The organism is Cognatiyoonia sp. IB215182 (assembly GCF_033963905.1).
In the GTDB taxonomy this organism is placed as follows: Bacteria; Pseudomonadota; Alphaproteobacteria; order Rhodobacterales; family Rhodobacteraceae; genus Yoonia.
On the sequence record NZ_JAXBMB010000020.1, the window covers coordinates 1 to 54,381 of the forward strand.

General features: G+C 58.8%; 64 protein-coding genes and 1 pseudogene (1 of these 65 only partly in view). 38 read left to right on the forward strand and 27 right to left on the reverse strand.

Features of this window, described 5'->3' with window-relative positions; all coding sequences use genetic code 11:
• Window positions 1-54: 54 nt before the first annotated feature.
• From SLH47_RS23885 to rsxA, 8 genes are read right to left on the reverse strand one after another with little or no spacing between them, the layout of a single operon-like run.
• The gene (locus SLH47_RS23885) at window positions 55-1,023 is read right to left on the reverse strand and encodes an FAD-dependent oxidoreductase (RefSeq protein ID WP_320243348.1); all 969 of its coding nucleotides are present in this window, start codon (window positions 1,021-1,023) and stop codon (window positions 55-57) included.
• Window positions 1,020-1,277, reverse strand: coding sequence for an RnfH family protein (locus SLH47_RS23890; RefSeq protein ID WP_320243350.1), 258 nt, complete (start codon window positions 1,275-1,277; stop codon window positions 1,020-1,022). The genes SLH47_RS23885 and SLH47_RS23890 overlap by 4 nt, the downstream gene beginning before the upstream one ends.
• Window positions 1,274-2,005, reverse strand: coding sequence for an electron transport complex subunit E (locus SLH47_RS23895; protein WP_320243352.1), 732 nt, complete (start codon window positions 2,003-2,005; stop codon window positions 1,274-1,276). Before SLH47_RS23895 ends, SLH47_RS23890 begins: the two co-directional genes overlap by 4 nt.
• Window positions 2,002-2,637 carry an electron transport complex subunit RsxG gene (gene rsxG / locus SLH47_RS23900; RefSeq protein WP_320243354.1) on the reverse strand — a complete coding sequence of 212 codons (636 nt, stop codon included), beginning with the start codon at window positions 2,635-2,637 and terminating at the stop codon, window positions 2,002-2,004. The genes SLH47_RS23895 and rsxG overlap by 4 nt, the downstream gene beginning before the upstream one ends.
• Complete coding sequence (locus SLH47_RS23905; RefSeq protein ID WP_320243356.1) at window positions 2,637-3,704, reverse strand: RnfABCDGE type electron transport complex subunit D; 1,068 nt, start codon at window positions 3,702-3,704, stop codon at window positions 2,637-2,639. The genes rsxG and SLH47_RS23905 overlap by 1 nt, the downstream gene beginning before the upstream one ends.
• Window positions 3,701-5,233 carry an electron transport complex subunit RsxC gene (gene rsxC / locus SLH47_RS23910; RefSeq protein ID WP_320243357.1) on the reverse strand — a complete coding sequence of 511 codons (1,533 nt, stop codon included), beginning with the start codon at window positions 5,231-5,233 and terminating at the stop codon, window positions 3,701-3,703. The genes SLH47_RS23905 and rsxC overlap by 4 nt, the downstream gene beginning before the upstream one ends.
• Entirely contained in the window at window positions 5,230-5,799 is a 570-nt protein-coding gene (locus SLH47_RS23915) for an RnfABCDGE type electron transport complex subunit B (RefSeq protein ID WP_320243359.1), read from the reverse strand. The genes rsxC and SLH47_RS23915 overlap by 4 nt, the downstream gene beginning before the upstream one ends.
• A 20-nt stretch (window positions 5,800-5,819) precedes the next feature.
• Window positions 5,820-6,401, reverse strand: coding sequence for an electron transport complex subunit RsxA (gene rsxA, locus SLH47_RS23920; RefSeq protein WP_320243360.1), 582 nt, complete (start codon window positions 6,399-6,401; stop codon window positions 5,820-5,822).
• Window positions 6,402-6,702: 301 nt separating this feature from the next.
• Between rsxA and SLH47_RS23925 the strand changes: the two genes are divergently transcribed.
• The 38 genes and pseudogenes from SLH47_RS23925 (at window position 6,703) to SLH47_RS24110 (ending at window position 37,429) form a co-directional block, all read left to right on the forward strand.
• Window positions 6,703-7,947, forward strand: a complete 1,245-nt coding sequence (locus tag SLH47_RS23925; RefSeq protein ID WP_413785674.1) for an FprA family A-type flavoprotein — start codon at window positions 6,703-6,705, stop codon at window positions 7,945-7,947.
• An 11-nt stretch (window positions 7,948-7,958) separates the two neighbouring features.
• Window positions 7,959-8,246, forward strand: coding sequence for a 2Fe-2S iron-sulfur cluster-binding protein (locus SLH47_RS23930; protein ID WP_320243363.1), 288 nt, complete (start codon window positions 7,959-7,961; stop codon window positions 8,244-8,246).
• Between the two features lie 39 nt (window positions 8,247-8,285).
• Window positions 8,286-8,486 carry a 4Fe-4S binding protein gene (locus tag SLH47_RS23935; protein ID WP_320243365.1) on the forward strand — a complete coding sequence of 67 codons (201 nt, stop codon included), beginning with the start codon at window positions 8,286-8,288 and terminating at the stop codon, window positions 8,484-8,486.
• Window positions 8,486-8,956, forward strand: coding sequence for a SoxR reducing system RseC family protein (locus SLH47_RS23940; RefSeq protein WP_320243366.1), 471 nt, complete (start codon window positions 8,486-8,488; stop codon window positions 8,954-8,956). Before SLH47_RS23935 ends, SLH47_RS23940 begins: the two co-directional genes overlap by 1 nt.
• On the forward strand, window positions 8,956-10,065 hold the full coding sequence (locus tag SLH47_RS23945; protein WP_320243367.1) for an FAD:protein FMN transferase: 1,110 nt from the start codon (window positions 8,956-8,958) through the stop codon (window positions 10,063-10,065). The genes SLH47_RS23940 and SLH47_RS23945 overlap by 1 nt, the downstream gene beginning before the upstream one ends.
• Window positions 10,066-10,149: 84 nt before the next feature.
• On the forward strand, window positions 10,150-10,521 hold the full coding sequence (locus SLH47_RS23950; RefSeq protein ID WP_320243369.1) for a 2Fe-2S iron-sulfur cluster-binding protein: 372 nt from the start codon (window positions 10,150-10,152) through the stop codon (window positions 10,519-10,521).
• 27 nt (window positions 10,522-10,548) lie between these two features.
• Complete coding sequence (locus SLH47_RS23955; RefSeq protein WP_320243370.1) at window positions 10,549-11,091, forward strand: peroxiredoxin; 543 nt, start codon at window positions 10,549-10,551, stop codon at window positions 11,089-11,091.
• A 208-nt stretch (window positions 11,092-11,299) separates the two neighbouring features.
• The gene (locus SLH47_RS23960; RefSeq protein WP_320243371.1) at window positions 11,300-11,863 is read left to right on the forward strand and encodes a flavodoxin; all 564 of its coding nucleotides are present in this window, start codon (window positions 11,300-11,302) and stop codon (window positions 11,861-11,863) included.
• Window positions 11,864-12,387: 524 nt separating this feature from the next.
• Window positions 12,388-13,278 (forward strand): nitrogenase iron protein, encoded by an 891-nt coding sequence (gene nifH, locus SLH47_RS23965; RefSeq protein ID WP_320243372.1) that lies wholly within the window; start codon window positions 12,388-12,390, stop codon window positions 13,276-13,278.
• Window positions 13,279-13,346: 68 nt separating this feature from the next.
• Window positions 13,347-14,849, forward strand: a complete 1,503-nt coding sequence (nifD, locus tag SLH47_RS23970; RefSeq protein WP_320243373.1) for a nitrogenase molybdenum-iron protein alpha chain — start codon at window positions 13,347-13,349, stop codon at window positions 14,847-14,849.
• Between the two features lie 95 nt (window positions 14,850-14,944).
• Window positions 14,945-16,486, forward strand: coding sequence for a nitrogenase molybdenum-iron protein subunit beta (gene nifK, locus SLH47_RS23975; protein ID WP_320243374.1), 1,542 nt, complete (start codon window positions 14,945-14,947; stop codon window positions 16,484-16,486).
• A gap of 236 nt (window positions 16,487-16,722) precedes the next feature.
• Entirely contained in the window at window positions 16,723-18,291 is a 1,569-nt protein-coding gene (nifE, locus tag SLH47_RS23980; protein WP_320243375.1) for a nitrogenase iron-molybdenum cofactor biosynthesis protein NifE, read from the forward strand.
• A 1-nt stretch (window position 18,292) separates the two neighbouring features.
• Window positions 18,293-19,678, forward strand: coding sequence for a nitrogenase iron-molybdenum cofactor biosynthesis protein NifN (nifN, locus tag SLH47_RS23985; protein WP_320243376.1), 1,386 nt, complete (start codon window positions 18,293-18,295; stop codon window positions 19,676-19,678).
• Window positions 19,653-20,135, forward strand: coding sequence for a nitrogen fixation protein NifX (nifX, locus tag SLH47_RS23990; RefSeq protein WP_320243378.1), 483 nt, complete (start codon window positions 19,653-19,655; stop codon window positions 20,133-20,135). Before nifN ends, nifX begins: the two co-directional genes overlap by 26 nt.
• Entirely contained in the window at window positions 20,135-20,608 is a 474-nt protein-coding gene (locus SLH47_RS23995; protein WP_320243380.1) for a NifX-associated nitrogen fixation protein, read from the forward strand. The genes nifX and SLH47_RS23995 overlap by 1 nt, the downstream gene beginning before the upstream one ends.
• Window positions 20,609-20,630: 22 nt before the next feature.
• Window positions 20,631-20,840 carry a CCE_0567 family metalloprotein gene (locus SLH47_RS24000; protein ID WP_320243382.1) on the forward strand — a complete coding sequence of 70 codons (210 nt, stop codon included), beginning with the start codon at window positions 20,631-20,633 and terminating at the stop codon, window positions 20,838-20,840.
• 4 nt (window positions 20,841-20,844) lie between these two features.
• A complete protein-coding gene (fdxB, locus tag SLH47_RS24005) occupies window positions 20,845-21,150 on the forward strand; it encodes a ferredoxin III, nif-specific (RefSeq protein ID WP_320243384.1) in 306 nt (101 codons plus the stop codon).
• A gap of 79 nt (window positions 21,151-21,229) precedes the next feature.
• Entirely contained in the window at window positions 21,230-21,688 is a 459-nt protein-coding gene (locus tag SLH47_RS24010) for a nitrogen fixation protein NifQ (RefSeq protein WP_320243386.1), read from the forward strand.
• Entirely contained in the window at window positions 21,657-22,139 is a 483-nt protein-coding gene (locus SLH47_RS24015) for a hypothetical protein (RefSeq protein WP_320243388.1), read from the forward strand. The genes SLH47_RS24010 and SLH47_RS24015 overlap by 32 nt, the downstream gene beginning before the upstream one ends.
• A 155-nt stretch (window positions 22,140-22,294) precedes the next feature.
• On the forward strand, window positions 22,295-22,615 hold the full coding sequence (locus SLH47_RS24020; protein WP_320243390.1) for an iron-sulfur cluster assembly accessory protein: 321 nt from the start codon (window positions 22,295-22,297) through the stop codon (window positions 22,613-22,615).
• 14 nt (window positions 22,616-22,629) lie between these two features.
• Window positions 22,630-23,652 carry a Fe-S cluster assembly protein NifU gene (nifU, locus tag SLH47_RS24025; RefSeq protein WP_320243392.1) on the forward strand — a complete coding sequence of 341 codons (1,023 nt, stop codon included), beginning with the start codon at window positions 22,630-22,632 and terminating at the stop codon, window positions 23,650-23,652.
• Between the two features lie 12 nt (window positions 23,653-23,664).
• The gene (gene nifS, locus SLH47_RS24030) at window positions 23,665-24,870 is read left to right on the forward strand and encodes a cysteine desulfurase NifS (protein ID WP_320243394.1); all 1,206 of its coding nucleotides are present in this window, start codon (window positions 23,665-23,667) and stop codon (window positions 24,868-24,870) included.
• Window positions 24,871-24,879: 9 nt separating this feature from the next.
• Window positions 24,880-26,046, forward strand: a complete 1,167-nt coding sequence (gene nifV, locus SLH47_RS24035) for a homocitrate synthase (RefSeq protein ID WP_320243396.1) — start codon at window positions 24,880-24,882, stop codon at window positions 26,044-26,046.
• Between the two features lie 3 nt (window positions 26,047-26,049).
• Window positions 26,050-26,778: a serine O-acetyltransferase gene (gene cysE / locus SLH47_RS24040; RefSeq protein WP_320243398.1), complete on the forward strand. Its 729-nt coding sequence runs from the start codon at window positions 26,050-26,052 to the stop codon at window positions 26,776-26,778.
• A gap of 21 nt (window positions 26,779-26,799) precedes the next feature.
• Complete coding sequence (gene nifW, locus SLH47_RS24045) at window positions 26,800-27,147, forward strand: nitrogenase stabilizing/protective protein NifW (protein WP_320243400.1); 348 nt, start codon at window positions 26,800-26,802, stop codon at window positions 27,145-27,147.
• Window positions 27,144-27,875, forward strand: a complete 732-nt coding sequence (gene modA / locus SLH47_RS24050) for a molybdate ABC transporter substrate-binding protein (protein WP_320243401.1) — start codon at window positions 27,144-27,146, stop codon at window positions 27,873-27,875. Before nifW ends, modA begins: the two co-directional genes overlap by 4 nt.
• Window positions 27,875-28,573, forward strand: a complete 699-nt coding sequence (modB, locus tag SLH47_RS24055) for a molybdate ABC transporter permease subunit (protein WP_320243403.1) — start codon at window positions 27,875-27,877, stop codon at window positions 28,571-28,573. Before modA ends, modB begins: the two co-directional genes overlap by 1 nt.
• A complete protein-coding gene (locus SLH47_RS24060) occupies window positions 28,573-29,274 on the forward strand; it encodes an ATP-binding cassette domain-containing protein (RefSeq protein WP_320243405.1) in 702 nt (233 codons plus the stop codon). The genes modB and SLH47_RS24060 overlap by 1 nt, the downstream gene beginning before the upstream one ends.
• Window positions 29,275-29,318: 44 nt before the next feature.
• Complete coding sequence (locus tag SLH47_RS24065; RefSeq protein ID WP_320243407.1) at window positions 29,319-29,513, forward strand: hypothetical protein; 195 nt, start codon at window positions 29,319-29,321, stop codon at window positions 29,511-29,513.
• A gap of 3 nt (window positions 29,514-29,516) precedes the next feature.
• Window positions 29,517-30,005, forward strand: coding sequence for a bacterioferritin (gene bfr, locus SLH47_RS24070; protein WP_320243409.1), 489 nt, complete (start codon window positions 29,517-29,519; stop codon window positions 30,003-30,005).
• Window positions 30,006-30,097: 92 nt separating this feature from the next.
• Window positions 30,098-31,384: an RNA polymerase factor sigma-54 gene (rpoN, locus tag SLH47_RS24075; protein WP_320243461.1), complete on the forward strand. Its 1,287-nt coding sequence runs from the start codon at window positions 30,098-30,100 to the stop codon at window positions 31,382-31,384.
• Between the two features lie 275 nt (window positions 31,385-31,659).
• On the forward strand, window positions 31,660-33,420 hold the full coding sequence (gene nifA / locus SLH47_RS24080) for a nif-specific transcriptional activator NifA (protein ID WP_320243411.1): 1,761 nt from the start codon (window positions 31,660-31,662) through the stop codon (window positions 33,418-33,420).
• A gap of 163 nt (window positions 33,421-33,583) precedes the next feature.
• Window positions 33,584-35,062 (forward strand): nitrogenase cofactor biosynthesis protein NifB, encoded by a 1,479-nt coding sequence (nifB, locus tag SLH47_RS24085; protein WP_320243412.1) that lies wholly within the window; start codon window positions 33,584-33,586, stop codon window positions 35,060-35,062.
• A gap of 26 nt (window positions 35,063-35,088) precedes the next feature.
• A pseudogene (locus SLH47_RS24090) lies at window positions 35,089-35,280 on the forward strand (4Fe-4S binding protein); the annotation flags it as partial.
• 14 nt (window positions 35,281-35,294) lie between these two features.
• Window positions 35,295-36,038 (forward strand): 4Fe4S-binding leucine-rich repeat protein, encoded by a 744-nt coding sequence (locus SLH47_RS24095; RefSeq protein WP_320243415.1) that lies wholly within the window; start codon window positions 35,295-35,297, stop codon window positions 36,036-36,038.
• Window positions 36,039-36,041: 3 nt separating this feature from the next.
• Window positions 36,042-36,383: a nitrogen fixation protein NifZ gene (locus SLH47_RS24100; RefSeq protein ID WP_320243416.1), complete on the forward strand. Its 342-nt coding sequence runs from the start codon at window positions 36,042-36,044 to the stop codon at window positions 36,381-36,383.
• Complete coding sequence (gene nifT / locus SLH47_RS24105; protein WP_320243417.1) at window positions 36,380-36,598, forward strand: putative nitrogen fixation protein NifT; 219 nt, start codon at window positions 36,380-36,382, stop codon at window positions 36,596-36,598. Before SLH47_RS24100 ends, nifT begins: the two co-directional genes overlap by 4 nt.
• Window positions 36,599-36,601: 3 nt before the next feature.
• Complete coding sequence (locus tag SLH47_RS24110) at window positions 36,602-37,429, forward strand: SIR2 family protein (RefSeq protein ID WP_320243418.1); 828 nt, start codon at window positions 36,602-36,604, stop codon at window positions 37,427-37,429.
• Between the two features lie 399 nt (window positions 37,430-37,828).
• Here SLH47_RS24110 and hypE read toward each other — a convergent pair whose 3' ends face one another.
• The 19 genes from hypE to SLH47_RS24200 all read right to left on the reverse strand — a co-directional run.
• Window positions 37,829-38,872, reverse strand: a complete 1,044-nt coding sequence (gene hypE, locus SLH47_RS24115) for a hydrogenase expression/formation protein HypE (RefSeq protein ID WP_320243420.1) — start codon at window positions 38,870-38,872, stop codon at window positions 37,829-37,831.
• Window positions 38,869-40,017 carry a hydrogenase formation protein HypD gene (hypD, locus tag SLH47_RS24120; RefSeq protein WP_320243422.1) on the reverse strand — a complete coding sequence of 383 codons (1,149 nt, stop codon included), beginning with the start codon at window positions 40,015-40,017 and terminating at the stop codon, window positions 38,869-38,871. The genes hypE and hypD overlap by 4 nt, the downstream gene beginning before the upstream one ends.
• Complete coding sequence (gene hypC, locus SLH47_RS24125) at window positions 40,014-40,307, reverse strand: HypC/HybG/HupF family hydrogenase formation chaperone (protein ID WP_320243423.1); 294 nt, start codon at window positions 40,305-40,307, stop codon at window positions 40,014-40,016. The genes hypD and hypC overlap by 4 nt, the downstream gene beginning before the upstream one ends.
• 4 nt (window positions 40,308-40,311) lie before the next feature.
• A complete protein-coding gene (locus SLH47_RS24130) occupies window positions 40,312-41,787 on the reverse strand; it encodes a sigma-54 dependent transcriptional regulator (RefSeq protein ID WP_320243425.1) in 1,476 nt (491 codons plus the stop codon).
• Window positions 41,788-42,465, reverse strand: coding sequence for a hydrogenase nickel incorporation protein HypB (gene hypB, locus SLH47_RS24135; protein WP_413785675.1), 678 nt, complete (start codon window positions 42,463-42,465; stop codon window positions 41,788-41,790).
• A complete protein-coding gene (locus SLH47_RS26445; protein ID WP_413785676.1) occupies window positions 42,462-42,605 on the reverse strand; it encodes a hypothetical protein in 144 nt (47 codons plus the stop codon). The genes hypB and SLH47_RS26445 overlap by 4 nt, the downstream gene beginning before the upstream one ends.
• A 24-nt stretch (window positions 42,606-42,629) precedes the next feature.
• A complete protein-coding gene (gene hypA / locus SLH47_RS24140) occupies window positions 42,630-42,971 on the reverse strand; it encodes a hydrogenase maturation nickel metallochaperone HypA (RefSeq protein WP_320243429.1) in 342 nt (113 codons plus the stop codon).
• The gene (locus SLH47_RS24145; RefSeq protein ID WP_320243431.1) at window positions 42,964-43,848 is read right to left on the reverse strand and encodes a hydrogenase expression/formation protein HupK; all 885 of its coding nucleotides are present in this window, start codon (window positions 43,846-43,848) and stop codon (window positions 42,964-42,966) included. The genes hypA and SLH47_RS24145 overlap by 8 nt, the downstream gene beginning before the upstream one ends.
• Window positions 43,848-44,651, reverse strand: coding sequence for a [NiFe]-hydrogenase assembly chaperone HybE (hybE, locus tag SLH47_RS24150; RefSeq protein ID WP_320243433.1), 804 nt, complete (start codon window positions 44,649-44,651; stop codon window positions 43,848-43,850). The genes SLH47_RS24145 and hybE overlap by 1 nt, the downstream gene beginning before the upstream one ends.
• Window positions 44,648-45,475 (reverse strand): hydrogenase expression/formation protein, encoded by an 828-nt coding sequence (locus SLH47_RS24155; RefSeq protein WP_320243435.1) that lies wholly within the window; start codon window positions 45,473-45,475, stop codon window positions 44,648-44,650. Before SLH47_RS24155 ends, hybE begins: the two co-directional genes overlap by 4 nt.
• 13 nt (window positions 45,476-45,488) lie before the next feature.
• Window positions 45,489-45,872, reverse strand: coding sequence for a hydrogenase accessory protein (locus tag SLH47_RS24160; protein ID WP_320243437.1), 384 nt, complete (start codon window positions 45,870-45,872; stop codon window positions 45,489-45,491).
• A 15-nt stretch (window positions 45,873-45,887) separates the two neighbouring features.
• Window positions 45,888-46,208, reverse strand: a complete 321-nt coding sequence (locus tag SLH47_RS24165) for a HypC/HybG/HupF family hydrogenase formation chaperone (RefSeq protein WP_320243439.1) — start codon at window positions 46,206-46,208, stop codon at window positions 45,888-45,890.
• A 4-nt stretch (window positions 46,209-46,212) separates the two neighbouring features.
• Window positions 46,213-46,818 carry a HyaD/HybD family hydrogenase maturation endopeptidase gene (locus SLH47_RS24170; RefSeq protein WP_320243441.1) on the reverse strand — a complete coding sequence of 202 codons (606 nt, stop codon included), beginning with the start codon at window positions 46,816-46,818 and terminating at the stop codon, window positions 46,213-46,215.
• A 277-nt stretch (window positions 46,819-47,095) separates the two neighbouring features.
• Entirely contained in the window at window positions 47,096-47,839 is a 744-nt protein-coding gene (gene cybH / locus SLH47_RS24175; protein ID WP_320243442.1) for a Ni/Fe-hydrogenase, b-type cytochrome subunit, read from the reverse strand.
• Complete coding sequence (locus tag SLH47_RS24180; protein WP_320243444.1) at window positions 47,836-48,003, reverse strand: hypothetical protein; 168 nt, start codon at window positions 48,001-48,003, stop codon at window positions 47,836-47,838. The genes cybH and SLH47_RS24180 overlap by 4 nt, the downstream gene beginning before the upstream one ends.
• Before the next feature lie 16 nt (window positions 48,004-48,019).
• Window positions 48,020-49,813: a nickel-dependent hydrogenase large subunit gene (locus SLH47_RS24185; RefSeq protein WP_320243446.1), complete on the reverse strand. Its 1,794-nt coding sequence runs from the start codon at window positions 49,811-49,813 to the stop codon at window positions 48,020-48,022.
• Between the two features lie 3 nt (window positions 49,814-49,816).
• Window positions 49,817-50,914 carry a hydrogenase small subunit gene (locus SLH47_RS24190; protein ID WP_320243448.1) on the reverse strand — a complete coding sequence of 366 codons (1,098 nt, stop codon included), beginning with the start codon at window positions 50,912-50,914 and terminating at the stop codon, window positions 49,817-49,819.
• A 204-nt stretch (window positions 50,915-51,118) separates the two neighbouring features.
• Window positions 51,119-53,368 carry a carbamoyltransferase HypF gene (gene hypF / locus SLH47_RS24195; protein ID WP_320243450.1) on the reverse strand — a complete coding sequence of 750 codons (2,250 nt, stop codon included), beginning with the start codon at window positions 53,366-53,368 and terminating at the stop codon, window positions 51,119-51,121.
• Window positions 53,365-54,381, reverse strand: partial view of a nickel-dependent hydrogenase large subunit gene (locus SLH47_RS24200; protein ID WP_320243452.1) — the 3' portion only. Its footprint extends 408 nt past the window's final position; 1,017 of the gene's 1,425 nt are visible here — the last part of the coding sequence; its start codon lies off the right edge, out of view; its stop codon occupies window positions 53,365-53,367. Before SLH47_RS24200 ends, hypF begins: the two co-directional genes overlap by 4 nt.

Genomic DNA, 54,381 nt, shown 5'->3' on the forward strand with positions numbered 1-54,381 from the left:
CACACCTATCAACAGAAACAAACAGGAACGGATGCTACACCCGAACGGCACGGATCAGGGGGCCGTCATTTCCACATGACATGCATCGTGAATAGCGTCCTGCGCCACGCGACTGGTATCTCGTCGTCCATCTCCAAGAACCGTAACACCGGGTCGGCGCGTTGAGCGGCCCCTTGCGTCGACAGGACACCATCCCGTCTCGTCGACCAGCCCTGCAGAGCGCGCAATCCTTCCTGCGCCCTGTTGCGGCACGAAGTTAACCACACGAGCTGTCAGCAGACCGGCATCTGTTTCAATGCGCCCGGCCTCTGCATTGACCGACAAAACCTGTCCACCTTCACCCGCCATATACCAATCGATCTTATTCGTAGGTAGCAACGCATGAAACGCGTCGCGCAATTGGACGTGGCGCCCGCCATCGAGCACCGTGAGACGCTTGCAATTGCCAGCCAGCCAAACGGCGCGGTCATGCGCAACGGCGGGGTGGCTCAGGTCTTTTGGCAAGCGCAGCACAACATGGCCATCTTCCGGCAAACGTGCAATTTGCGTTTGCAGGCGATGCGCTTCGCGAGGGCTGCCCCATGCCGCTGGCCACATATGGCGTGCGCGCGCGTCCAGTCCGGCAATGTCTTCCGGCACGGCTTCCGCCCCCGGCGCAAGATACAGGCGGTCGAAGGCAAGAACCCGGCCCGAGAAAAGCTTGATTCCGCGTGCTGACCAATCAATACCAACGGCTTCGTCGAGGACAATTTCGACGCCCGCCTCTTGCAGCGTTCCGTAGGCGATCATGGTATTGACGCGTAAAAAGCGCGCTTGATGGTCCGGCACGGGATTGAAGCGCGTTGGATCCCTTTCCACAAGAACCACGGAAAGCCCCGGCTGTGCACGCGCCAGTGAGAGGGCCGCATGGGCTCCTGCGGGGCCCGCGCCCAATACAACGGCTTGGGCCTTTTGGCTTGGCAAGCTCAAAATTGCGGCGCCTGCAGCTGCACCAAGCAGAAAACGGCGACGTGACTGTGTCATTGGCGTTTCTCCAGAAATTCTGCGTCGGGGTGGATCGGGCGGTAGATCTCCACGCGGTCCCCTTCCTTCACAGGTTTGTCCAATTTGGCGACTGTGCCGAAGATGCCGACTTTGTTTGTGTCGGTGTCAATTTCGGGAAACTCATCGAGTAGGCCTGATGCCTCGATCACGTCGCGTACGGTGGACCCCTCCGCGACATCAAGGTTGCGCCAGATTTGCGCATTGGGGCGAGCATAGGCAATGCCGACATTCATGGGCGGTCTCCTGTGTCTGTATCTGGGGTCAGCACACCTGCGGCAATGAAGGCGCGCCTGCGGCTTTCTGGTTCCGCGCCGCCTTCCTGCCGGCTACGACTGATCGCGTCGATTTTGGCTTTCGCGGCGAGGAGGAACCCCAGAACGATGAAGCCGCCGGGCGGTAGGATCAGAAGCAGAAAACCCGGGTAGTCCGGAAACACAGTGACTTCGAGAAAGCCGAAGGCCGGGCCCAATACCACATCCGCATTGGCAAAAAGTGTTCCCGATCCAAAGATCTCGCGGATGGCGCCGAGCAGCACGAGCACGAAGGTAAAACCAATGCCCATCATCATTCCATCAAAGGCGGCCGCGACGGGGCCTTGCCGGGAAGCAAAGGCCTCTGCCCGGCCAAGGATAGCACAATTGGTGACAATCAATGGGATGAACAGGCCGAGCCCCTTGTGCAATTCATGCGCCCAAGCGTTGAGGCCAAGGTCAACCATGGTGACGATGGTGGCGATTATCAAAACAAAGGCGGGAATACGGATTTCGGGCGTAATGACCGGGCGTAACAATGAAACCGCCAAGCCGGAAACGACCATGACAGCCGTGGATGCAAACCCCATGCCTAGCCCGTTTGTCGCAGTGCCTGTCACGGCCAACAGGGGACAGAGGGCAAGAAACTGTCCAAAGACCACGTTATTGTCCCAGATCCCGTCCCGGGCGATTTTGCGAAAGTCGGTCATGGCCCTGTCTCCAATATCTCGGACCTGTGCCGCGCGAAAAGCTGCAAGCCGCGTTCGACCGTCTTGATCACGGTGCGCGGCGTAATCGTCGCTCCCGAAAACTGGTCAAAAGCACCGCCTTCCTTGCGCACGGTCCAGCCGTCCGGGTCAGGGTCGCCCAGCGAGCGGCCCTGGAAGCTGTCGATCCAGGGACTGATCCGATGCTCGATCTTATCGCCGAGGCCCGGCGTTTCACTGTGACTGAGCACGCGTGCGCCCAGAACGGTGCCGTCTGGTGCAATGCCGATCAACACGCGGATCGCCCCTGCGTAGCCAAAGCCCGCGAGTTCCAGTGCCGTCCCGGTGACCGCGCCATCGCGCGTGGCGAGGTAGAGCATAACCTCGCCCTCGGCCGCATCTGTCAGAGTTCGTGTGGTGCGCGACGGGTCATTGTCATGATCGTCAGCAGGCAGAACCTGTGCAAGCGAGGCCAAAAGGTCTTCGGCCTTGCGCTGTTCGATGGCCGCTTCCGTGAGAGAGTGGGTCAGCGACAGGATGACCGCCGCAGCCAGTGAAAACAGACCTAGAAGCACGCCATGCCCAAGCGGTGCATGAAAAATCCATCTGCCTTCTGATACTGCCTGCTCAGACATCAGCGCTCCTCCAGTGGCAAGGGAGTGCCTTTGCGGGTTCGGCCAAAAATACGCGGGCGCGTGTAAGTATCGATCAGCGGCACACAGGCGTTCATCAGCAGCACGGCAAAAGCCACACCCTCCGGAAAGGCACCCCAAGTGCGGATAACGAAGATGAGCGCACCGATACCAATCCCGTAGATGGCTTTGCCCAGTGCGGTCATCGGCGCAGTGACATAATCCGTCGCAATAAAGAAAGCGCAAAACACTGCCGACCCGGTTGCTAGATGGAAAGCCGGGTGCACGAATTGCTCGGGATCCACCAGATGTGCAGCGCCCGACAGCGCCGCAAGGCTGCCCAGGACCGTCAGCGGCAGGATCAGTCGAATGATCCGAAGCAGCACGAGTGCCAGTCCGCCAAGGAGAAGCAGAAACACACTTGTCTCTCCCAGGCTGCCCGGCACGGCACCGTAGAACTGCTTTTGCAGGCTTTCCCAATCGGGACCGATCTCAGACAAGGTGCGCCCCGCGCCAAGCTGGCTTTGTACCTCACTAAGTATCGTCGCCCCGCTGATCGCATCCGCTGGAATGTCCGAGCCAAAGGTAATCGTCAGGGCCTGCTCCAGATTCGGCCTCTCTCCCAGGGGCAGAGGGGCAACCCAGGTCGTCATATGCACTGGTAGCGCCACGAGAAGAACCGCGCGCGCGACCATCGCGGGGTTAAAGAGGTTCTGACCGAGACCGCCAAAGACGTGTTTTCCCAGCACAACGGCAATGGCTGCCCCGAGTGTGCCGATCCACCAAGGCGCCCAGGGGGGCAATGTCATCGCCACCAACCAACCGGTGAGCAGCGCCGATCCGTCCATTGAAAATCGTAAAACGGCCCGCCCCGAAAGAGCGAGGCAGACCAACTCACAAAGGATGGCCGACGCGACCGTGACAGCAAAAAGCAGAAGAGCGGGCCAGCCAAAATGAAAAATCCCGTGGGCTGTTGCCGGGAACAGACAGGTCATGACCGCAAGCATCGTACGCGAGACATTGAACATGGAATGCGTGTAAGGGGCCGCCATCGCGGTTTGCAGGGTCATTGCGCAGCCTCCTCGTTCGCGGCCTGCGCGGCCTTCGCCTCGGCTTCTTTGCGCTTTTTCTCGGCCATTTGTGCTTTGCGTTTGGCCATGGCCTCCCGCTTGGCCGCAGCGATCGCTTCCTCGCGCGCAGTGCGCGCTGCGGCAAGGCGCTTGGTTTCTTCGCGCTGATGGTCTTGGCTCTGCTTTTCAGCCAGCCGCCCCTTGGCGTAGCTGAAGCCCTGAACAAGCGGGATATTTGACGGGCAGGCATAGGTGCAGCAGCCGCAAGCAATGCAATCCATCAGCCCAACCTCGACCGCACCATCGAGATTTTCGGCCTGGATCCGCGTGTTCATTTCAAACGGGGTAAGACCTGCGGGACAGGCCTGCACGCAAGAGCCGCAGCGGATGCAGGGCATGGCGTCCGATTTGCGACGCTCGGCTTTGGTCAGGGCCAGAATACCGCTTGTGCTCTTGATTGCGGGGATGCGCAGCGACTGAACCGGAAAGCCCATCATCGGTCCGCCCATAACGAGTTGTGTCTGATCCCCGATCAGCCCGCCGCAATGATCGAGGATTTCTTTGATAGGTGTCCCGATCAGAACGCGCAAATTGCGCGGCTCCTTCACCCCACGCCCGGAGACTGTCACGACGCGGTGCAAAGACGGCTCACCATAGCGTACGGCCAGATGCATCGCGTAGGCCGTCGCGACGTTGTGGACCACCACACCCAATTCCGCGGACAGCGCGCGGGCGGGGGTTTCGCGCCCGGTGATGATCTTCACAAGGTGATTGCCGGACCCCATCGGGTATTGCGTCGGCAAGACCCGGATATCAATGTGGTATCCCAGCACATTCCGGTACCCAGACAGCGCCGCGATGGCCGCAGCCTTGTTCGCCTCGACCCCAAAGATGAGACGCTTGACGCCCAGGGCCTTCGCCATGATGGCGGCACCATCCACGATTTCTTCTGCATGTTCGCGCATCAGCCGATCATCGCATGTCAGGTAGGGCTCGCATTCGGCACCATTGATGATCAGCGTATCCAGATCGAATTTCTGGCCGAGATGGAGTTTCACGGCGGCTGGAAACCCTGCGCCGCCCATGCCGACGATACCGGCCTCGGCTGCGCGGGTTGCCAGCTCGGGTGCTGTGGCGTCTTCGGGGTGCATCCGTGCCAGACGCGGTCCCCAACTGTCTTGTCCGTCGGGGCGGATCGTCACCGTGGGTACCGGAAGACCCGACGGGTGAGGTGCCGTAAAGAACCCAACGGCGATAACCTGACCGGAGGTCGGTGCATGAACATTGGCAGATACCGTGCTGCGCGCGCTGGCGATGAGCTGCCCTTTCACCACCGCATCGCCTCTTTTGACCAGCGGCTCGGCTTGCGCTCCGATATGCTGGCGCAAGGGGAGCCGGATCAGGCTGGGTAGCGGCATGCTTTCGATGGGGGTCTCTGCGGTCAGGAATTTGCGTCCTTCCGGGTGGACGCCACCTTTGAGAGCAAAAAGCCCGTTGCGGTTCAGCAGATGTGCCAATGAAAGGCTCATGAGGCGTGCTCCAGCGCAGCGGTGGTTAGTCCCGGATCGGGCTTGTCCCAATACCAATTGGCCAGTGTCCGAGGTTTTCCGCGCAGGATAATCGCCTCTGTCGGGCAGACCTGCACACAGGCGTCGCAGCCGATGCAGGCATCCGTCACGACCGTGTGGATCTGCTTGGCCGCCCCAACAATCGCGTCCGTTGGGCAGCGTTTGAAGCATTTGGTGCAGCCGGTGCAGTGATCTTCAAAAATAAACGCCACTTGGGGCGCGGCCTCTTCAAAGTCCGATAGAGCCGTCTCCGCCGCACCGCCTGCGCCCGTCACCTCTGCCAGTTGCTGGACCAGATCGCGTCCCCCGGGCGGGCAAAGCGTCACCGGCGCGCTTGCTTCTGCAAGCGCCTCTGCGGCGGCCCGACATCCGGGAAAGCCGCATTGCCCACAATTCGTACCGGGCATCAGTTGTTCGATTTCGTCCACGATGGGTGGGGTTTCGACATGAAACTTGCGTGCCGCGATGCCCAGCATCGTCCCAAGCCCAACGCCAATGGCCGTCATCGAAAGCGCAGCTGTGATCATGGCCCTATCCTCTTTCGCGATCAGTTCGGCACAAGTCCAGCAAAGCCCATGAAGCCCATGGACATCAGTCCTGCAGCAATGAAGGCAATAGGCGCCCCAGCAAATGACGCTGGTACCGACAGTTGCGCCATTTGCTCTCGCAGCCCGGCAAAGATCACCAGAACCAGCGTGAATCCAAGCGCAGAGCCAAAGCCGTACAGCACGCTTTGAGCGAACCCATGACCTTCCTGGATGTTGAGCAGTGCCACCCCAAGCACCGCGCAATTGGTTGTGATCAATGGCAGGAAAATCCCCAATGCGCGATAGAGTTGCGGAGAGACTTTCCGCATCACCGTTTCGGTGAATTGTACAATCGCCGCGATGACCAGAATGAAACTCAGGATGCGGAGGAATTCGAGATCAAGTGGCACAAGGATCGCGTTTTCAACAGCCCATCCTGCCGCCGCAGCAAGCGTGAGTACAAAGGTCGTGGCGAAGCCCATGCCAATCGCGGCATCCACTTTGCGCGATACCCCCATGAATGGGCAAAGGCCAAGAAACTTCACAAGCACCACGTTGTTCACGAGGGCCGTGCTCAACATTATGGCAAAGAAGTCGTGCATAGGAGGCCTCTCTCGCGGTGTCCTGAGCTTGCAGGATTTACAGCAAGGTCCGTGCCAAGCGCCGGCGGGCTGGGTCAGCGCCGGTAAGGCAGTGTTTAAGTGTTCGGAAGCCGACAATTTGTCGGACAGCATAAGCAATGTCGTATGCCACGCGGTCAAACCCGGCCCGCAGCACGACTTGGCACGTTTGTTGCTGGTATCTTGGGTAACCGTGCCAACTTAGCAAGAAAGCTGTTCCGTGCCGCAAACCCAGACTCTACGGACCTGTCCCGCCACCGGGCCCGCAAGAAAAGGCGTGCAGGTGACAGATCGGATCACCTGGATCGGGGCCCTGGACCCGACGCTGAGAACCTTTGACGTGATTTTGAAAACCGCCAATGGGACGACTTACAATTCCTACATCGTGCGTGGCAGCGATGGCGTGGCAGTGATCGACACGGTCAAGGAAGCCTTTGTATCCGAGTTCTTAGCCAAGCTTACGCAGGTTGCGCGCTATGACGAGCTTACCCATTTGGTGCTCAACCATCTTGAGCCGGACCATACCGGCGCAGTTGCCGCGTTGCTGGAGCGCGCGCCGCATTTGCGCATCCATGTCTCGACCCGTGGGCTGCAGGTCTTGCGTGGACTTCTGAAGGGTGACTTTGACCGCTACGATATTCACGCGGTCACAACCGGTGATATGGTTTCGCTGGGCGACCTGACGTTGCGTTTCTTTACGACGCCGTATGTTCATTGGCCGGACACGCAATGCACCTTTGTCGAAGAGCAAAGCGTATTATTCACTTGTGATTTTCTCGGCTGTCATTTCTGTGATGAGCGGCTATTCAATGATGCGGTGGGCGATTTTCGCTTCTCTTTCGAATATTACTTCGACCACATCATGCGGCCCTTTCGGCGCCATGTTGTCGAGGCGCTCGACCTGATCGAACCTCTGAACGCGCAGGTTATCGCGCCCGGACATGGGCCGATCCTGCGCAGCCATCCCGGTTCCTACATCCAGCATTACAGACGCCTCGTGACATCCCGCTTGATGCGGGAAACCGGCGAAGAAAAGACGCTGCTGATCTTCTACGTCAGCGCCTATGGCGCAACCGAGCAAATGGCGCAGGCCGTCTGCGCAGGAGCCTCCGACATTGAGAATGTGCGGGTGTCTCTCTTTGATCTGCAAGGTGGGGAGTTGTTGCCCTTCGTCGATCTGATCGAAGAGGCGGACGGGCTGGTGTTTGGCACGCCGACCATCAATGGCGATGCTGTGCGCACGGTGTGGGATCTGCTGTCAAACCTGGTGGACATCGATACAACCGGCAAGGTTGGCGCGGCCTTCGGATCATACGGTTGGTCGGGCGAAGCCGTGCCGATGATTGAGGCGCGACTGCGGGGGCTCAAGATGCGGGTCCCCGAAGACGGGCTGCGTATCCGGATGTACCCCCAGGCCGACGAAGAAGAGAGCTGCCGCGCTTTCGGGCGCAGGCTGGCGCAGCACCTGGTCGGTCGCATGCCGCCCAAGGAAATCGATATGTCCGAACTTTTTGCCGCTGAAAACTGAAAGGAAGCTTCATGCCGATTGGAAAACTCACCTTTGAAGACGTGGCGCTGACGGTCAAAGTGCCTGAGGGCACGCGGATCATTGAGATTTCGGAGAAAATCGGGGCTGGCATCACTTATGGATGTCGCGAAGGGGAATGCGGCACCTGCCTGACCCGGATCGTCGAAGGGCAAGACAACCTGTCGACCCCCTCCGCGTTGGAATTGCGCGTACTCAAAGAGAATTTGGCTGGCCACAATGATCGGTTGGCTTGTCAGTGCAAAGTCATGGGCGGTGACGTCACCGTCCGCCCGGGCTGAGCCCGTAATCTAGATTTCAAACCTGAAAGGAACCTCGTCATGGCCATGTTTATTGTATCAGATCTGTGTACGTCCTGCGGTGATTGCGAACCTGTCTGCCCAACCGGGGCCATCGTGCCCAAAAAGGGCGTGTTCTTCATCAATGCGGAAACGTGCACCGAATGCGAACCTGACCACGATATGCCGCAATGCTTGAATGTGTGCATGGAATTGGATTGCATCATTCCCGCCGAGGCGTGATGTCGGAGCTTGCCGCAGACGGGCCACGCCTGTTGCAGCAACCGGGGCGTATTGTCGAGGTTGCGGGTGCCAAAGCGCAAGTTGTTGTAGACCCGATCGCAGGTTGCGGGGCCTGTGCTGCGCGCTCCGGCTGTGCGGCGCGCGTACTTGTCGACATGGGACCCCGGCGTGACAATGCGCTTTGCCTTCCTGCAACAGAAACACTGCGCCCCGGTCAGCAAGTGCTGGTAAGCATGCCCGCGTCGGACTTTCTGACCGCAGCGACTTTGGCACTGCTGCTGCCCGCCGTGACTTTTGTGGCCGCAATCTGGCTGTGTTTGATCTTCAAGCTACCAACCTTTGCGGCGACCATCTTTTGTGTCGGTGCAGTCTTGGTGTCTTTCTGGCCGCTTTGGCGGGCTGAACGCAGCGGTCGGCTTTTCAGCCGACTGCGCATTGACAACGATTTACCGCCGGAGACGCCAGAGTGATGAGGCGTGTGGACGCCCCTTTGTCGATCGCGGCGCTGATGATCGCACTATTATGTGCCACGCTAGTTTGGCAGCGACCCGCCGCGGAGTTGCGCGAGACGCGTCTGGTTTTTGGGACCTTGGTTGAGATTGCCATCCGCCATGCTGATCCTGGCGAGGCGCAGACAGCGCTCACCGAAGTCGGGCATCTGATGCAAGATCTGCACCGTGACTGGCACGCTTGGGAGCCGGGCGCGCTCAGCCGGCTTAATGCTGAACTGCGTGCCGGGCGGCGCGCACATGTCTCGCCGGAGTTGGCGCAAGTCTTGGCGCAGGCACAATATCTGGCCTGCACCAGCGACAGCAGGTTTGAACCCGCGATTGGGCAACTCATCGCTCTTTGGGGCTTTCACTCTGATACACCGCAGGGTGCGTTACCCGAACCTGACAAAGTGGCTGTCCTGCGGGGACAAAACCCTCGCATGGCGGATCTGACAATCTCCGGCTCGTTTGTGACGACGTCCAACGCTGCGGTGCAAATTGATCTTGGGGCCTTTGGCAAAGGCGCTGCTCTGGATTCGGTTGTCACAGCGCTGCGCGCCCATGGTATCGAAAACGCGGTGGTGAATGCAGGCGGCGATGTCAATGTTATTGGCACTTTCGGTAACCGGCCCTGGCGCGTGGCGATCCGGGACCCGTTTGAATGGGGGGCTGTTGCGTCGGTCGAGATGCGACCAGAAGAGGCGCTGTATACATCTGGCAATTACGAACGGTTCTTCGAAGAAGGCGGTGTTCGCTTCGCACATATCCTTGACCCCCGTACCGGCGCGCCAGTGCAAAAAATCGTATCGGCGTCAGTCCTGCATCACAGCGGGGCGGTGGCAGACGCGGCCGCGACAGCGCTGAGCGTAGCGGGGCCCGACGCTTGGGCACAGGTTGCTGCGGATATGGGTATCTCCCATGCCATGTTGATCACTGATGGCGGGCGCGTATTGGCGAGCCCCAGTATGGCCGCCCGGCTGCAATTCGAAAATCCAGGATTTCAACAGGCGCTTGAAGTGCATCCCTTACCCGCACCGCGCGATTTGGGCTGTGCTGAGGCGACTGCGATTCAGCTCTCTGAACTGTGAAACCAGATTGTTTTGGCACGATCTTTGCTCGGAAATTAACGCCGCCCCGAATGCGGCGCAGTCAAGCCAAAAAAGGAAAGAGCCGTGCCAAACATCACCTTTCAAAGCCCGACAATGCATCGCGACAAAACCGTTTACGCGATTGCCGGCAACACCAAAACCATTCTGGGTCTTGCCGACGAACACCAAATCCCAATCCCGTTTGAATGCCGCGACGGCAATTGCGGGTCCTGCCTGATCGAAGTGAAGTCCTTGGAAAAGAAGCCGAGTATGGGAATGTCCCTTACCGAGAAGGAAAAGGCGCGCCTCAAGGAACTGCAGAAGATCACACCGGAAGAGCTGCAGAATGCTGAGGTCAATGATCTTCCACCGCGCTATCGCCTCGCCTGCCAGTTCATCGCGCGCGACCAGGACGTGATTGTGCGCTTCCCCGGCACGCCCGGCGGCTCTTTCTGATCTGTCCACCACGCCAAGGAGACCCAAATGAAATCCAACACGCCTTTACCAAATGTCACTTTCCAGACACGGGTCCGCGACGACAGCATTGACGGGCCAAACCCTTATCGCTGGCACGACATGACCACCGCCGATTACTTTGCTGGCAAGCGGGCCATTCTGTTTTCGTTGCCCGGCGCCTTTACGCCCACATGTTCAACGTACCAATTGCCTGGTTTTGAGGCGAATGCCGAAGCTTTCGCCGCACACGGGATCGATGACATCTACTGCCTGTCCGTCAACGACAGCTTTGTCATGAACCAATGGGCCAAGGCGCAGGACATCAAGTCAGTCAAAGTGATCCCGGACGGTGCTGGCGAATTTAGCCGCAAAATCGGCATGCTCGTGCGCAAAGATAATCTCGGCTTTGGCCTGCGATCGTGGCGCTACGCTGCAATTGTCAACGATGGGGTGATTGAGGCCTGGTTTGAAGAACCGGGGCTTATGGATAACTGCCCGGACGACCCTTACGGCGTCTCAAGCCCGGAAAACCTGCTTGCGTACCTGAACCAGGCGGTGGCGGCGGAATAAGATGCTTGCGCCGATGGCCCCTTGAGCCTCGTTTGGCCCCACAATTCACTGTGGGGCCAATTTCGTTTGGGTATATCTGGCGCGTCGCAAAACCGTGAGAGCGCCCCCACTTGGCACATCCTTTGCTTTCGACTTGGCATGAGGCGGGCCGCCCAACTCGGACGGATCTGCTGCGCATCACAGAACCTTTTGAGAGAAAGCAAGGCAAATGGCGAAAATCGGGATTTTCTTCGGAACGGATACCGGCAACACGCGCAAGATTGCGAAACAGATTCAGCGCAAATATGGCGACGAACTGATGTCGAAACCGCTGAATGTCAATCGCACCGAGGTGGATGACTTCATGAGTTACGACTACCTCATCCTGGGAACACCAACCTTGGGCGATGGCCTGCTTCCCGGTCTCAGCGCGGATGCCGAAAACGAAAGCTGGGAGGAGTTCCTGCCCAAGCTTGAGGATCAAAGCTTCGATGGCAAGACAATCGCGATTTACGGGCTTGGCGATCAGGTGACCTATCCACTTGAATTCATCAATGCCGTCTATTTTCTACACGAATTTTTCGATGAGCGTGGCGCGACATTGACCGGGTATTGGCCTACGGACGGGTATGGATTTGAGGACTCTCTTGCCGTTGACGGGGACCATTTCCTTGGCCTTGCGCTGGATCTCGACAACGAATCCATGCTGACCGATGAACGCCTCACCGGTTGGCTTGACAGTATCGCCTCGACCTTCGGGATGCCGATGAGCGCCGACTTGACCAACGCTTGACAGACAGATGGTCGCGGATACGGAGAGTGGTGCACCTTTGGGACGTCTTGGAGACTGAAAGTTGCCGCCTGTCCAAATGCGCCGACAGCAATGCAACCTAGACTTCTCTGGGTTTCGTAACGCTGGGCGTCAGGCACGGACTTTCGTTTCCTTGATGGCATCTCTCAACGCGGCACTTCGCAGTCTTGACGGTCATGTGGGGCGGGCGCTCGCATCCGTGTCGAAACAGGCGCACTGACAGAAAATCACCTGACATTCCTTTTCAATGCTCGAAAGACGCGGTCGCGATCCCCAGCGCCGCGTCTTTCTTTGTTTTGGGCTTTCCAGACGGGCGGCACCGTCACAAAAGCCAAATTGTCGGCTTTCGTGCAAATCCTTACAATATGTTCAAGTGCTTGAATACAATAATAAAATTTCCACGCGATCGGTAAAACAACTTGGCACGCTCACTGCTGTATTCCTTTTGAGCGCGGTCCTGCACCGTCTCACCTTGAGTGAATGTAGACCTATAAAGGAACCTGAACATGAGCGAACTTCGTCAGATCGCGTTTTACGGTAAGGGAGGGATCGGTAAGTCGACAACCTCGCAGAACACCCTCGCCGCACTCGTGGAATTGCAACAGAAAATCCTGATTGTGGGCTGTGACCCCAAAGCGGACTCCACCCGTCTGATCCTGAACTCCAAAGCGCAGGACACTGTGCTGCACATGGCCGCCGAAATGGGCTCGGTCGAGGATCTTGAACTCGAAGACGTGCTGAAGACCGGCTATCAGGACATCAAATGTGTGGAATCCGGTGGTCCTGAGCCGGGTGTTGGTTGCGCGGGTCGTGGTGTGATCACGGCGATCAACTTCCTGGAAGAAAACGGCGCCTATGATGACGTGGACTATGTGTCCTACGACGTGCTGGGCGATGTTGTCTGCGGTGGCTTTGCGATGCCAATCCGCGAAAACAAGGCGCAGGAAATCTACATCGTGATGTCCGGCGAGATGATGGCGCTTTATGCGGCCAACAACATCTCCAAAGGCATTCTGAAATATGCCAATTCCGGCGGCGTGCGTCTGGGTGGCCTGATCTGCAACGAACGCCAGACCGACAAGGAACTGGAACTGGCCGAAGCCATGGCTGAAAAGCTGGGCTCCAAGCTGATCCACTTCGTGCCGCGCGACAATATCGTGCAACACGCCGAACTGCGTCGCCAGACGGTGTTGCAATACGCGCCCGACAGCAAGCAGGCCGATGAATACCGTCAGCTGGCCCAGAAAATCCACGAAAACTCCGGCAAGGGTGTGATCCCGACACCGGTGACCATGGATGAGCTGGAAGAGATGCTGATGGAGTTTGGCATCATGCAGTCCGAGGAAGAGCGCGAAGCGGCAATCGCCGCATCGGACGCAGAAATGGCTGCAAGCTAACCCGAAATCCGGGGGCCGGTTTTGCACCGGCCTCCACCCACCCAGATCAGTGAGAAGGAGCCAAAAGGATGGCCAAAGATCACACAGGTCCGGACGATTATGAGGCAATGATCGAGGAAGTCCTCGACGCCTATCCGGACAAAGCCAGAAAGCGGCGTGCCAAGCACCTGACCGTATCCAAACCGTCGGACGAAGCGCCAGATGAGACAACAGGCATCGCCTCAAAATGCGATACCCAGAAATCCAACATCAAATCCGTACCAGGTGTCATGACTATCCGGGGCTGCGCCTATGCGGGCTCAAAAGGTGTGGTCTGGGGGCCGGTCAAGGACATGGTCCACATCAGTCACGGCCCCGTCGGCTGCGGTCAGTATTCCTGGTCCCAGCGGCGCAACTATTACATCGGGAAGACCGGCGTTGACAGTTTCGTGACCATGCAGTTCACAACCGATTTCCAGGAAAAGGACATTGTGTTCGGCGGTGACAAGAAGCTCGCGAAGACCATCGACGAGATCGAGGAATTGTTCCCGCTGAATAACGGCACCACGATCCAGTCGGAATGCCCTATCGGACTGATCGGGGATGATATCGAAGCAGTGGCACGCGACAAGAACAAGGAATACGACAAGACGATGGTGCCTGTCCGTTGCGAAGGTTTCCGTGGTGTGTCGCAATCCCTCGGTCACCACATCGCCAATGACGCCGTGCGTGACTGGGTGTTCGAAAAGGGCGAAGGCGCTGGTGCTGGCTATGAGCCTGGACCTTACGATGTGAACGTCATTGGTGACTACAACATCGGTGGAGACGCCTGGGCCTCGCGCATCCTGCTCGAAGAGATGGGTCTGAATGTGGTCGGCAACTGGTCTGGTGACGCAACCCTGGCCGAGATCGAACGCGCACCCAAGGCCAAGCTGAACCTGATCCACTGCTACCGGTCGATGAACTACATCTGCCGTTACATGGAAGAGAAATACGACATCGGCTGGATGGAGTATAACTTCTTCGGTCCGACACAGATCGCGGCCAGCCTGCGGGCGATTGCCAAGAACTTTGACGAGACCATTCAGGAGAACGCCGAAAAGGTCATCGCAAAGTATCAGCCGCTGGTGGATGACGTCATCGCCAAGTATCGTCCGCGTCTCGAAGGCAAGTCGGTCATGCTTTATGTCGGCGGTTTGCGCCCTCGCCATGTTGTCACCGCCTATGATGACCTTGGCATGGTGATCGCCGGGACAGGGTATGAGTTCGGCCACGCCGACGATTACAAGCGGACCGGTCACTACGTCAAAGACGGCACGCTGATTTATGATGACGTCACCGGCTACGAGCTGGAGAAGTTCATCGAAAAGGTGCGGCCTGACCTCGTCGGCTCCGGTATCAAAGAAAAGTACCCGGTGCAGAAGATGGGCATCCCGTTCCGTCAGATGCACAGCTGGGACTATTCCGGCCCGTATCACGGCTATGACGGGTTCGCGATCTTCGCGCGCGACATGGACTTAGCGATCAACAACCCTGTCTGGGGCATGTATGACGCGCCTTGGTCCGCGCCAACTGCCATCGCCGCAGAATAAGCAAACCTTCGGGCGGCGTTTTTGTCCGCCCGTCTCCTCAATTCCTCAACCAGGCGCGTCTCGGAATGCGGACGGCCAAGAGAAGGATAAAGATCATGCCCCAATCGGCGGACAAGGTGCTGGATCACGCACCCCTCTTTCAGCAACCCGAATACAAGGAAATGCTGGAAAACAAGAAAGTCAAATTCGAATGCGGTCACCCAGATGACATGGTGGCCGAGATCGGAGACTGGACGAAATCCTGGGAGTATCGCGAAAAGAACCTCAATCGCGAAGCCCTCACCGTAAACCCGGCGAAAGCCTGTCAGCCCTTGGGTGCTGTCTTTGCGGCCGCAGGCTACGAAAAGACCATGAGCTTCGTACATGGCTCTCAGGGCTGTGTGGCCTATTACCGCTCGCACCTGAGCCGCCACTTCAAGGAACCCTCGTCATGCGTTTCATCGTCCATGACCGAAGACGCGGCCGTGTTTGGCGGTCTGGTGAACATGGTGGACGGTCTGGCGAACACCAAGGCGCTTTACGATCCGGCGATGATCGCGGTGTCGACCACCTGCATGGCCGAAGTGATTGGGGATGACCTGAACTCCTTCATCATCCAGTCGCGGGAAAAAGGCTCCGTACCCGAAGACTTCCCCGTCCCCTTCGCCCACACCCCGGCGTTTGTTGGGTCCCATGTCGATGGTTATGACAACATGACCAAAGGCATTCTCAAGAACTTCTGGGACAAGGTCGAAGAACCGACACAGAACGAGAAGATCAACATCATCCCAGGCTTCGACGGCTTTGCGGTCGCCAACAACCGTGAAATCAAACGGATGCTGGATGAGATGGGTGTCGAATACACGTTCCTGTCGGACGTCTCCGACGTCTACGACACCCCCTCCGACGGTGAGTTCCGCATGTATGACGGCGGCACGTCCTTGGAGGACCTCGAGGACGCCGTGAACGCAAAAGCCACCGTTTCGATGCAGGAATACTGCACCCCGAAAACGCTGGAATATGCGGCCTCCAAAGGTCAGGACACCGCCAGCCTGCACTACCCGATGGGCGTGCAAGCCACCGACGAATTCCTGATGAAGATGTCCGAGCTTTCGGGCAAAGAAATCCCCGAAAGCCTTCGTCTGGAGCGCGGCCGCCTCGTGGACGCCATCGCAGACAGCCAAGCGCACCTGCACGGCAAGACCTTTGCCATCTACGGTGACCCGGACTTCGTCTACGCCATGGCCAAATTCGTGATGGAACTCGGCGCTGAACCGCTGCATTGCCTGGCCACCAATGGAGGCAAGGAATGGGAAGCGCAGATGAAAGAGCTTCTGGCCTCTTCGCCCTTCGGTGCCAAGGCGCAAGTCTGGCCCAAGAAGGACCTGTGGCACATGCGTTCGCTGCTGAACACCGAGCCGGTGGATATGCTGATCGGCAACAGCTACGGCAAGTATCTGGAGCGCGATACTGGGACACCGCTCATTCGCCTGATGTTCCCGATCTTCGACCGGCATCACCACCACCGCTTCCCAACCTGGGGCTACCAAGGTGCGCTGAACACACTTGTCAAATTGTTGGATACCGTCTTTGACAAGCTTGACGATGATACAATCATCCCGGGCGAGACGGATTACAGCTACGACCTGACCCGTTGATCTACTCTCCCCGGCGCGCTTTCGTTTGTGCGCCGGGGCCACTTATGAATTTCGATGAGTGGTGAAATGGATTTGTTATTTTCCCCGGGGGCTGTGCCCCTTTTTTTGCGCCGGAACCATCAATTGTCATGTGTCCGACATTCCTGTGCCAGTTCTGCGACAAGCCTGCCGCGTAATCTGGCCCGAAGACTTGGCACGTACATTGCTGCGTTTCTGCAGATAGCTGGGGAAGCCGCATGCCCGACACAGTCAAAGACAAAATTCAGGACGTCTTCAACGAACCCGCCTGCGGGACCAATATTTCGAAATCCGAACAACAGCGCAAAAAGGGCTGCGCAAAGCCACTCACCCCTGGGGCGGCGGCTGGCGGGTGTGCATTTGACGGTGCCAAGATCGCGTTGCAGCCCATTGTGGATGTGGCGCATCTGGTCCATGCGCCACTGGCTTGTGAAGGCAATGGCTGGGACAACCGCGGGGCAGCATCTTCGGGGTCGGAGCTTTATCGCATCGGCCTGACCACGGACATGACCGAGCTGGACATTGTCATGGGCTTTGGCGAGAAGAAGCTCTTCAAAGCGATCAAAGAAACGATCGACGCGCATGATCCACCGGCGGTCTTTGTCTATTCGACCTGTGTGCCGGCGCTGATCGGCGACGACATTGGCGCGGTCTGCAAAGCTGCGACCGACAAATTTGGCACACCCTGCATCCCCGTTGACGTTCCGGGTTATGTGGGCTCGAAAAACTTGGGCAACAAGCTTGCTGGCGAGGCCATGCTGGACCATGTGATCGGCACGATGGAGCCGGCGGAGCCAACGCCTTATGACATCAACATCGTCGGCGATTACAACCTGTCCGGCGAGCTATGGCAGGTCAAACCGCTGCTCGACCGGCTGGGCATTCGTATTCTGGGATCGCTTGCAGCAGATGCACGTTATGCCCAAGTGGCGATGATGCACCGGGCGCAGGTCACGATGATGGTCTGCTCGAAGGCGCTCATCAATGTGGCGCGCAAGCTTGAAGAACGTTGGGGTGTGCCTTTCTTTGAGGGCTCCTTCTACGGCATTTCCGATACGTCCGAAGCATTGCGCACCATGTGCCGCATTCTGGTGGAACGCGGGGCCGATGCCGAATTGCTCGACAGATGCGAGGCGCTGATCGCGAAAGAAGAGGCCAAGATATGGGCCGAGCTTGAGACCTTCCGCCCGCGTGTCGCAGGGCGTCGCGTGCTTCTCTACACCGGCGGCCATAAGAGCTGGTCGGTGGTGGCCGCTTTGCAAGAACTCGGGATGGAAGTCATCGGGACCTCGGTGCGCAAGGCCACCGACGAAGACAAGGACCGCGTGGTCGAAGTCATGGGCGATGACAAGCACATGTTCGACAATATGGCGCCCAAAGACATGTACAGGCTGCTCAAGGATGCGGGCGCAGATCTGCTGATGTCGGGTGGACGCAGCCAGTTTGTCGCACTCAAGGCAAAAATGCCCTGGGTCGACGTGAACCAGGAAAAGCACGAACCCTACGCAGGATATATGGGTATGGTCGATCTGGTCCGTGCCATCGACCGGGCGGTCAACAATCCGATGTGGGCAGAACTGCGCGACCCGCCCCCCTGGGACGCGCCGATTACGGGGCCAAATGCGATGCCGCCGATCTCGGGGGTTTGTCCTATCACGGGTACACCCGCAGGTCGCGTGGCGCCCATCACACTGCCAGCGCCGATGCCGCCGCAAGCCAGCCTGTCGGCCGGCGCCTCAGATGTGTTGGGGCTGCAATCTTCATCCACTGATTTTGAGGATTGCTAATATGGCCAAGCTGATCCATCCCAAACGCGCACTTTCCACAATGCCCTTGAAAAGCTCTGCCCCGTTGGGCGCCGCTCTGGCTTATTTGGGTATAGAGCGCGCGGTGCCCTTGTTTCACGGGTCACAAGGCTGCACCGCCTTCGCGATGGTCCATCTGGTGCGGCATTTTAAGGAAGCCGTCCCGCTTCAAACCACAGCGATGAATGAAGTGTCCACCATCCTTGGTGGCGCCGAACAGATCGAGGAAGCGATTGAAAACCTACGCAAAAAAGCGTCGCCCAAATTTATCGGCATCGCTTCGACGGCGCTCACAGAAACCCGCGGCGAGGATGTGCAGGGCGAGTTAAATGAGATCATTGCCCGCCGCACTGACTTTGCGGATACGCGCGTTGTCTATGCATCAACACCGGATTTCGACGGGGCCTTGCAGGATGGCTGGGCGCGGGCTGTAGAGGCAATCATTGATGCGATGCTGCCGGAGCAGTATGAACGCGATATTGACCTGCGCCAGGTCAACCTGCTGCCTGGCAGTCATCTCACCCCGGCTGACATTGAGGAGTTGGTGCGCTTGGCACAGTGCTTTGGCCTTCGGCCCGTGGTGCTGCCGGATATCTCGACCTCTCTTGATGGGCATGTCAGCGATGATTGGTCAGGTACATCACTTGGCGGTACGAGGTTGGACGATATCGGCAAGGTTGGGCGCAGCGCCTTTACACTGGCGATTGGCAGCCAGATGGAAGCCGCTGCCAAGCTGATCGAAGATCGCGCGCTGGTCCCTTATCGCGTTTTCCCGACGCTTACGGGGCTCAAACCCACAGATGCTTTCGTACGCACACTTATGGACTTGTCGGGAATCCAGGATCCGCCCGAGGCGCTGAAACGAGATCGTGCGCGGCTGATGGACGCCGCTTTGGATGCACATTTTCATATTGGGGGTCTCAAGGTCGCTATTGGGGCAGATCCCGATCTGATGTTTGCGCTGTCCCATGCCCTTGCTTCGCTAGGCGCCGATATCGTAAGCGCCGTCACCACTTCGCAGCATAGCCCCATCTTCGACCAGATGCCGTGCGACGATGTCGTTCTGGGTGATCTGGGCGATCTGGAGCGCGGCGCGCGCGCGGGCGCCGCAGACCTTCTGATCACCCATTCCCATGGGCGACATGTGGCCAACGCGCTGAACAAACCGCTTTTGCGGGCAGGCTTTCCCATTTTCGATCGGATTGGTGCACAGGATATTCGCCGCGTCGGATATCGCGGCAGCCGCGCATTCTATTACGAGGTCGCCAATACCGTGCAGTCGCAACATCACCGTGCCCGGCCAGAAGATTTCGGCGCGGCCCCCATCTCAGAGGAGTTTGAACATGTCCCGTACGCTACGCGTCATTGAAGACAACCGTCCGTCCCCCAACGGAAAACCGCTGCGCATCGCGATTGCGACCAATGACATGGAAAACCTCGATGCGCATTTCGGGTCAGCCAAGAAATTCGCGATCTACGATGTCTGGACTACTGGTGTGCGGTTCATTGCGGCCCATGAGTTTGACAATGTGACCAAGCAAAGCGGTCAACACGACAGTCAGGACGACAAGATCACGCCCAAGGTCGAGGCCCTGTCGGATTGTGCGCTCTTGTTTGCGTTGGCCGTGGGCGGGCCATCCGCAGCCAAGCTCGTGCGTGCCGGTGTGCATCCGATCAAGCGAAAAGAGGCTGAGCCGATTGAGGCGATCCTCATGCAGACGCAGGAAATGCTGAAAGGCACGCCCCCACCGTTCCTTCGCAAGATCCTTGGAACCTACGAAAAACCCGACTTCACGGACAATTACGAAATTGAGGAGACCGCATAATGACAACTGAAACTCTGGAGGCCGCGCGTGGCGGCGACATGGTTGACAGCGACTTTCTAAAACAGTTGTCCGCAGTGATCCGCGCCGAGGATAGCTATGGCCAGTGGGACGGAAAATCCGACGCCGACATCATGGCCGAGTTCATTGTCACCAAGGACGAGCGCCGGGAGATCCCGATCATTGGTGACCCTGACCCGGATGTGATGTGGCGCGTTGAAAAATTCTACGACGCTGTGGGTCTGATGATTGAAAAGCGCACGGGCTGCATGGCGAGCCAAATGCAAAAGATGAGCCATGAGGGTTTTGGCCGCATCGTACTGATCGCGGGCAAGCTGGTCGTTGTCTCCAAACATTTGCGCGACATTCATCGTTTTGGCTTTGAGACCTGGGCCAAGCTGGCCGAAGGGGGTGAAAGTCTTGTCGAAAGCGCCGCGCAGACGATTGATGCCCACCCGGATGCCGCACGCGGCTGATCTAGTCAGGAAAGGAAAGAACATGACGCTAGAAGAGCTGGAAAAGAAGGTCAAAAAACTTTCGATGCGCGCCACCGACGCCAAGATGAATCTGCATGATTTGGCCGAAGAACTGCCCATCGATTTCGAGAAAATCCCTGAGACAGCGGAAGCGACATATAACGTATACAAAGACCTAACCGCTGCGCGCAAAGAGCTTAAAGCCGCCAAGAAGGCGGCGGCTGAGGTCTGATGCGATGCCCAGGGTAGCTTACACGCGCGGTGGAGCGGAATATGTGCCTGAATTTCTCATGGCCATCGATCCCGAAAAGTGCATCGGCTGCGGGCGGTGTTTCAAGGTCTGCGGGCGCGATGTGATGACCCTTTACGGGTTGACCGAGGACGGCGATCTGGTGCGTCCCGGTACCGATGAGTTTGATGATGTCGAGGATGAGATTGTCAAATCCGTCATGAACATGATTGCACCTGATAAATGCATCGGGTGCGGTGCCTGTGCACGGGTCTGTCCGTCTGACTGCCAGACTCATGCAGTTGCAGATTGAGGCCTGGGCACCGACGGCCGGGCCTTTGCGCCCAGACATGTGCACGACCTCCGATTTTTGCTGCATTGTTGATCATGCTATGGCCGAGCGGAACGCAGGTCTCGGGCCATTGACCTCTCGGTTAGGGCTCCCAGGAACTGAGATCGCCGCGCTAAGTGACCGCTGGCTGCCGAGGGTGCAATTGCCAGACCTCCAAAATGGCGCACCCAAGGTGACGCCGGACCAAGACGCCATAATGAAGCTCATTCTCATGCGAGCCGGGAACCGCACACAGGAAGCGTCATGGCTGGCACGCATTCTCGCCCGGCGATCAATGGAGACGCGCCATTTATGGGAAGATCTCGGACTGCCCAGCCGTGCGGCCCTATCCGCGATGATTGCACGGCATTTGCCGGGCTTATTTGCCGCCAACAGTGCCAATATGCGCTGGAAAAAGTATTTTTATCGCCAAATCTGTTCGGATGCCGCTTTTTCATTGTGCCTGTCGCCGACCTGTGACGATTGCGATGAAAAGGCTGAGTGTTTTGCGCCAGACTGACGCTTTGGCGCTGCTGGACGGGGCGACCGCAGCCATCACCGAAACCGAGCAAAGCGCAGAGGCGATTGCCCAAGCACTTGCCGCCGCCCCAAACGATATTGATGTCCTCCTGGCGGCTTATCGTTTTGCCTTCTACACCCATGATTACAGCGCTGCATGCAGACATGCGCAGGCCATCCTTTCCCATGCTGCCCGGCAATTGAACATTGCAACGGATTGGCGCGACGTTAGCTGCGAGGATGCGGATTTTACGGCGCATCGATTTGCGCCCGGCCTTTATCTGCAGGCCTTGATCGGTTGGGGCTATTGTTTGGCGCGCATGGGGGTGGTGCAAGACGCGGCAAAACTGCTTGAGCAAGCTGCAGCACTTGATCCGACAGATCGTTTTGGCGGCGCGTGGCTCCTCGACAAGGTGCTGCAGCCGCAAGACGACGATTGTGATGATGACTGACAAGAGCGTTGTCGGATTTGTGCCAATGTTTGTCTGTCTTGTCCGTCGATCACGATAAGTATTTGAAGTTGCGAAACTAAAATACTTGGCACGCTTCTTGCTAAAGCAACGCAAAGGCCAACCTTCGGCAACGCCGTCAACTCAGGAGCATGCACATGATCGAGATTACCGAACCCGCCCGCAGCGCAATCAAAGCCGCCATTGATGGGGCCGGCCAACCGGTCGCGGGCTTGCGCCTGATGGTTCAAGGCGGTGGCTGCGCTGGCATGAAATACGGCATGGCGCTCGAACTGGAACAGCAAACTGACGATGCGGTCATTGAAGCGGGCGAGGTCACCGTACTGGTAGACCCCGAAAGCCAGTCAATCCTCGCCGGGACAACGATTGATTTTGTTTCCGGGCTCGAAGGATCCGGTTTCGTCTTTAACAACCCCAACGCCTCCAGCTCTTGCGGCTGTGGCAAATCCTTCTGCTAAGGGAGCACCAGCCGATGTGGGACTATAGCGAAAAGGTCAAAGAACATTTCTTCAACCCCAAGAACGCAGGTGCGCTTACCGACGCCAACGCGGTGGGGGAAGTGGGGAGCCTGTCTTGCGGTGATGCGTTGAAGCTGATGCTGAAGGTGAATCCGGACAACGACATTATCGAGGATGCAAAGTTCCAAACGTTTGGCTGTGGATCCGCCATCGCGTCATCCTCGGCGCTAACAGAGTTGATCATCGGCAAGACGATCGCGGATGCGCGAAAGCTCACCAACCAGGATATTGCCGATTTCCTCGACGGGCTGCCTCCGGAAAAGATGCATTGTTCCGTCATGGGCCAAGAGGCGCTGCATGCGGCCGTCGCCGCTTATACCGGCGAAGAATTGGAAGACGATGATCACGAAGAAGGCGCGCTGATCTGTAAGTGCTTTGGCATTGATGCCGGCATGATCGAGCGCGCGATCCGCACCAACAAGCTCAACACGCTTGAGATGCTGACCTTCTACACCAAGGCAGGTGGCGGATGTTCGTCCTGCCGCGAACCGTTGGAAGAGCTGCTGGCTGATACCAATGCGGCCATGGTTGCTGAAGGGCTAATGCCTGAGGCCGATGCCTATGTTTTCGGGGCGGCTCCCGCGCCAGCAAAGAAAAAGCCGACCGGATTCGTGATCCCCGATCAGCCACCTGCCCCGAAACTACCGCCGCAACCATCCGCACCGGTGCAGATCGCCATGCCTGCAGCGGCCCCTGTGCCCGACCCCACCCCCGCACCGGAACCTGTGGCAAATGGGATGACCGCAGCCAAGGAAGCGATCCTTGCGGCCAAGATCATTGAAGAGCTCCGCCCTGTTTTCCGGCGTGATGGCGGTGATGTGGAGCTTGTGGATATGGAAGGGTCGATGGTGCTCGTCAACCTGACGGGCGCCTGCTCGGGCTGCCAACTCGCTAGCCAGACGCTTGGCGGCATCCAACAAAAGATTTCCGAAGCGCTCGGGCGCACGGTGCGGGTCATGCCCGTCGCCACGGTGTAAGGAGGCAAGCCAATGACCAACCCCGTCTATCTTGACAACAATGCGACGACCCGAGTCTTTCCCGAAGTGGTCGAGGCCATGCTGCCCTATTTCTCCGAGCAATTCGGCAATGCGTCCTCCATCCATGCCTATGGGTCCGAAGTGGGTGGAGCGCTGCGGCGTGCCCGCAAATCGCTGCAAGCGCTCATCGGCGCGGAATATGATCACGAGATCATCTTCACATCCGGCGGCACGGAGTCCAACAACACCGCCATTCGGTCGGCCCTGCAGGTCATGCCCGGGCGCAATGAAGTCATCACGTCGACTGTTGAACACCCAGCGATCCTGACGTTGTGCGACTGGCTGGAAAAGCACGAAAACATCATCGTCCACCGGATCCCAGTTGACAAACAGGGGCGGCTCGACATCGAGGCCTACCGCGCCGCACTGTCCGAAAGGGTGGCCATTGTCAGCTTCATGTGGGCCAATAATGAGACCGGCACGGTCTTTCCGGTCGAAGGGCTGGCCGAGATGGCCCATGAGGTCGGCGCGCTCTTTCACACGGACGCGGTACAGGCAGTGGGCAAGCTGCCAATTGATCTAAAGACCACAGACATCGATATGCTGTCGCTGTCCTCACACAAGTTTCACGGCCCCAAAGGTCTCGGCGCGCTCTATATGCGGAAAGGCACGCGGTTCCGTCCGCTTTTGCGGGGTGGGCATCAGGAACGCGGGCGCAGAGCCGGCACGGAGAACGCACCCGCAATTGTCGGATTGGGTCGTGCGGCAGAGATAGCCCTGTCAACGCTGGATGAAGATACCACCCGCATGAAAGCCTTGCGTGACCGGCTGGAACAAGGTCTGGTCCAGCAGATTGGGCACTGCTTTGTGACAGGCGATCCCTATGACCGTCTGCCAAACACAGCCACGGTGGCCTTCGAGTATATCGAAGGCGAAGCGATCTTGCTCAAGCTTAACCAGGCCGGCATCGCAGCATCTTCCGGTTCGGCGTGCACCTCCGGCTCGCTGGAACCCAGCCATGTGTTGCGCGCGATGGACATTCCGTTCACCGCGGCCCACGGGGCGATCCGCTTCTCACTGTCGCGGGACACCACTGACGCGGATGTTGACCGTGTACTTGAGGTCATGCCGGCAATCATTTCGGGCCTGCGCGACATGTCTCCGTTCTGGAGCGAGGACGGCGCGCAGCCTGACGGCTTCCACCCGGAATATGCTTGAGTATGCCCGATGACGCCTGTCTCTGACCTCAACGCCAATCTGCCCAACCGTCGCGTTCTTTTGTGTGATACAACTTTGCGGGATGGTGAGCAGACGGCCGGCGTTGCCTTCTCTCTCGACGAGAAAATCGCGATTGCCAAAGCGCTGGATCAAGTAGGGGTAGCCGAGATCGAAGCGGGCATTGCCGCGATGGGCGACGATGATGTCGCCGAAATACAGGCCATCGTAAAACAAGTCACACACGCGGCGCCGGTCGTCTGGTGCCGCTTGCGCGACTACGACCTGGAGATGGCGGCGCATTGCGGCACGCGGCGCATTCATTTTGCAGTTCCCACATCTGAGGCGCAACTGCGTGGCAAACTACGCGCGGATCGCGCCTGGGCCTTGTCTGAAACGCAACGGCTGGTGGAACTGGCCACGGCACGCGGTTTTGACGTCTCAATCGGGGCCGAAGATGCAAGCCGCACCGATACGAGCTTTCTGGTCGCGTTGGCCGAAACGGCCGCTCGGGCTGGCGCCATACGCTACCGCATCGCCGATACGCTGGGCATTCTTGACCCGATGAGCGCGTATCGACTGGCTCAGGAACTGACTGCGCGCATTTCGCTGCCTTTGGAAATCCACGCACATAACGATTTCGGATTGGCCACTGCCAATACCATTATGGCTGCCATCGGTGGCGCGACACACCTGTCGGTCACAGTGAATGGGCTGGGTGAGCGTGCAGGCAATGCCGCCCTTGAGGAGGTCGCTGCGGCCATGGAGTCAGGGGGGCTGAATACAGGTATTGATCTGACCGCATTATCACATCTTTCCCAAATCGTTGCAGATGCGTCCGGGCGTAACCTGCCCGAAGACAAGCCGATCACGGGCAAGATGGTTTTCGCCCATGAGGCGGGCATCCATGTGGACGCGATCCTCAAGAACGCCAGCACATATGAGGATCCGCGCTGCGCGCCGGAACGGTTCGGGCGCACGCGTCAGTTCGTTTTAGGCAAGCATTCAGGAACGGCAGGGCTGCGCGCCGCATTGAATAGTGCCGGTTTGCCTTCGGATGACCAGATATTGGCGGCGCTGAAACCAAAGTTGCGCGCCCATGCGATCAACACCAAACGCCCGGTCACGGCCTCCGATCTTGTCGCGATGGTCACCCGACTGGCCTTGCAGGAAGGCTAGGCAATGGCGCGCTTCCTGTCCCTTATTCGCAGCGATTTCAACGCCATTCGCGCGCGGGATCCTGCGGCGCGAGGGGCGATTGAAACTTTGCTGACCTATCCAGGGCTGCACGCAACTTTCGCCCATCGGATCGCCCATATACTCTGGCGCAACAGATGGCGCAGTTCGGCACGGTTGCTGTCTTACCTGGCCCGGATGGTCACCGGGATCGACATACATCCAGGGGCCAAAATTGGTCCTGGCTTTTTCATCGACCACGGCGCAGGCGTCGTGATTGGCGAGACAGCCGAAATCGGTTGTGACGTGACACTCTATCATGGTGTGACTCTGGGCGGCGTGTCCTGGAACGGCGGCAAACGACATCCGACCCTTGAAGATCGCGTGATGGTTGGTGCTGGTGCGAAGATTTTGGGGCCAATCTGTGTGGGCGCGGATGCGCGCGTCGGCGCAAACTCGGTCGTCGTCGAAGAGGTGCCACCCGAAGCCACGGTGGTCGGAATTCCCGCTCGCATCGTGCAGAGCGCCACCCCACGCAGTTCTGACCCCTATCGCGTGAATCTGAACCATCACCTGATGCCTGACCCTGTGGGACGCACCCTGCTGCGCCTGGCCGATCGGATCGCCTTTCTCGAAGCGCGCTTAGATGCGCGCGGGCCCGGCAAAACCTCCAACGTCCCTTCAGAGCCCTGTTCCAAACCTGTCTCTGAACGCAGTCCAGAACTCACCAATTGACCTCGTGAAGGAGTATGACACATGCCAAAAGACTTCGAAGAAACCGGCGTTCTCGATCATATCAACAAGCTGTCTTCTGCCGAAGACATCTTTACCTACCTGTTGTTGCCACATGATGCTGATGTCGTGAACATATCGCGGCTGCACATTATGAAACGCTTTGGTGCCTATCTGCGCAAAGCCAGTTTCAGTGGGTTGGCAGAAGACGAGGTCTTTTTGGAATGTCGCCAACTGCTCAAGCAGGCTTATGCAGACTTTGTGGAAAGCACACCGATTAGAGAAAAGGTGTTTAAAGTTTTCCGAGACGAGGAGGAAAAACGCAAGAACCGCTTTGTCGGCATTGATGCGCTGAAAGTGTCCGTTCAATGAAATGGGTGGCGCTGGCCTCCATACTGGCCTGTCTTGCCAGTCTTACTGCTGCAGAGACTGTGGTGATGGCCGCGGCGTCTACCAATCGGGCCATTACTGCTGCAATTGACGATAGTGGCATCGAAGCTGTGAGCAGTTTTGCCGCATCCGGCGTGTTGGCCCGGCAGATCGAACAGGGGGCGCCCGCAGATATCTTTGTTTCCGCAAATCCTAAATGGATGTCTCATCTTGTAGAGAACGGCGTGATTGCCGAAGACGCCGTTCGCCTGCTGATGTCGAACAGCCTTGTCCTAATCGCCCCCACCGACGCGCCGAAGTGGACGGATGTCACTCTTGAGGCGCGCCTGTCAGGTGAAGTCTTTGCCATGGCGGATCCTGCCGTCGCACCGGTGGGCGCGTATGGAAAGGAGGCGCTCGAGAACTTGGGACTGTGGGGTTCGGTTCAAGGCCACCTGGTTCCGATGCATAATACGTTGGCAACCGTAGCGGCAGTTTCCACCGGCGACGCAGCAATAGGGCTTGTCTATGCAAGCGATGCAATCGGGCAACCGGTTCAGGTCCTATGGTCAATCCCCCAGGAGAGCCATCCAGAGATACGCTATCTGATCGCCCCCATTGGGCAGGGAAGCGATGCAAGTGCTGCAAACGCGCTCTTGTCCTATCTCGACAGTGATGCAGGCCGCACAGTTTTGGCGGCCAATGGCTTTCTCATAGGGCAAGGCAACTGATGCTGGGCCTGACCGAAATGGAGTATTCAGCGCTGACGCTGTCATTGCGCGCATCTGCCTGGGCGGTGCTTTGGTCACTGCCATTTGCTATCGGTCTGGGCTGGCTTTTAGGAACAAAGCGATTTCCCGGGCATGCGTTACTAAATGCGGTAGTGCACCTGCCTTTGGTGCTGCCGCCAGTCGTGTTGGGGTATTTGTTGCTCTTGCTCCTCGGACGTAATGGTCCGATCGGCGCGTTGCTGCTGGAATGGTTTGGCATTCGGATTGCTTTCAGCACCGAGGCGGTTGTGATCGCCTGCGCGGTCGTCGGTTTTCCGCTATTGGTACGCTCCATCCGTCAATCTGCCGAAGCCATTGATCCGCGATATGCTTGTGCGGCGCGCAGCCTCGGTGCCTCCGAAGCGCGGATCTTTATCGTCCTGACCTTGCCAATGATGGCACCTGGCATTCTGACAGGAACGACGCTCGCCTTTGCCCGGGCGGTTGGTGAGTTTGGCGCGACAATTACGCTCGCAGGCAACATGCCAGGTCGCACACAGACGTTGCCGCTCGCGCTCTATACGGTCAGTCAGAGCCCGGATGGCGATATGGCCGCCATGCGTTTGTGTTTGCTGTCGCTTACCCTGGCGGGTGGTGCGCTTTTGATCTCTGAAGCGATGTCGCGCCATCTCGTCCCACATGAGACAAAGGTGGCGTGATGGAGATCGATCTGCTCCACCAGCGCGGCACTTTCCGTATGGATGTTTCCCTGACGCTTCCGACCACGGGGATCACAGGTCTGATCGGTCGCTCGGGATCGGGCAAATCAACCTTGTTTTCCTGTTTGGCCGGTCATTTGAAACCTCTGTCGGGTCGGATCGTTTTAAGGGACAAGGTACTCTTCGATAGCAATCTGGATATCAATCTACCGCCGAAGCAACGCGGCATTGGCCTGGTTTTCCAAGAGGGGCTTCTTTTCCCGCATATGAGCGTCGCGCAGAACCTTGCCTTTGGCACCAAGCAGAAGGGCACGGCATTTTGGCACGAAGTGGTGCATGCGCTTGAGCTTACGCATGTCATGAAAGCCCGCCCCGCCCATCTGTCCGGTGGCGAGCGCCAGCGCGCAGCAATTGCACGCGCTTTGATGGCGGAGCCGCAAATGCTGCTTCTGGACGAACCGGTCAGCGCGCTTGACCCAGAGTTAAAGGCGCGCACCCTCGATCTGATCGCGTCGGTGCAAGAACGCACGCAGATCCCCATGCTCTTTATCAGCCATGCGCCGGAAGAGGTGCGACGTCTGTGCGGCAACGTGATCTCACTGATGAACGGACATGCTGATCTTGCCACGCCGACTCGCGTTCGGCCCCTGATAGACAGCAGTGCACGCCCCATGCTTTCTTTGGTTCGGAGGTCTGTTTGATCTTATGCTCATGCACTCGTCTGACCTCCTCTCAGCTTCGGGATATGCTGGACATCCGCTATCAAGAGGACCCCTATCGTCTTGTCACACCTGGTCGGCTATTTGCGATGACCGGCCGCAAGATGCAGTGCGGACGATGCGCAAAACTGGTGAACGAAGCCATCACCATGGAAATTCAACGTCTGCAACAGGCGCTGCCCAACAACCGCACACTGACACCTCAATCGGGAAAGGATTGATCCATGAAGGGTGACGAAAAGGTCATTGATTATCTCAATAGTTCGCTGCGCCACGAGCTGACCGCCGTGAACCAATACTGGCTGCACTATAGATTGCAGGAGGATTGGGGCTTTGCAAAGCTGGCTAAGAAAAGCCGCGAAGAGAGCATCGAAGAGATGGAACACGCGGACAAGCTCATCGAGCGGATCATATTTTTGGAGGGGCATCCGAACCTTCAGGTGCTCGACCCGCTGCGCATTGGCGAAAACATCAAAGAAACGCTCGAATGCGATCTCGAGGCTGAGTACTCGGCCCGTGCACTTTACAAAGAGGCTCGCGAGGTCTGTCGCGATGCCGGTGATTACGTCACCATGGACCTTTTCGAAAAACTGCTGAGCGATGAAGAAGGGCATATCGACTTTCTTGAAACACAGCTGCAGCTTTATGAAACGATCGGTGCGGAAAACTACGGTCAACTGAACGCGGTTTCGGCCGACGCAGCGGAAGGGTAGTGCGCATGTGGGCCCATGCGGCGACGGATCAGCGTCGCGGCAATGGCGCGCATTCCGCCCAGGTCGGAAAGAGTTAGGATTAACCCATGGAGATGGCGCAAACATTCGCACAAACGCAAGTGCAAACTCAGCAAATGAGTGGGCAGATGCTGAACTCACTAGCGATCCTGGGCATGTCGTCCGAGGATCTGGCGGAGTATTTGTCGGAAAAGGCGCAATCCAATCCTTATGTTTCCTACGCGCCTGCGCCGGCTATTGCCGCCCGTAGCAGCGAAGATTTTGATGCTGTTGCACTGCTTTCGTCTGATAGGCCCAGCCTGATGTCGCACATTATCGGCCAGATCGAATTGCACTTCACAGTACCTAAAGAGCGCATGATCGCCTTGCGATTTGCCGAAGCCTTGGAGCCGACCGGCTGGTTGGGACAGTCGGTCGAAACCATTGCCCTGTCGGCTTCGGTTCCGATTGTACTTGCCGAACGTGTTCTGGATGTGTTGCAGTCGTTTGAACCGGCTGGGCTGTTTGCGCGCTCTCTCAAAGAATGCCTGCTGCTTCAGGCAAAGGAAGCGGATATCCTAACCTGGGATCTGAAAACGCTAATCGAGAACATTCATCTGGTCGCCGAAAAGCGTTTGGGTGACTTGGCGGATTTGTGTGATTGTGAGCTGGCTGATTTACCCGACCTGCTTGCGCTTGTGCGCGGCCTTGATCCGAAGCCGGGGCTTGCCTTTGATCATGTGCCAGCGCCCGTTTTTCCACCTGACTTGATTGCGCGGCGCGGCGATGATGGATGGGAGGTTGAATTGAACCGCGCAACGTCGCCGACCATCATAGTGCGCGAGGATCGCTTGCAAGACGGCCAGGTTGACAAAGAAGCGCGCCGCGCCCGTCGCCGCGCTTTGGCTGAGGCGCGCGCGCTGGCGGTGGCCTTGAACAGGCGGGGCGATACACTTTTGCGTGCCGCCTCTGTGCTGGTGGCGCGGCAGACCGCTTTTCTGGATGCCGGACCGGCGCAATTGGCGCCTCTCACACTTGAAGACGTAGCGGAGGAACTGGGTCTTCATGCATCTACCATCAGCCGTGCGTTGGCTGGTCGGATGATCCAGACACCAACCCACGCCCTGCCCTTGCGCGCCTTTTTCGCGCGGGCAGTAGGCCCCAATGTGGAGGGACAAGGCGTATCCCGCGACAAAGCGATGGACTTTGTGCAGCGCGCGTTGGCCCAAGAAGACGCCACTGATCCCTTAAGCGACGGAGCAATCGTGGACCTTGCCAAGGCAGATGGGTTGAGGATCGCAAGACGCACGGTCGCGAAGTATCGCATGCTCCTCGGCGTCGGTTCGTCTTACGACAGGCGAAAAGCAGCTATCGACGCGTGATTCTGAGCCCGTTACACATGTGCCGTAGAAGCAGGCGCCGCTGCTGAACAATGCGGCACTTGTCTGTCATTCTATCCCGAGTCGTCACCATCTTGTGCAATTTCGCGCGAATGCCTGCGTCAAAATGATCCGAACATCTCGAATTATCATGCATTTACACAGGCAATGATAAACTGCTGCTGAGGAGGCTGGTCTGCCATTCTCCGATGGCAGTTCATGAATAACGAAAGGGAGAACTCCGCTACGGCACCTCATAGGAGACAGTGAGTATGATAATGTCCGAAGAAAGAACCCACGCTTCTGGTCCATCCATTGCCGGAACAGGCGCCGTAGTGAATAAAATGGCGATTGACCGGCTTGCCCTCGACGCGGTTTATGAGGTTGCAAAATCGTTTTCTACGGCTGCGGACCCAATCGAAGTCGTTCCGAACATTCTCAATGTGCTATCGTCTTTTCTGGATCTGCGGCACGGCGTTTTGGCATTGCTCAGCGAGCCAGACGGCACTGCTGCTTCTGGAGTTACGAACCCTTACAGGATCGCTGCGACCGCCTTTGCCGTTCACGACACCGAAGACGTGAACGACATTATGTCAGACAGGATTGCAAAGGTTGTCTTTCGGTCCGGTGTACCGTTGATCGCCTTTGATCTTGCCGACGAGTATGGCGAGGAAGCGGTGCCGGAGCGTTTGCGGGGGGAACCACAGACCGTCGTGGCCGTGCCGCTGCGTGACCCTGACCAAACGCACTTTGTGATTGGCGTATTGGCGGCGTATCGTTGCCACAACACCAACATCAGCGCCTTACCCGAGGTAGATGTTCGCGTCTTGACGATGGTTGCCTCACTTCTGGAGCAGGCGCTGCGCTTCCGCCGGCGCATTGCACGCGACCGGGCCCGGGCGCAGGAAGACACACGCCGCTTGTTACAAACCTTTCGCGGACAGTTGAAACCGGTGAATACACCGATTTCGCTAGACGGCATCATTGGAGATAGTCCAGCAATACTTGACGTGATTGAACAGGTGAAACGGGTAGCCACCAAACAGACACCCGTCCTGCTACGGGGCGAAAGCGGAACGGGCAAGGAGCTTTTTGCACGTGCCGTGCACAGCCAATCCAACCGCTCCAATGGCCCCTTCGTCCGCGTGAATTGCGCTGCATTGTCCGAAACCCTGCTTGAATCGGAGCTGTTCGGCCATGAAAAGGGAGCCTTTACCGGGGCAACAGCTCTCAAGAAGGGGCGGTTCGAATTGGCCGATGGCGGTACGCTGTTTCTCGACGAAATCGGCGACATCAGCCCGAGCTTTCAGACAAAGCTGTTACGCATCCTGCAAGAGGGTGAATTTGAGCGTGTGGGTGGGACAAAGACGATAAAGGCCAATGTGCGTATTGTCGCTGCAACCAACCGTGATCTGGAGGATGCAGTAGCGCAAGGCGAGTTTCGCGCCGATCTATATTTCCGCATCTGTGTTGTTCCCATTGTCCTTCCCCCTTTACGTGATCGGGCGGGCGATATCCGTCCCCTCGCGCAGGTTTTCCTGGATCAATTCAACAAAACCAACGGGACCAAGGTGCGATTTGCCCCGGACGCGTTTGACGTGATCTGCAAGTGCCAGTTCCCCGGGAATGTGCGCGAACTTGAGAACTGCGTGAACCGGGCTGCGTCCCTTTCCGATGGTGAGGTTGTGTTGGCTAACGAATTGGCATGCCGCCAAAATGCCTGCCTTTCGGCCGACCTTGCGCGCCTCAAGGAAGGCGCATCGCCTGTTGGCGGGCTGGCCATTGGACGTACCGTCACGCCCTCGGTTGATACGAAGACCCCAGCCCGCAATGCGCATTCCTTTTCTGAGCCACCCGCAGTCTACACACCAGCAGAACCTGGGCGGCGTAAGACGGCGACTACTGCAAAAGACGAGTTGATCGCCGCCATGGAAGAAGCTGGTTGGGTAAAAGCGAAGGCGGCACGCCTTCTCGGCATGACACCACGCCAGATTGGCTATGCCCTTCAGAAGCATGGGGTTGAAGTGCGCAAAATCTGATCTCCCCGGTTATTGTGCGCACGGGGCGGCCCCTGACAAAGGGGCCGCCTTTTTTGCGACATCGCATTGTTGAGTTTCCGACATTTCCGCCTGTCTGTGACTTGGCACGCCTTTTGCTGGGGTATCTGCAATTGCGTTTCCCAGCCGGAAGGATACCCTGCCCATGTCCAATGTTATCTCCCTTGATGGTTTGACCGTCGGGTCCAAAGACGCGCTGACGAAGGCCATGGAATCCGAAGGATGCTCAACCTCGGCCTGTGGATCGTCCGACGCACCAGAGGATATGGACCCGGCCACATGGGAAAAGGTCAAAGACCATCCTTGCTATTCAGAGGAAGCCCACCATTACTTTGCGCGGATGCATGTCGCAGTCGCACCGGCCTGCAACATCCAGTGCAACTACTGCAATCGCAAATATGACTGCGCCAATGAAAGCCGCCCGGGCGTGGTCTCGGAGCGGCTGAATCCAGAGCAGGCCGCGCGCAAAGTGATCGCCGTTGCCAATGAGATCCCACAGCTCTCGGTTCTCGGTATCGCCGGACCTGGCGACAGTGCCTATGACTGGCGCAAAACATCTGAGACTTTCAAGCGCGTGGCAGAGCAGTTGCCGGATATCAAGCTGTGCCTTTCGACAAACGGTCTCGCCTTGCCAGATCATGTTGATGAGTTGCTCGATATGAATATCGACCACGTGACGTTGACCATCAACATGATCGACCCGGAAGTGGGTACAAAGATATACCCGTGGATCTTTTACGAACACAAACGCCGGACCGGTCTAGAGGCGAGCCAAATCCTGCATGAGCGGCAGATGGAGAGCCTTGATCTGCTGCATGAGCGGGGCATTCTGGTCAAGGTGAACTCGGTCATGATCCCTGGGATCAATGACAAGCATCTCTTGGACGTGAACAAGGAGGTCAAAAGACGCGGCGCCTTCCTGCATAACATCATGCCGCTGATCTCAGCACCCGAACATGGCACCGTGTTTGGCCTTGAGGGGCAACGCGGCCCGACAGCGGCGGAGCTGAAAGAGCTGCAAGACGCCTGCGCAGGCGGTGCTAACTTGATGAAGCATTGCCGACAGTGCCGCGCGGATGCCGTGGGGCTGTTAGGCGAGGACCGCGGGCAGGAATTCACCATGGATCTTGTGCCTGATGAGGTCAGCTACGACCCCGAGAAACGCGAAACCTATCGCGACTGGGTCGCCAAAGAGCGAGAAGACCGCCGCGCCGCCGCCGCAACTGCCAAGGCCGAAACGGAAACCGCCGTCGCCGAAGACGCCGCTGCGATGCTTGTTGCCGTTGCGACCAAAGGCGGTGGGCGCATCAATCAACACTTTGGCCATGCAACAGAATTCCAGATCTTTGAGGTTGATGCCGAAGGCGTGCGCTTTGTCACCCATCGCCGTTGCGACAACTATTGCGTCGGTGGCTATGGCGAAGAGGACACGCTGGATCTTGTGATCAAGACGCTCGAAGGGATTGACACGATCTTGTGCGCCAAAATTGGCGATTGCCCCCGCGAGGCGTTGGAAGAAGCGGGGATCACTGCCATTCAGGACTACGCCTACGACTACATCGAAACCGCCGTATCGGCTGTATACCGCGCCAAGCAGGGTCTACCCGCCGCTGAGATCGCCTGATCTCTTAATCAGAAAGGAACACGCCTATGGCCCTGACCATTGTCGAAAGCAACTGTACCGTGTGTGGCGCTTGCGAGTTTGAATGCCCCAATGCCGCAATCAGTTTCACTGGCGAGACCTATGTGATCGATCCGGACCTGTGTACCGAGTGCAAGGGCGATTTCGACCTTCCGCAATGCACCCAGATCTGTCCAGTGCCGGACACTTGCATTCCCTTGCCGGCGTAGTTCGCATGCCTGAAGGACCGGATCCAGTTGATTGGCAAGGTGCAGCGCTGGACTGCACCGCCTGCGCCTTTCGCGACCGGATCAAGGCCGGGCAATGCGGGCAAGGCTGGGCCTGCGCCCATGATCGGTATGCCAAACGGATCGAACGGTTCTTCGTGCTGAACCCGGATTTGGCCGATGAGTGCCTCTCCATGCCATATTTCGAGACCCGCATGAACGCGGCGCGTGTCGCGTCCGTGTTTCGCTTGACCCGGCTTCTCACAGACGAAGATGCGGGCGTGCGCGCTATGGCCATCCTTCGTTTGCCGCGCAAACAGGCCGCGCGCAAGATCAAGGATCCCGACCGGCGCGTGCGCATCGCAGTAGCTCACCGATTGCCTGTAGATGATCTGCTACCCATGACTGCCGACGATGACGGCTATGTCAGGTCAATCGTTGCGCGGCGCGCAGATCCGGGCCTGCTGCCAGTGATGATCCCCGATATTGATCCTGAAATTCGCCGGATTGTGGCGCGCCGGATTGGGGATCAATGGCTCGACCGGTTTCGCCATGACCCAGACCCGCTGGTACGCCGAGCGGCTGCCGCGCGCCGCCCCGCCTTGTTTGTGCATGACGACGATCTTCGCGTGCGTCACACCGTGGCCGAGCACGGTACCTCGCCGGAACTGACCGCCTTGCTGAACGACACTGAAGACATCATCCGAGAAACCGCCGCCGCGCGCCTCGATCACTTGAAAACAAAGGCCTGACCCATGTCCACCGACGATCGTGAAATCGAAGTCTACCGCGACCCTATCTTCGCCCCGGGCGACAAGGTCGTGTCAAAGAAAAACATCAAGAATGACGGCACGATGGCCGGCAAGGAAATTGGCGAAACCGTCGTTAAGAAGGGCGATGTCGGGTATGTGCGCGACATTGGTGTGTTTCTGCAGCAGTTTTACATCTATGCCGTCGATTTCGTTGAACGCCAAAGCATCGTGGGCATGCGCGAACGTGAGTTGGTTGCGGAAGAGATCCGCGGTTTTGACCACGCAGACGGCCCCGCCCTGCAATCCCATATCGTTACCCGCGAAACTCTGGAGGCATCCCCATGAAAATCATGATCCGCAACACGCCTAAGGGACTTGAAGCCTACGTGCCCAAAAAGGATCTCGAAGAGATGATCGTCGAGACTGAGAAGCCCGATTTGTGGGGAGGCTGGGCGCGCCTCTCCAATGGCTGGGTCTTTGCCATGCCGGATTTCGATGAGGCCCCCAAGCTGCCCATCACTGTCGATGCTCGTCGCCTTGCGACGGCAGAGGAGGACTAAATCATGTCGGATCTCAACCTTCTGGAACAGGCGCTTGATGAGGTCGCAGCAGGCAAACGTATTGCCTATCTCGGGCCAGAGGTATCGGCCCTCTCGGGCGGCGATTGGCCCGCTACGCCCGAACGCCTTTGTGCCCTGATCGAAGCGCAGGTGCGGGCCCCGCGTCGGGCGACCGGCAATCTATGGTCTGTCGCACAATTCGTCGAAAGCCGGAAGTTTCGCGCTACTTTGAATGCAATCGTAAATGCAGCCTTCGACGCCGCTTCCGGAAACGCGAACCCAATTCACGATTGGCTGGCCCACATACGTCCGCCGATGGTTGTCGACACTTGGTATGACGACGGCCTGTTGCAGGCCTTCGGCGGGGGAAACTGGGGCCTCGTCCAAGGGGTGAGCCGCAATGGCGAATGGATCGATCTTTTTACCCGAAGCTACGACGCGGCAGGCACTGAAGTGGAGGCACCTGATCCTGCGTGGGAGACCTTGATTTACAAGCCGCATGGGCTGGGCAAAACAGGTTCATCTTTTCTCATGTCCGATAGCGACTATGTCGAAGTACTCACCGAAATCGACATCCAACGCCCAATCCCAGAAGAGGTACAGAAACGCCGCACGGGGTTGCCATTCTTGTTTCTGGGATGTCGTTTCGATGACCAGATGTTACGTACTTTCGCACGGCAAATCGCCAAGCGTTCGGGAACTGGCCATATTGCGGTGATGCCCGGGTCACTGACCCGTATGGAAGGGCGCTTTCTCAATGAGATGAACATGAAGCGTCTCGACATGCCCCTAAAGACCGTCAAGGATGCCCTCACTATATCGCAGACATAGCCAAGCGCTCATGTGAGCAACCTCTCATCGAAACGAAGATCAAGAGGTTCAAGCTTCTCTCATTCTAGGTCCAACAAGCCTTTCCCGATGTGCCCGACTTAAGCGGTGTCGAAGCCCGCGCTTTGGGATCGAGTGGACCTTTTGGCAGAAGGCGACGATTCTGCACATGCTCCTCCATCAAGACGCTGGCAAACCACTCGCCGACAGAATGCCCCGGCATTACTATGACATTGCCGGACTGACTCGGCATGACGCCAATGCCGGCATCAGCAATACTGTTTCCGACTGACGCAACAAAAATCATGGCCTGAAACGCTCTGTCGTCTCCGCAACGAGGTGCCCCCTGGTAGCCAGAAACCCCGCATAGGCGAAGCATCCGCCCCTTAATGACGTCGGGCTTCAGCAAATCCGGGGAAGCTGCTCTCCGACCAGCATGTCGACGATCCGGGTGCCTCCGAAGCGGGTTCGGAGGGTGACGGGCATAGAACCGCGTACGGTCGCGTTACCGATGATCGCGGCATCCCGCCCGGCATCGGTCGCACGCATGGCGGCCAGTGCAGCGGTTGCCTCTGCTTCGGGGACAAAGACAACCAGAGTTCCTTCGTTGGCAAGGTAAAGCGGATCAAGACCTAGGATTTCGCAGACACCGGCAACTTCGGGGCGAAGGGGTAGCAGGTCTTCGTCGATCTCGATCGATACGCCCGCCGCATCCGCCATCTCGTTCAACGCCGAGGCAAGACCGCCGCGTGTTGCATCGCGAGCGGCACGAAGACCGGGCGCAGCGTCGATTGCGGAATCCATCAAGTCATTCAAGGGTTGGCAATCGCTTTCGATGTCGGTCGAAAGCGCAAGATCTCCGCGTGCAGCAAGGATTGCGGCACCGTGGTCTCCGAGGACTCCGTTGACGATGGCGACGTCACCCGGCTGGATCGCATCGGCGCGCAGGTCCCGTCCCGGAGGAATGACGCCGACACCCGAAGTCGTGACAAAGACACCATCAGCCGAGCCTCGCTCAACGACCTTGGTGTCACCGGTCACGATGCGAACCCCGGCGGCCTCTGCCTCGCGTACCATGCTGGCGACGATCCGGCGCAGAAGTGCGATCTCGGTACCCTCCTCAATAATAAAGGAGGCGGAAAGCCAGAGCGGGTTCGCGCCACCGACGGCGAGGTCGTTGACCGTACCACAGACGGCCAGCGTGCCGATGTCGCCGCCGGGAAACTCGATCGGTGTGACAACAAAGCTGTCGGTCGTGAAGGCAAGTTGCGCGCCTGGTTCCTGAAGAGCCGCGGACATCAGACGGGCCTGATCCTCCATTCCCGGGGGTTCGAAAGCCGTTACGAATACTTCATCGATGAGATCGCGCATGGCCTTGCCTCCGCCACCATGCGCAAGCGTCACGCGCGCATCGCGAAGACGGGAAATGCGCTTCGTCATGTTCATTCCGCCGCCTCCAATGGTCGTGCGCCACCGTATTGCCAGTAGGCTGCACACGCGCCCTCTGACGATACCATGAGTGCGCCGAGCGGCATTTCTGGCGTACAACCCGTGCCGAATTGGGGGCAATCGGTGGGTTTGCAGCGCCCGGTCATGACCGCTCCGCAGGCACATCCCTCGGGTTCTTCGACGGGCGCGCGGCCGGTGTCGGACCCGTAGCCGATCCCGAATTTCGCTTCGGCGTCATACGCGCGATATGCCTGGCGGATTCGGAGGCCACTTTCGTCGATTTCGCCAAGCCCCCGCCATTCAAAGGTCGGCCGGGGCTCGTACACATCCTGAACGGCCGCGATGCTGACCGGGTTTCCGTGCTCAGGCACAACGCGGGCGTACTGGTTCTCGATCTCGGCACGGCCATCACGGATCTGTTCAAGAACCATCAGAACCGACTGTAAAAGGTCCAGGGGTTCGAAACCTGCGACGACAAGCGGCTTGCCGAACTCTTCGGCAATGAAGTCGTAGGGGTGCACACCGATCACCATCGAGACATGCCCCGGTCCAACGAAACCGTCGAGCACCATGTGCGGATCGGAAAGGAGCGCACGGATGGGCGGCGGGACGGTGATGTGATTGCAGAAGACGGTGAAGTTGGTGAGGCCCTCGCGCGCGGCCTGCTGGATCGAGAACGCTGTTGATGGTGTTGTCGTCTCGAACCCGAGACCAAAGAACACTACCTCGCGGTCCGGGTTCCGGCGGGCTAGTTCCAACGCATCAAGCGGCGAATAGACCATCCGTATGTCAGCGCCGTCAGCCTTGGCCTGCAACAGGGATTTCCGCGTTCCGGGAACGCGCATGGCATCTCCGAAAGTCGTGAATATGACCTCCGGCCGCTCCGCCAGCTCTACGCATTCATCGACGCGACTCATGGGCAGGACGCAAACAGGGCAGCCGGGGCCATGGATAAATTCGATTCCTTCATGGACGAGTTTGTCGAGCCCGTAGCGGAAGATCGCGTGGGTATGACCCCCGCAGATCTCCATTATGTGGACCGGCTTCTCTTTCGTGGCCCCGATCTCGTCGGCAACGCGGGCAATGGCAGACAGGACACTTTTAGCGGCCTTGGGATCGCGGAATTCTTCGACATACTTCATGACCGGGCCTCCGCGAAGGCCCTTTCGCCCTCTGCCATCTGTTCCAGGGTTTCCTGCGCCTCGCCGAGCCCCTTGAGAGCCTCGAGCGTCTCAGCCGCTTCATGTTCGTCAATGACCGCCATCGCGAAGCCCACATGGATCAGCACCCACGCCCCGATCAGTTCGTCGAGATCGCCGCTGACGACAGGGGCAAGCGACACTTCCCGACGAACACCCGAGACGTCAGCCATTGCCATCTGAAGCTCCCTGTCAGTGATCGCTGTGATTTGTCCTGGTATGCCTAGGCACATGGGCTCACTCCTCTTCAGATGTGGCGGCGCGGGGCTCGATGCCGTAGCGATCAAGCTTGGCGCGTAGACCGACGCGGCTGAGGCCAAGCTCACTGGCTGCGCGGCTCTTGTTCCATTTCATTCGCGTCATCGTTTCGCGAAGGATGCGCATCTCCATCATTTCGACGCGGTCCTTCAAAGTGCCATCCATTGTGCCAAGGTCGGCGGCCTTGCGGTCAGCACCATTCTCCCCCGGTTCGGCCTGAAGGATATGACGAGAGATCAATTCGGGCCCGAGCGTGACCTCTTGCGCGATAATCAGCATGCGGATGACTTCGTTCTGAAGTTCGAGCAGGTTGCCGGGCCAGTCGTAACCTTCGAGGAACTCAAGCGCGGAATCGGAGAAGCCGCGGACCGGCTTGCCATGTTCTTCGGCGGCGGCGTGCAGAAACTTCTCTGCTAGACCTGCGACATCGCCCGGTCGTCCGCGAAGGGGGGGCACGTGGAGTTCCGTGACGGCGAGTGCAAAGTAGAGGTCGCCGCGAAAGCCCCCCTCGGCGACCCTCTGGCGAAGGTCGCGGTGGGACCCAGCCAGAATGCGCGCACCCGATGTCTGCGTCTCGTGGCTGCCGACAGGCTGGTAGGCGCCTTCGCGCAGCAGCCGCAGCAACGTCAATTGCATGACCTCGGACAGGCTATCAATCCCATTGAGAATGATTGTGCCGCGATCCGCCTTTTGCAGGATACCGAACCGTGTCGATTGCACCCCGGGTGCAGCCCCGCGCTTGATCCCGAAAAGCTCAGCCGCGAGCGCTTCGTCGCTCAGCCCCGTGCAATTCAGCTCGAAGAAGGGCCGATCGGAGCGGAGCGAGCCGTAGTGCATGGCGCGGGCAAGCTCGGTCTTACCCGTACCCGCCTCGCCCGTAAGAAGAACGGGGACGTCGAAGCTGGCATATTGCCGGGCGAGCGCTATCACAGCGTTCAACGGTGAATTTGGCCCGCGCCACACACTGTCGAAACCGAGCCCCTCCTGCAACTGGCGTCGCCGGGCGTCGAGTTTCGCGGTGGCAGTCGACCCGAGATAGCGCATCTCTAGCGTCATGCGTTCGTGGTCGCGGGCCAGTTCAAATAGCCGGACGGCGTTCCTGACGGCCATGAGCAGCTGATCGGGGTGCCATGGCTTGGTAATGAACTGATAAATGCCAGCTTCGTTGATCGCATCGATCATGTCGTTGGATTCGGTGTAGCCGGTGATGATGATCCGGACCGTCTCGGGCCAGCGGTCCCGGATCTCGGTCAGCAACTCCGTCCCGGTTTTGCCCGGCATCCGCTGATCCGAAAGGACCACCTGAACCCAATGCTCTTCCATAAGCGCAAGCGCCTCGGTCGCATTCATCGCTTCGAGCACATTAAAGTCGTCTTCGAGTGCCATGCGCATCGAAGCGACCGAATGCTTCTCATCGTCGACGACAAGAACGCTCGGAAGCGTGCGGGCCGCCATCTACTCGGCCGCCTGCTTGATGCGCTTGGCCTGCGCCTCTGCCTTCAGCCAAGCGATCCAGCGGTCCAGCCCCTCGCCCGTTCTGGCCGACACGCGGATCACCTCGATCAGCGGGTTGACCCGTTTCAGATTGGCCTCGTAAAGGTCGAGGTCCACGTCGCAGTGTGGCGCAAGGTCGACCTTGTTCAACAAAGCGAGCTTCGATGCAGTGAACATATCTGGGTATTTGAGCGGCTTATCCTCGCCCTCGGTCACGCTCAGGATCGCAACCTTGGCATCCTCGCCCAGATCGAAGGCCGCCGGACAGACAAGGTTGCCGACGTTCTCGATGAACAGCGTCGTGCCTTCGACGGGGGCAAGATGATCCAGTGCGTGTCCAACCATGTGCCCGTCGAGGTGACACCCCTTGCCGGTGTTGATCTGCACCGCCGGTGCACCCGTCGCACGGATGCGGTCGGCGTCGTTCGAAGTCTGCTGATCGCCTTCTATGACGGCGACCGGCGCCTGCATCTTCGTGATCGTGGCACACAGAAGGGTCGTCTTGCCCGATCCGGGTGACGACACCAGGTTCACCGCATAGGCGTCGAGTTCGCGAAGGCGGGCGCGGTTCAAGCTAGCGTAGCGATCGTTTTCCGAAAGAATCCCGGTTTCGATCTCGATCAGGCGTTCCTGGCTCATTCCTGGAACAGCGACCCCGGCCGGACCGGTGCCGTAGTGTATGTCATGCCTGTGATCGTGCCGGTGATCATGAACGTGTCTGTGTCCGTGATCGTGGTCGTGAGAATGGCCGTGATGCCCGTCTCCTTCGACCTTGCCATCACCGCATCCGCAAACCGTACACATCACGCCACCTCCATATCTTTGATACGCATCTCGTCCCCACCTTCTGGTAGGAGCCTTCCGCCGCCGCAATCGGGGCACGGGTCGAGCCTGTCCATGATCTCGACCGTTTTTACACAGTCGAAACAGGTCGCCGTTCCCGGAAGATCAATCATTTCGAGGACCGCGCCCTCGGCTTTGGAGCCGCGCATCACCACGTCCCAGGCGAAGCTCAGCGCCTTCTTCTCTACGCCAGCGAATTGACCGATCTCGACACGGACGCGGGTCACACGCGCGATGTCGTCCGAGGCCGAGGCCTGCTCGACAATGCGGCGGATGCCCTCGCAAAGGCTCATCTCATGCATGACCTACCTCCGTAAGGCGCACAGGACTACAGGGATCAAGCACGTCCAGAAGAAGATTGCCAAGGCCCCCTTTGGTCGCGGGAAGCGTGGATAGAGCACAATCAAGGACGCCGCCAGCAGCCAAGAGATGATCGGTTGGCGTTACACGGTCAAAGCGGGTCACGGTATCGCCGGTTGCTTCGATCCGAACGGCATAGCTGCCGCGTGCAGCCGGCACGATGGCCTCTCCCTTCGTGGGCGTAGCCACCGATGGCAGATCGCCGTCGTTGATAGCGTGAAGATCGTAGAGACGCGCAGCGGCGCGCCAGAGAGGACCTTTGCCGCGGCTCTCAGCGATACCAAGCATGGCGGGGTGACGGGCCACCCGCGAGGCTACAGAATTGTCCACCGAGCCCGGCGACCAGATGCTCTGCGCAGTGACGGGCGGCAGATCCGCGACGGCTTCGCCAGTAGCGAAAGATCCGTCAATGAGGCGAAGAACAGGAGCATAGCCCGTATCACTTGTCAGGTAATCGAAGAAGTCGGCGGCGGTGGCTGGCGCCTCGCCCGGCGGCCCGAAAGCCGCGAGGGAAAGCGCAGGTCCACACACCGCCCAGTTGTCCGGCAAGGGCGTGGGAGGCCGCCCGAAACAAGCCGGCCAGGTAACGTGGAACTTCAGAAGATGATCGCGCAGGATCTCGATCGCGATCCCATCCGTGTCCGCCTTTCGGCCAAGGGCCACCTCGACCGCCGCGCCCTGCGCCGCACGGCAGAGGTTGAACAGTCGTGGCAACAACTCGACGACCTCGCCCACCTCACGACCAACCACCAGCCGCGACACCGGAAGCGCCGGGGCTGGCTGAAACGACAGCGTGGAAGAGGCGGACAGATCAAGCATCAGGCCGCTCCGTCCGGGGCGGCCACACCGCCCGAGATGACTGCCCGTCGCGACGGTGCCGGGTCCAGAATAGGGACTGCCTCGTCTTCGACCTCGACCTCCGTTAAAGCGGTAAGCTCGGCCTCGCGGGCGGCGCGGATATCGGCGGCGCGGTCGGTTTCGGCCCGGTGCTCGGGGCTGAAGATCGCGTCCATCACCGCGCGGGCGACATCGATCGCATCCTTGTGACTGGTGAAATCGCCCATTGGGGAGAAGAGCGAGCACGCCTTGTAGCCGCCGGTCATCTCACGTGTGTTATGGATGAATTCGTAATCCCCGGACGGAAAGGCGATAACCTCTTTCGCCCCCGTCACAAGATCGGACCAGTCGTCCCCATCTGGCAGAAGAACGAGGTTCATGAACCACGGGCTGACAAGCACGCCCATCACCCTGCCATCGTGCTTGCGAAAGCCGACCGCCTCGACGCGGAGCGCCTTGTTCACAAGGGGAACGTCGCGCATCGTCGAATGCCAGACCTCGGTAAAGTCGGCGACCAGCTTTTCGGTCAGCGCCGCGATCTGCGCGGCCTCCTGAACCGCTTCCGAACCCGGGTCCTCAAGCACCATGAACTGCTCCTGCGCCGCGCCGCAATTCGGGCAGGACCAGTCTTCAGGAAGCGCCGTGAATGGCGTACCCGGCTCGATCTGGCGATAGTCGTCACCCTCGGTCGGATCGTAAGGCGTCCAGCAGATCTTGCATTCCATGATCGCCAATGGGCTGATCTTGTCGGTCGCGCCCAGGAACGAGCCTTCGAACCCGGTCATCGGATCGCCTCCATCACCTGACGCAACCGCGCGGCGCTTTCGGCCAGATCCTCGTCGGCGGCCAACACCACTTCGGGCATGTCGGTGACTTCGAGCGTATCCAGAATCAGCGTGTCCATGGAATTGAAGAACTGCACGCGCCAGACATGGGGTAGCGCCGTGGCCCTGATCCGGCAATTGCCGTATCCGCGCGACAGGATGTCCGTTGCACCCTGCCCAAGACGCGTATCGAGCCAGAGAAGATCTTCCTCGGTATGTGGAAGAAGCGTTAGGTTGATCACATGCAGCTCACCGGCATATCCCGCGCTTTTGTCTTCGAGCTCGGCGATCAATGCGGGCGCATTGACAACACCCGGACCGGCCTGAACAGCACGCCGCTCGACCGAGGCAACGAAGGCATGGTCACGGGCGGCGTCGGGCACCGTGGCGACATCGATACGATCGATGCCCACTCCCGTCACCGTCCAGATACCCGCAAAGACACTCTCCTGAACCGAAAGGGCCGGGATGCCCCGAAGCTTCATGGCGACCTCGCCCTCGCCCATCGTCTCGGCGATGAGGCCGCGATTGGCCTTGTCCAGCCCGCTCAGATCAAAGCTGACGCTCTTTCCACCCTTGGCGACCTTGTCGGCGGCGTCCGCGATCTGGCCCATAAGCGCCATGGCCGGTGCAAGGGCCGGGTCGGCCTCGACCATGGGGATGCTGGGCGTATAGGTCCGCATATCCTGAGGCAGGCTCATGTATTCGAGCTCGGAACCTTCCGTCTCGCTCGGCTGTGAGCCTGGACCGAAACCTGTCGGAGGAATCTGGACATCACGGATCATAGGTGTGGCTCCTTCACTCGGCCGCAATGGGCAGGTCTAGAAAGCGCGTGATCCGCGCGATGTAATCGTCCCAGTCGCGAACCTTGGGAATACCGCCAAGGCAGACGCCGTCGCGGTAAAAGATGAGCGACGGCGTCTTGTTGATACCGGAGGCATTCTTGACCATGCCGTGCATTTCGTCGACGACGATTGCGCAATCGAACCGGCCCTGAAACGCGGCCACCAGTTCAGGTACGATCACGGCGACGTCCGGGGTCTCAAGGTTGCGCTCGACATCGCCCGGGACAAAAAGCGCGTGGGCGCCCGGGCGCGAAATAAAGGCCAGCACCTCGTCTTCGGTCGAAAGGCTGGACCATCCAAGTTCGTGTGTCAGTCTGTCGATCAGCGGGTGTCCCATGGGCCTCTCCCTTGCTCAGGCATGTGTCTTCCCAGCCGCCGCAGCCGCCGCAAGATGCGGTGGCAGGCTGGGTGTGGTTCCGGTCAGGTCTGCGAAGGCATCGCCCAGATCGCCGCCGTTCATCACCCGTTCGAGTCCGGCGATGGCGGCGCCAATCCGTTCGGCGTCGTCTTCGGTCAACACTTCGCGTGCGGCGCCGAGGAAATTCAGGACCCACGTGCCCACCGGTTGCGTGCCGACCAGCGACAGGTCGATGGCCTCGGTCCGCGCCCCGTTGGTTGCGACGGCGTTGGTGCCGTCGACCTCCGTGATCTGAAAGGGGATGCCGATGCACATGTGCCTACTCTCCGGCAGGTAGGAAGCGGGCGTCGCCAATCCGGCAGGCCTCTTCTTCCGAAGGACGGCCGTCCTCGTACGCCGCCATCCGGATCGAGCGATCAGCAAGCTCGTTCGCCTCGGTGCGGCCTGGCTCTGACGTGACGCCCCGCGCTTCCAGCCACTCGCAGGCGATGCGCAGCGCTTCGGGGATACGATTAGCCACCAGCGGGCGAAGGCCCCCGCCGTAATCCTCCAACTCGACTGGCTGACAGCCGATCAGCAACAGCTCGTCCGGGCACTGGCCCATCAACTGTGCCGTCGCGATGACATCCTGAAACCCGGTCTGGTGAAGGCTCATCTTCTTGGCACCCATGAAACGCGGCACCTCGTCGCCTTCGACGATCTTCATCGTTCCGGGCTCTAGTCCGTAGTCCACTGCGTCGAACACGACGAGAAGATCTGCATCTTCAAGAAACGGAAGTAGGTAGAGACCCTGCGTCCCACCATCCAGAAGCAGCGCATCGTCTCCGAAGGATCGGGTTTCGGCCAGAGCTTCAACACAGCGGACCCCAAAGCCTTCATCGGCCCAGAGTACGTTTCCGATGCCAAGAACAAGCGCTTTCGCCATATCCCTTGATCCTCCCGCAGTGGACGTCCGGGTTCCCAACCGGTCGTACTGGTGCCAGTCTTGGCGATTTTCGCGTAAATCGGATGGAAAATGACCACCAATCCTGAAAGTCTCCTAGTATTTTGAAATTAAACAAAAAACACTGAAAAAAGTCGGTTTTGGTTTGCACGAAAACGCAAGGTTACCATCCATTACTTAATCATATTGAAACTTTACTTTCCAGTATCAAAAACGGGCGCCGAAGCGCCCGTCCGATTCCTTCCGAAAGTGGTTAGCCTCAATCCACCTTATCGTCCTTGAACGTTCTGGTTCCGGAGATCATGGTTGAAACCATGGACTGACGGCTCATTATGTCTTCGCGGATCGCCGCATAGATGTGGATCATCATGAAGATCAGAATGAACCACATGCCCAGACGATGGATCTGGTGAAGCACCTGGCTATTGCCGATCCAGTCGCGCAGTGGCCCAAAAATTGCGTCCAGGATGCCGCCCTGCCCCGCGCCCTCGGCATAGAGTGCAAAGCCGGTGACGATCATGAACGTCATGCCGATGGTCATGAAAAAGAACATGGCGATCTGTGCCAGCGGGTTGTGGCCGACATATTTCTTCGGCGTCTTTTCCAGGAACGCGTACCACTTGATCTCGTGCCAGACCTCGGCCCACCACTGACCTTTCCAGAATGGGAGCATGAACATCTGCTTGGAGTGGTGGTTTCCGACAAGTGCCCAGTAGATCCGACCGAAAAAGCCAACGGTCATGATCATACCAGCGGCGAAATGCGCAAAGCGGATATAGCCAAAAACGAACTGGTGCGTCGCTTCTGCAATCTGCATCGACGGCGGTGGAGACCCGATCAGATAGCCCGTGACAATCAGAACCATGATTGCAAAGGCGTTGATCCAATGCCAGAGACGAACTGGTGCCTCGTAGACATAGACGCTGGTGCGCCGGGTGATAGTGGCAAGGTCCTGATCTGTGGCATCGCCCGTCAGAATGGTGTCGTTGTCGGTGACGCTCATTCTCGCGCCCTCCAGATGACCAGCACAACAGCTATGAGGGCGAAGGCGCCGATCAAGGGGGCGGCGTGAAAGGTGCCATGTGCGGGCTCGGCAAGAGCGGCATGACCGCCATGCGCCAGAGCCGAGGTCGGAGCCAGAACGGCAAGTGCGAACAGTCTTTTCATTGGAAATCCCCTTTCTCTAGCGGACCTTGACGGTGGTGAGCTCTTCACCATCCGGCGACATGACATGGGTCGAGCATGCGAGACACGGGTCGAAACTGTGCAGCGTTCGCAGGATTTCGACCGGCTCTTCGGGTCGCTCGACCCGTGTGTTCATCAGTGCCGCTTCAAAGGCGCCGATATTGCCCTGGCTGTCGCGTGGCGAGCCGTTCCAGGTTGTCGGAACAACGCATTGATAATTCTCGATGCGTCCTTCCTCGATATGAACCCAGTGACCAAGCGCGCCACGCGGCGCTTCGGTCATGCCGACGCCCTTGGTGGATTTGGGCCAGGTCGACGGCTCCCATTTGGCGACATTCGCGGTGCTCTCGTCGCCGTTCTTGATGTTGGTGACGAGCTTGTCGAAGAAGTATTTTTGGAGACGCCCGCAATACTCGCCTTCGAGCGCGCGCGCCGCCGTCCGACCTAGCGTCGAGAACAGAGCATCCACCGGCAGGTCCATCGTTCGCAAGAGACCGTTGATCTGATTTGTGATGTCCTCGTGCCCCGAGGCATAGCCCACAACATAGCGGGCCAGCGGTCCGACCTCCATCGCATTCCCACGCCAGCGGGGCGCCTTGATCCAGGAATATTTTGCAGCCTCGTCGATCTGCTGGATGTTCGTCTTTGTCCCCTTCATGTTGGGACCAAGCTCAAACTTGGCATCGGTGACGCCGTCCCACGGATGCAAGCCTTTGCCAGGCTCACCGTAGTCGTACCAGGAATGGTCGACGAATTCCTGAATTTGCTCAGGGTCGCGCACGTCCACGTCGTGAACGACCGACAGGTCCCCATTGGTAATCGCGCCGCGCGGCAGGTAAAGCTGCTCGGGCGAGAAATCGTTCGGGTGCTCCGGGATATCGCCGTATGCCAGACATGCCTGCGACGAGAGCCCACCGCCATAAAGCCAGTTCTTGTAGAACCCGCCAATCGCGACGACGTCCGGCAGATAGACGTTCTTGTTAAACTCGATGCACTTGTCGATGATCGACGACACAAGGTTCAGGCGTTCCATGTTAATTGCGCCAACCGCGCCGGTGGAATGCACGTTGATCGGACACGGCACACCACCCACCAGCCAGTTTGGATGCGGATTCTTTCCGCCGAAAATGGTGTGGATCTTGGCGATGTCCTTTTGCAGGTCCAGTGCCTCAAGGTAATGCGTCGTCGCCATCAGATCGGCCTCTGGCGGCAAAAGATAGGCCGGATTGTCCCAATACCCGTTCTTGAATATGCCAAGCTGGCCGCTTTCCACGAAAGCCTTCAACCGGTTTTGGATGTCACGGAAATAGCCGGGGCTCGACAGCGGATGCGACGGGCTGACGGCCTGCTGCAACTCGCTCGTTGCCTTGGGATCCGCACGAAGCGCATTGACTGGATTCACCCAGTCGAGCGCGTGCAGGTGGTAGAAATGCACAATGTGGTCGTGGATCTGCAGGTTCAGCTGCATGATGTTCCGGATCGAGTTGGCATTGTCCGGAATTTCGATCCCAAGCGCGTCTTCGACCGCGCGGACCGATGTCAGCGCGTGCGTGCCCGTGCAGACCCCGCAGATGCGCTCGGTGAAGGCCCAGGCGTCGCGCGGATCGCGACCCTTGAGGATCACTTCCAGACCACGCCACATCGTTCCTGTCGAGACCGCGTTGGTGATCATATTGTTTTCATCGACATTCACTTCGCAGCGCATGTGGCCTTCGATCCGGGTAACCGGATCGACCACGACGCGCTGGCCGCTATCGTCGAGTGTGAAGCCGTTGGGTGTCTGGACAACCATGTCTTAGACCTCCTCGTTCTCGGACACGCGGTCCTGCGTTTTCTTTTGAGCAGATTTGAGCGCACTAATCGCGGCATGCGCGGCGATACCCGCACCCACGGTGCCGGCAGCGGCGATGCCGATCTGATCGGCATTTGCCTCGACGCCAAACTGCGTCAGGTCTGTTACGCGGTTGTAGAAGCTGCCCTGATCCCAGAAACCGTCCTCGGAACATCCGATACATCCGTGACCGGACTGAATCGGAAATGATACGCCCTCATTCCAGCGTACGGTCGAACAAGCGTTGTAGGTAGTCGGGCCTTTGCAGCCGACCTTGTAAAGGCAGTAGCCCTTGCGCGCGTTCTCATCGTCCCATTCCTCAACGAATTGCCCCGCGTCGAAATGCGGACGGCGGTAGCATTTGTCGTGAATGCGCTGACCATAGAACATGGCCGGGCGGCCCTGACGGTCGAGTTCCGGCAGCCGGTCAAAGGTCAGCATATAAGTGATCACGCCCGTCATGACCTCGGCAATCGGCGGGCATCCGGGCACCTTGATGATCGGCTTATCGGTGATGACCTTATGAACCGGTGTGGCCTGTGTCGGGTTGGGCTTGGCCGCCTGAACGCATCCGTAAGACGCACAGGCACCCCACGAGATGATCGCCTTGGCGTCCTTGGCCACATGGCGCAGCTGCTCGACGAACGGTTTGCCCGCATTGATGCAGAACATGCCGTCTTCGTTCAGTGGCGGGTTGCCCTCGACAGCCAGAATGTAGTTGCCTTTGTATTTCTCGATGGCCTCTTCAAGCGCCGCCTCCGCCGCCTCGCCGGCTGCCGCCATCAGGACGTGGCTGTAATCGAGCGAGATCATCGACAGGACCACATCCTTGGCGAGCGGATGCGCCCCGCGAATGAAGCTTTCCGAGCAACATGTGCACTCCAAGCCGTTGATCCAGATGACAGGCGTGCGAGGTTTTGTCTCCATCGCATGCGCGATCTTGGGTACGAAGCTTGGCCCAAGACCCAGCGCAGCCGCAGTCAGCGAACAGTATTTCATAAAGCTTCGGCGGGTGATCCCCTGCTTTCGCATCACTTCATAGAAGGTTTCGATCTGGCTCAAGGCAGGCCTCCTCCGGTTCCCGTTGTGTTCGGGCACGCGTCGCACGTCGTGCCGATCCATTTACAGGATCGCGGTATGCGCCAGTATGCGACAGGGAAAGTGACTGCTTTTGTGGCAGTCTCCAAGTGTCTGTGAAGATTGGCCTTTTTCACATAATGGCGCTTTTCAACAGGTAGGGAGCTTACCGGTGGTGCAGGTGGATGGTCAGTAGCTTTCCATCCGCGCAAGGGCGACGAGCGCCTGTCCAAAAGCGAGTCCGCCGTCGTTTGCGGGTACCTGTCCAGGGCCGCAAATCTGCATGTCCGGCAATTCATCGATGACGCGCCGCAGTAGCAAAACGTTCTGAAAACATCCACCCGAGAGAGCGATGGTGTCGGTACCAACCGCCTCTGCCGACGCCAGTGCTGCATTGGCAAAGGCCGTGGCGACAAACCCATGGAACCGGGCCGCAATCACGCCATGGTCCAGATCGGATTCAAGGTCCGATGCAAGGCTTTCGAACATCGGGACCGGGTCGATCTTTTGTCCATCGAAGGCATAGGGATACGCCTCTCTGGTGTCGGCCTTTTCGGCAAGCGCCTGAAGTCGCATCGCCGCCTCACCTTCAAAGGTCTGTCGGTCAGTCGCAATGCCGAGACAGGCGGCGACGGCATCGAAGAGCCGCCCGACCGATGATGACATCGGTGCGTTCACCCCGACGGCTGCTGCGCTTCTGAGCACGTCGATCGGCTTGTCCCGAAAAAGCCGCTCGGCCACGTTCGAAAGCCCAGCCTGATCGAGCCGGACGACCGCATTGCGCCACGGTTCGGACTGCGCACGGTCGCCACCGACAAGTGGGGCAGGCTTCAGAGCAACCGACCGTTCATAGTCGGCATATCCACCTGCCAGCACCTCGCCGCCCCAAACCGTGCCGTCCGGACCCAGCCCGAGGCCATCCAGAACCATCCCGATCGCAACCGAGCCCGTCCAGCCTGCTTCACCAAGCGCGGCCGCCATGTGGGCGTGATGGTGTTGCACCTCGAACACTGGCAGACCTTGTGCATCGGCCAGTGCGTGGCCGTGCCGGGTCGCCCGGAAATCGGGATGCAGGTCGACGGCGACGCTCTCGGGTCGATGATCAAAGAGTGCGGCCATGTCACGGTCCGCCTTGAGGAACTCGTCAACGCACAACGCGTCGTCGAGATCGCCGAGATGGTTCGACAGCAGCGCCTGCCTGTTCTTCGTCAAACAGATCGCAGATTTGAGCTGCCCGCCAAGGGCCAGAACCTGTCTGTCCGGCAGCGTCTCGGGGATCGGGATCGTACCGGGCACGGACCCACGTGCCCGACGCAGGACAACGGGACCGGTCGGACCAATGATCTCGACACCATCATCGAGACGACGCGCGATGTCGCGGTCATGCATCAGGCTGCCGTCAACAAAGTGAGACAGCTTCTCCCGCGCCTCGTTGTTTCCGATGACCTGCGGCTCACCTGACAGATTTCCCGAGGTCATGACCAAGGGGGCATCGACAAGATCGAGCAGGATGTGGTGCAGTGGCGTTGCAGGCAGCATCCATCCCAATCGACCCTGACCCGGAGCAATCTCTTCGGGCAAATCGCTCGTCAAGGAACGCTCGATCAAAACGATCGGAGCGGCCGCCGATCTGAGGCGATCCCGCGTTGCATTGGTCACGTCGCCATGCCGTTCAATCGTCTCGAGCGGCGCCATCAAGGCAAACGGCTTGATGGGGCGCCTTTTGCGTTGGCGCAACTCAGCAACAACTTCCGCTTGCGTTGCGTCGCATGCGAGATGGAAACCACCAAGCCCCTTGATCGCAAAGATGCGCCCCTGTCGGAGCTGGCCAGCCGCAAGCTCAAGCGAGTCGCCGTCCACGATGGCACCCGTCCGATCCTCCAACCACACGGATGGGCCACATCTGGGACAGGCAATTGGTTGCGCGTGAAAACGTCGGTCGGCCGGGTCCTCGTATTCGGCACGACAGGCGGCGCACATCTCGAAGGGCGCCATCGTTGTCTGCGCACGATCATAAGGCAATGCGTTCAGGATCGAGTAGCGAGGCCCACAATTCGTGCAATTCGCAAAGGGATATCCATATCGTCTTTCGCCGGGGGTGCGGATTTCGGCAAGACAATCCGGACATGTGGCAGCGTCCGGCGTGACGCGGGTCTCGGCACCCTGCGGACCAGAGGCCACGATCTCAAAAGTGCCGCCAAAGGCACCTTCGACCACCTCAACTTCGACGGTCTCTACGACTGCAAGGGCTGGTGCTTCGTGCTTGAGGGCCCGTTCGAAAGCGTCGAGGTTTTGGCCAGCGGCAAGGATCAGGACGCCTTCTGCATCGTTGCTGACCTGTCCCCGTACACCCAGACGATGTGCCAATTGCCAAACAAATGGCCTGAATCCCACTCCTTGCACCTGACCGCGAACGCGTATGCGTCGACCGCTGGTCAATGCACCGTGCAGACCATGCAGGGATCGAAGCTTCGAACGATGTGCTGCACCGAAACAGGTGCGGTCTCGCCCGCGCCAACTGGCGCACCCACCAGAGCCGCCTCAAGCGGGCCAGGCGCGTCAGACCCGTCGCGAGGGGAAAAGTTCCAGGTGGTCGGTGCAACGATCTGATAATTCGCGATCCGGCCATCTTTAATGACGACCCAATGGCCGAGGGATCCGCGGGCCGCTTCGACAAGCCCGATGCCGCGCCCCTCACGGGGCACATCGAAGTCACCCATAAAGGTCTGGGACGGATCAAGCGCATTGACCCAGTCTTCAAGCCAGACCTGCGTCCGTGCGATCTCGAGAATCCGACCGGCAATCCGTGCCGTCACACCGCCCTGCTCTGCAACGCTCAACGCAAGTGGATGACCATCGACGACATTTCTGGCAAGCGCGCCGACTTCGGCTGTCTCACCGTTAAGGCGAGGCGCCTTGCACCAGCTGTACCCCGTCTCAGACATTTCCTCGTCGGGTTGTGTCAGACCCTCAAACGGATTGGCCGACGGCCCGAGCATCCAGCTTCTCGCGACATCCTCGACAATACCCCCCGGATCAATGTCGTGGATCACGCCACCGGACCAGAGCCCTTGCTTCGTCGTTCGTCCATCAGGCTTTGGATACGCCCCATACGACAAGTATCGCCGTGGTCCGACCCCCAAGCCGCCGAGGTTCAGATCCCGGGCCGCCTGTAGAAAGAGCCCAGCATCCCCTGTCTTCCAGGTGTCGAGGTCACCGCTTGTCTTCAGTGCAAGAAACGCCTCAACCGGGGCTCCGAACAGATGGGTCTCGAGAAAGCGGCGAAATGCCTTGAGGGTCGAGTTCATCCGCACACGCTCGGCGGCGGTTGGGGTGCGCGTGACCCCGGCCGGCTGTATGGCAAGCGTGTGCGGCCACTTTCCCCCAAGAATGCCCGTAATATGGAAAAGCCGTGCGCGCGCATCAAGCGCGGCCTTGGCCGCCGTTCCCTT

Excerpts from the sequence above, each read along its gene's own strand:
- rsxG (WP_320243354.1), bottom strand. The coding sequence starts at position 2,637 with ATGTCTGAGCAGGCAGTATCAGAAGGCAGATGGATTTTTCATGCACCG.
- hypB (WP_413785675.1), bottom strand. The coding sequence starts at position 42,465 with ATGAGCCAGGAACGCCTGATCGAGATCGAAACCGGGATTCTTTCGGAA.
- SLH47_RS23995 (WP_320243380.1), top strand. The coding sequence starts at position 20,135 with ATGACAACTGAAACTCTGGAGGCCGCGCGTGGCGGCGACATGGTTGAC.
- bfr (WP_320243409.1), top strand. The coding sequence starts at position 29,517 with ATGAAGGGTGACGAAAAGGTCATTGATTATCTCAATAGTTCGCTGCGC.
- SLH47_RS23945 (WP_320243367.1), top strand. The coding sequence starts at position 8,956 with ATGAGGCGTGTGGACGCCCCTTTGTCGATCGCGGCGCTGATGATCGCA.
- nifT (WP_320243417.1), top strand. The coding sequence starts at position 36,380 with ATGAAAATCATGATCCGCAACACGCCTAAGGGACTTGAAGCCTACGTG.
- SLH47_RS24060 (WP_320243405.1), top strand. The coding sequence starts at position 28,573 with ATGGAGATCGATCTGCTCCACCAGCGCGGCACTTTCCGTATGGATGTT.
- SLH47_RS24180 (WP_320243444.1), bottom strand. The coding sequence starts at position 48,003 with ATGAAAAGACTGTTCGCACTTGCCGTTCTGGCTCCGACCTCGGCTCTG.
- SLH47_RS23960 (WP_320243371.1), top strand. The coding sequence starts at position 11,300 with ATGGCGAAAATCGGGATTTTCTTCGGAACGGATACCGGCAACACGCGC.
- rsxA (WP_320243360.1), bottom strand. The coding sequence starts at position 6,401 with ATGCACGACTTCTTTGCCATAATGTTGAGCACGGCCCTCGTGAACAAC.
- nifX (WP_320243378.1), top strand. The coding sequence starts at position 19,653 with ATGTCCCGTACGCTACGCGTCATTGAAGACAACCGTCCGTCCCCCAAC.
- hypD (WP_320243422.1), bottom strand. The coding sequence starts at position 40,017 with ATGAAGTATGTCGAAGAATTCCGCGATCCCAAGGCCGCTAAAAGTGTC.
- SLH47_RS24130 (WP_320243425.1), bottom strand. The coding sequence starts at position 41,787 with ATGGCGGCCCGCACGCTTCCGAGCGTTCTTGTCGTCGACGATGAGAAG.
- SLH47_RS24000 (WP_320243382.1), top strand. The coding sequence starts at position 20,631 with ATGACGCTAGAAGAGCTGGAAAAGAAGGTCAAAAAACTTTCGATGCGC.
- SLH47_RS26445 (WP_413785676.1), bottom strand. The coding sequence starts at position 42,605 with ATGGCAAGGTCGAAGGAGACGGGCATCACGGCCATTCTCACGACCACG.
- modB (WP_320243403.1), top strand. The coding sequence starts at position 27,875 with ATGCTGGGCCTGACCGAAATGGAGTATTCAGCGCTGACGCTGTCATTG.
- SLH47_RS23895 (WP_320243352.1), bottom strand. The coding sequence starts at position 2,005 with ATGACCGACTTTCGCAAAATCGCCCGGGACGGGATCTGGGACAATAAC.
- SLH47_RS24065 (WP_320243407.1), top strand. The coding sequence starts at position 29,319 with ATGCTGGACATCCGCTATCAAGAGGACCCCTATCGTCTTGTCACACCT.
- SLH47_RS24165 (WP_320243439.1), bottom strand. The coding sequence starts at position 46,208 with ATGTGCATCGGCATCCCCTTTCAGATCACGGAGGTCGACGGCACCAAC.
- SLH47_RS23915 (WP_320243359.1), bottom strand. The coding sequence starts at position 5,799 with ATGATCACAGCTGCGCTTTCGATGACGGCCATTGGCGTTGGGCTTGGG.
- nifH (WP_320243372.1), top strand. The coding sequence starts at position 12,388 with ATGAGCGAACTTCGTCAGATCGCGTTTTACGGTAAGGGAGGGATCGGT.
- hypC (WP_320243423.1), bottom strand. The coding sequence starts at position 40,307 with ATGTGCCTAGGCATACCAGGACAAATCACAGCGATCACTGACAGGGAG.
- cybH (WP_320243442.1), bottom strand. The coding sequence starts at position 47,839 with ATGAGCGTCACCGACAACGACACCATTCTGACGGGCGATGCCACAGAT.
- rsxC (WP_320243357.1), bottom strand. The coding sequence starts at position 5,233 with ATGAGCCTTTCATTGGCACATCTGCTGAACCGCAACGGGCTTTTTGCT.
- nifB (WP_320243412.1), top strand. The coding sequence starts at position 33,584 with ATGTCCAATGTTATCTCCCTTGATGGTTTGACCGTCGGGTCCAAAGAC.
- nifA (WP_320243411.1), top strand. The coding sequence starts at position 31,660 with ATGTCCGAAGAAAGAACCCACGCTTCTGGTCCATCCATTGCCGGAACA.
- nifS (WP_320243394.1), top strand. The coding sequence starts at position 23,665 with ATGACCAACCCCGTCTATCTTGACAACAATGCGACGACCCGAGTCTTT.
- SLH47_RS23935 (WP_320243365.1), top strand. The coding sequence starts at position 8,286 with ATGGCCATGTTTATTGTATCAGATCTGTGTACGTCCTGCGGTGATTGC.
- SLH47_RS23930 (WP_320243363.1), top strand. The coding sequence starts at position 7,959 with ATGCCGATTGGAAAACTCACCTTTGAAGACGTGGCGCTGACGGTCAAA.
- SLH47_RS24145 (WP_320243431.1), bottom strand. The coding sequence starts at position 43,848 with ATGCTTGATCTGTCCGCCTCTTCCACGCTGTCGTTTCAGCCAGCCCCG.
- SLH47_RS23955 (WP_320243370.1), top strand. The coding sequence starts at position 10,549 with ATGAAATCCAACACGCCTTTACCAAATGTCACTTTCCAGACACGGGTC.
- nifK (WP_320243374.1), top strand. The coding sequence starts at position 14,945 with ATGCCCCAATCGGCGGACAAGGTGCTGGATCACGCACCCCTCTTTCAG.
- SLH47_RS24160 (WP_320243437.1), bottom strand. The coding sequence starts at position 45,872 with ATGGGACACCCGCTGATCGACAGACTGACACACGAACTTGGATGGTCC.
- nifV (WP_320243396.1), top strand. The coding sequence starts at position 24,880 with ATGACGCCTGTCTCTGACCTCAACGCCAATCTGCCCAACCGTCGCGTT.
- SLH47_RS23885 (WP_320243348.1), bottom strand. The coding sequence starts at position 1,023 with ATGACACAGTCACGTCGCCGTTTTCTGCTTGGTGCAGCTGCAGGCGCC.
- SLH47_RS24020 (WP_320243390.1), top strand. The coding sequence starts at position 22,295 with ATGATCGAGATTACCGAACCCGCCCGCAGCGCAATCAAAGCCGCCATT.
- SLH47_RS23940 (WP_320243366.1), top strand. The coding sequence starts at position 8,486 with ATGTCGGAGCTTGCCGCAGACGGGCCACGCCTGTTGCAGCAACCGGGG.
- SLH47_RS24010 (WP_320243386.1), top strand. The coding sequence starts at position 21,230 with ATGGCCGAGCGGAACGCAGGTCTCGGGCCATTGACCTCTCGGTTAGGG.
- SLH47_RS24110 (WP_320243418.1), top strand. The coding sequence starts at position 36,602 with ATGTCGGATCTCAACCTTCTGGAACAGGCGCTTGATGAGGTCGCAGCA.
- SLH47_RS24015 (WP_320243388.1), top strand. The coding sequence starts at position 21,657 with ATGAAAAGGCTGAGTGTTTTGCGCCAGACTGACGCTTTGGCGCTGCTG.
- hypA (WP_320243429.1), bottom strand. The coding sequence starts at position 42,971 with ATGCATGAGATGAGCCTTTGCGAGGGCATCCGCCGCATTGTCGAGCAG.
- SLH47_RS23890 (WP_320243350.1), bottom strand. The coding sequence starts at position 1,277 with ATGAATGTCGGCATTGCCTATGCTCGCCCCAATGCGCAAATCTGGCGC.
- rpoN (WP_320243461.1), top strand. The coding sequence starts at position 30,098 with ATGGCGCAAACATTCGCACAAACGCAAGTGCAAACTCAGCAAATGAGT.
- hypE (WP_320243420.1), bottom strand. The coding sequence starts at position 38,872 with ATGAACATGACGAAGCGCATTTCCCGTCTTCGCGATGCGCGCGTGACG.
- SLH47_RS24170 (WP_320243441.1), bottom strand. The coding sequence starts at position 46,818 with ATGGCGAAAGCGCTTGTTCTTGGCATCGGAAACGTACTCTGGGCCGAT.
- fdxB (WP_320243384.1), top strand. The coding sequence starts at position 20,845 with ATGCCCAGGGTAGCTTACACGCGCGGTGGAGCGGAATATGTGCCTGAA.
- hybE (WP_320243433.1), bottom strand. The coding sequence starts at position 44,651 with ATGACCGGGTTCGAAGGCTCGTTCCTGGGCGCGACCGACAAGATCAGC.
- SLH47_RS24100 (WP_320243416.1), top strand. The coding sequence starts at position 36,042 with ATGTCCACCGACGATCGTGAAATCGAAGTCTACCGCGACCCTATCTTC.
- SLH47_RS24095 (WP_320243415.1), top strand. The coding sequence starts at position 35,295 with ATGCCTGAAGGACCGGATCCAGTTGATTGGCAAGGTGCAGCGCTGGAC.
- SLH47_RS23905 (WP_320243356.1), bottom strand. The coding sequence starts at position 3,704 with ATGACCCTGCAAACCGCGATGGCGGCCCCTTACACGCATTCCATGTTC.
- nifW (WP_320243400.1), top strand. The coding sequence starts at position 26,800 with ATGCCAAAAGACTTCGAAGAAACCGGCGTTCTCGATCATATCAACAAG.
- nifN (WP_320243376.1), top strand. The coding sequence starts at position 18,293 with ATGGCCAAGCTGATCCATCCCAAACGCGCACTTTCCACAATGCCCTTG.
- nifU (WP_320243392.1), top strand. The coding sequence starts at position 22,630 with ATGTGGGACTATAGCGAAAAGGTCAAAGAACATTTCTTCAACCCCAAG.
- nifD (WP_320243373.1), top strand. The coding sequence starts at position 13,347 with ATGGCCAAAGATCACACAGGTCCGGACGATTATGAGGCAATGATCGAG.
- cysE (WP_320243398.1), top strand. The coding sequence starts at position 26,050 with ATGGCGCGCTTCCTGTCCCTTATTCGCAGCGATTTCAACGCCATTCGC.
- modA (WP_320243401.1), top strand. The coding sequence starts at position 27,144 with ATGAAATGGGTGGCGCTGGCCTCCATACTGGCCTGTCTTGCCAGTCTT.
- SLH47_RS24185 (WP_320243446.1), bottom strand. The coding sequence starts at position 49,813 with ATGGTTGTCCAGACACCCAACGGCTTCACACTCGACGATAGCGGCCAG.
- nifE (WP_320243375.1), top strand. The coding sequence starts at position 16,723 with ATGCCCGACACAGTCAAAGACAAAATTCAGGACGTCTTCAACGAACCC.
- SLH47_RS24155 (WP_320243435.1), bottom strand. The coding sequence starts at position 45,475 with ATGATCCGTGATGTCCAGATTCCTCCGACAGGTTTCGGTCCAGGCTCA.